Genomic DNA, 57,487 nt, shown 5'->3' on the forward strand with positions numbered 1-57,487 from the left:
AGGCTTAGACGTGATATTAGCTTTTCTTTCCTTTCTAGCTCGAAGAAATAAAGCTTCTCATATAGCGCTATTCGGTCTTTTGTATCCATTCAAAATTCCTGCTCAGGACATCTATTTCTGACACGTCTCGACCGATTGTAATTGTCCGGTCAGAAAAGCGGATCTCGCCAAGTATAGGGCCGCCCTGGTCGTATGGATCCGCAATACCCGCTTTGAATGTGACACAAAGACACTGGCCATTTCCAGATACGAGCCGGTATGTGCCATTCAACAGATTCATCGTCGACCTCCAGTGGTCTTGGGCAGGCTGACCCTATCGTAGCTGGAGGCCTCCAGCGCGGGTTGCCTACCCCTACACAATCCGCATCGCTCTGAACCAATTCGGTACCCGTCCGGCGCGTCGTGACGCCAGTCTTTGAGCTCCAAACCATGGAGTCAAATCATGCACCTGCACTACTGCAAATTGATCAACGCACACGTCCAGATCTCGGAGTACTACCTGGCCGCCAGCGGGATCGGGAGTGAAGACGTAGAGGAGGAGGTTGACTACCTCTGTGACCACGACGAGGAATGCTTCGGCTGCCCCCATCGGGACACTGAAGGGTGCCGCTTGAGGGAACTGTAGTCCGGCGAGCCAGGAGACGACGGCGGCGCACATGCTGCACCCAGCGCGCGCCGTCGTCCCCCCGCCACGCCCGCGGTCTAAATGTGTCGCTTTTTCTGCAGCCCTGCACCTGGGCCTATTCCGCGCCGCTACTGGGGCTGTACGGGAGTTGGCAGGCCTTAAAAACCCTGCGAATCCCTGCACCACCAGCCTTTTTTCAGACGGCCGAATGCAGCCCTAGGCCGATGAGTGCTTGAGGACTTTTTCAGGTCGACGAAAAAAGTGGGTTACCGAGGGTAGAGGGGTCGATTGACAGGGCTCTAGGCCGCGTCGTTGCTGGGTTTCGTCGGTAACCTGGAGGAGGTTACTTGAGGTTTTTTCCGAGGTTACTTTTTCTGGAACCGCTCTAGAACAAGGGTTTCAGCCTGGAGGGAAGTAACCTGCCTGGAAAGTTACTAATAACCTCAAATAACCTGAAAAAAACTTTTGGCTAAACCTCTGAAAGCCTTGTCTGGCAAGGGATAGAGGATGATTAGAAAAAAAAGTAACCTCAGTAACCTACTTTTTTCGCCAACCTGAAAAATTGCTTTCGCTATCGGGGGAGGGATTCACGGCCGAGACTCTCGCCGTCACTCTCTAACGCTCTGACAGTCTCTCTGCCACTTGGACAGATACGGACCCCAAAACGGCCCCCAGCACTTCCGCGTAACGCTGATGCAGCCCTGAAAGCCGCATGGAATCTGGAGCGGGCGAAGGGAATCGAACCCTCGTCATGAGCTTGGGAAGCTCAGGTAATGCCATTATACGACGCCCGCGTGGGGTGCCTTTGTACCAGAAGCCTGCCTCCGGGTGAAGAGGCGGGAGTGGTCCGGCTGTTTCGTGGTCCAACGGACAGGACCGCACGCTGCGGTGATCGGGGACCTTTGTCCCCTAGAGGAGGAGGTCGCGCATGTCTCGTTATCCGGGCACCTACCAGGGAGTGATTCCCCCCTACATTCTTGGCCGCATCATCGATCATGGCGACGAACACCAGCGTTCCTGCGCCCTGACCACCCTGAGCCACGTCCAGAGTCTGCTGCACAATCCCGGTCGGCCCGGGGTGCGCCAGGCGCCGATCGGGCCGCTGCCGCGTACCGATGACGCCAGTCCGCAGCGCAGCATCTTCGATGCCGGCAATGCCATGCAGCTGCCCGGGCGCCTGGTGCGTCAGGAAGGCCAGCCGGCGCTGAGCGATGTGGCGGTGGACGAGGCCTACGACTACCTGGGCGCCACCTTCACCTTCTTCAACGAGGTCTTCGGGCGCAATTCCATCGATGGCCAGGGCCTGCCGCTGGCCGGCACCGTCCACTATGGCCAGGACTATCAGAATGCCTTCTGGAACGGCGAGCAGATGGTGTTCGGCGATGGCGACGGCGAGATCTTCAATCGATTCACCATCGCCCTCGACGTCATTGCCCACGAACTGGTGCACGGCGTCACCGAGAGCGAGGCGGGGCTGGTGTACTTCAACCAGTCCGGCGCACTCAACGAGTCGGTCTCCGATGTCTTCGGCATCCTGGTCAAGCAGTACAAGCTCAAGCAGACCGCCGCCGAGGCGGACTGGATCATCGGTGCCGGGTTGCTGACCAAGAAGATCAAGGGCAAGGGCCTGAGGTCGATGGCCGAACCGGGCACTGCCTACGATGATCCGACCCTGGGCAAGGATCCCCAGCCTGGCCATATGCGCGACTACATCGAGACCCGCGAAGACAATGGCGGTGTCCACCTCAATTCGGGCATTCCCAACCGGGCCTTCTACCTGGCCGCGCTGGCCCTGGGCGGTCACGCCTGGGAAAAGGCCGGGCCGATCTGGTACGACACCCTTTGCGACAGCCGCCTGGCCAACGATGCGGATTTCGCTGCCTTCGCCCGCTTGACGGTCTCCAACGCCGGTCGTCGCTTCGGCGCCGAGTCGGCCGAGGTCCGTGCGGTCGAGGAGGCCTGGGCGGGCGTGGGTGTCACCCTTAGCTAGAGGAGCAAGGCGATGCGCGAACTTCCCCCGCTGGGCAAGGACACCGTGGTGCGGCTCTCGCGACAGGGGGGCTTCGCCCCCTTGCATGCGTTGAGCAAGCCGCGGGAGATCGAATTCGGCCAGTACGACAGCGCCCAGCGCGGGCGCATCTGCTCGGTGCTGGAACGCTGCCTGCCGGAATCTGGCGAACCGACCCAGGTCGGGCGCGGCGATCAGCGCTACTTCAAGGTGGAGCTGCGCTTTCGCCCGCAACCTGCCGAGCAGGAAGACGAACTGACCCTGCTGATCCCCGAAGACCGGGCGCCCAGTGAGTTGGTGCGGCTCTGGGACAAGGGGTTGGTGGAGTAGCGCTTTTCAACGGAGCCTCACCGCGCACAGGCTCTGTTCGTATAGAACCTCAGGGAACCGACCAGACCTCGCCCGGCGCCAGTGTCCGGAACGCCGCGTCCGCCAGACCATGCAGGGCCCGGGCATGGGCCAGGTCGCGGGGCGGGGCGAATTGTCCTTCGTCGCTCAGGGAAAAGGTGCCGAAGTGGATACCCAGGCTGCTGGCCGCGCCCAGCGCCTGATGGGCACGTACCGCATCGTCGGGATTCAGGTGGCTGTCCTGCATGAACCAGCGCGGTTCGTAGGCACCGATGGGCAGGGCGGCGAAGCGCGGTGCGCCCAGGCGTTCGCGGATCTGCGCGAAATGCGGGCCCCAGCCGGTGTCGCCGGCGAAATAGACCGGTCCGCTCGGCGCTTCCAGCACGAAGCCACCCCACAGCCGTCGATTGGTGTCGAAGCGGCTGCGCGCCGACCAGTGCTGGCCCGGTACCAGGTGCAGACGCAGGCCCTCCTTGAGCGGCAGGCTCTGCCACCAATCCAGTTCGCTGACGGTGACGAAGCCGGTCTCGCGGCGGATCAGCTCGGCGTTGCCCAGGGGCGTCACCACCGGCGTCAGGGGCGCGCGCTCGGCCAGGCGCCGCAGGGTCGCCAGATCCATATGGTCGTAGTGGCTGTGGCTGACGAAGATCAGATCCAGCGGCGGCAGGTCATCCAGGGCCACGCCGGGGGCGTGATAGCGTCGCGGACCGATGAAGCTGAAGGGGCTGACCCGCTCCGACCAGACCGGGTCGGCGAGGATGTTGAGGCCCTGATGCTGGATCAGCAGGGTGGCATGGTTGACGAAGGTCACCCGTAATTCGCCGCCCTCGACCCGGGCCGCTGGCCGCGTCGGCACGGCCGGCCCTTCCTGCCAGGTCCATTCCGGCCGGGTGCGGGTGAACTGCCATTTCAGCACCGTCCAGAGACTCTTGTCCTCGCGCGGCGCCAGGTTGTGGAAGCGCTCGCCGTCGAAGTGGTCGGTGCGCGGGCCTTCGTAGGCCGACGAGGCGCAACCGGCCAGGGTGAGCAGGTGGATCAGCCACAGCGGACGAAAGATGCGCATGGGACCTCGGACGAATAGACTGGATGGCCCAGATTACCCCTAAGAGCCTATTCAAAGTCTGCTGCGCGTCGGCCAAACGGCGTTGAAAAGGTCCTGGATCGCCAGCCCGGTCGGAATGCTCATTTACTTTTGTAAAATCGAGCGCGAGTACGATCCGCTTCCTCAGACATTTTCGCCTTGTTTGGCTCTAGCTCGCGAGCCTTTGAACAGGCCCTTACTAGCCGCCGTCGATCCCCATGTCGCGAAATACCCGTTCCACCCCCGGCCAGCGGCCCCGTCGCCAGGCCAAGGCGCCGCCGGTCACGCCGCGGCTGCTGCTGCTCAACAAGCCCTTCGATGTGCTCACCCAGTTCGCCGACGCCGATGGCCACGCGACCCTGAAGGCCTACGTCGTGGTACCGGGTGTCTATCCGGCTGGCCGTCTGGATCGTGACAGCGAAGGCCTGCTCCTGCTGACCAACGATGGCCAGCTGCAGGCGCGCATCGCCGATCCCCGGCACAAGCTGCCCAAGACCTACTGGGCCCAGGTGGAAGGCACCCCCAGCGAAGCGCAATTGCAGTGCCTGCGCCAGGGGGTCGAACTCAATGACGGCCCCACGCTGCCGGCCGAAGCGCGCCTGCTGGCCGAGCCGCCGGTGCTCTGGGAGCGCGATCCGCCGGTGCGCTTTCGCAAGAGCGTGCCGACCGCCTGGATCGAGCTGACCATCCGCGAAGGGCGCAATCGCCAGGTGCGGCGCATGACCGCCGCGGTGGGCCTGCCGACCCTGCGCCTGGTGCGCGTACGCATCGGCCCCTGGACGCTGGACGACCTGGCGCCGGGGCAATGGCGCGAGGTACCGGCGCAGCTCTAGCGCCGCAGCTCAATCCTGCCGCTGGCTGGCGGCCTCCTGCAGATCGCCGGCGATGTCGGCGAGGCGGCGACTGACCTCTTTCAGGACCTGTGGATCGATCGCGCGCGCGGGCTGACCCGGTTCGGTCAGCAGCTGACTGGCCAGCAGGGCGCTCAGGGCGCTGACCTCGCTGGCCTGATGACGCAGCTCGTGGGTGTGCTGGACGGCGGCGTCGCGCAGGAGATTGGTGCTGAGGGTCAGGCGGCCCAGTTCGTCATCGCGCCCGCCGGGCAGGCGCTCGCCGAAGCGCCCGCGCGCCAGCAGCCCCAGTTGTCGGGCGCAGGTCACCAGCGGATCCACCAGCCGCCGCTCCACCAGCCTGACCCCCAGGAACAGCAGGCCGCCGCCACAGAGCAGCAGGGCCAGGCCGGCGAGCAGGATGTCGCGCTGGGCCTCGGCGCGGATGGTGGCGATCTGCGCGGCGGTACGGCCGTGCAGTTCATCGACCAGGGCGGCGAAGCCTTCGGCGGTCTCGCGGTCGATACCGCGGACCTCGGCATCGCCGCGGCGTGGATCGCGGTCATGGGCGAGATAGGCGGCATGGCCGGCGCGATAGCGCTCGCCCAGACGCCCGTGCTGGGTCCGCAGCGCCTGGAGTCGCGGTTGCAACTCGGGGTCGACGCGGGTGGCCAGCTGTTGCAGTCGCTGATCGACCTCGGCTTCGCGGGTTAGAAAGGCCTGCCAATAGCGCTCGGCGGTGTCGGCATCGCCACCGCGCAGGAGAAAGTTCTTCCACTCCTGCACCTGGATCTTGAAGGTCAGGTGGGTGTCGTCGATCTCCACCAGCCGCTCCAGCGGGCCCTCGATCAGGTGCTGGTAGCGGTGCAGTTCGCGGGAAAGTAGGGCGAAGCCGGCCAGGGCGATCAGCAGCATCAGCAGCAGACTGCCGCCGAACAGGAGCAGGCTCTGGCTGCGGAGCGAGCGGGCGAAGGGCATAGGGACTCTCGACAGGAAACGCAGAGCCGCAGCTTAGGGCGCTCGCCGGGCGAAGGCCAGCCTCAGGTCGAGACCAGCAACTGCACCGCGACGGCAAACATCACCCCGGCCACCAGCAGATCGATCAGTCGCCACACCCCCGGACGGGCCAGGTAGGGTGCGGCCCAGGCCGCGCCCAGGGCAAGTCCGAAAAACCACAGCATGGAGGCGGTGGCGGCGCCGAACACATAGGCCAGGGGCGCGGCCTGCTGGCTGCCCAGGGAGCCCACCAGCAGCACCGTGTCCAGATAGACATGGGGATTGAGCAGGGAGACGGCCGCCGCGGCGAGCAATGCCTGCCGCCGGCTGCGCGGACTCGTGGTCTCCAGCTTGTCGATGGCCGCCGGCCGCCAGGCCCGGCGTAGCGCCTGGGCGCCGTACCAGAGCAGAAAGGCCGCGCCGCCCCAGCGCAGGATGTCCACCAGCAGCGGGCTGTGCTGGATCAGCGCGGCCAGGCCCAGCACGCCGGCGGCCACCAGGATCACGTCGCAGGTGAGGCAGAAGGCGGCGATGGCCAGATGGTGCTCGCGGCGCAGCCCCTGAGCCAGCAGATAGGTGTTCTGGGCGCCCAGCGCCATGATGAGACTGGCCATGGTCAGCAGGCCGGTAAAGTAGCTGTTCATTGCAAGGGTGTCGCCTTGTTGTCCAGGAATGGCTGCCACCTTGCCGGGTCTGGGTGTATAAGAAAAACCAATATTCCTTATGCAGCATTAGCTGAATCGATGATCGACTACAAGTTGCTGGAAGCCCTGGCGGTGGTGGTGGAAGAGGGCGGCTTCGAGCGGGCGGCGCGCCGGCTGGGCCTGTCGCAATCGGCGGTGTCCCAGCGCATCAAGTTGCTCGAAGCCCGGGTAGGCCAGGCGGTGCTGGTGCGGGAGACACCGCCCCAGCCTACCGCGCCGGGTCTGCGGCTGTTGCGCCATATCCAGCAGGTCCGGCTGCTGGAAGCCGATCTGGGCAGCGAGGTGCCGGGACTGGCTGAAGAAGCGCCGCAGCGGCTCCGTATCGCCCTGAACGCCGACAGCCTGGCCAGCTGGTGGCCGGCCGCGGTCGGCCCCTGGCTGGTGGAGCAGGGGCTGCTGCTGGATCTGGTGGTAGAGGATCAGGACGTGGTGCTGCGCCGTATGCGCGCGGGCGAGGTGGCGGCCTGCCTCTGCGCCAGCGGTCAGCCCCTGGCGGGCGCCCGGGTGCGATCCTTGGGCGCCATGCGTTATCGCGCCGTGGCCAGTCCGGATTTCTGTGCCCGCTGGCTGACAGGGCGGCCGATCGCCCAGGCCCTGGTGCGCGCGCCCGCCATCGTCTTCGGTCCGGACGACCGCCTGCAGCACCGCTATCTGGAGCAGCTCGGTGTCACCGCGCCCTTCGACTACCACCTCTGCCCGTCCGCCGAAGGTTTCCAGCAGATGGCCCTCAGTGGTATCGGTTGGGGTCTGCTGCCCGATATCCAGAGTGCGGCCGCCCTGGCCAGTGGTGCCCTGGTGGATCTGGCGCCCGGTCACTGGGTGGATGTCCCGCTGTTCTGGCATCACTGGCGTAATGGCGGTGTCGCCCTGCAGGCGCTGACCCGCCATCTGGAGGGCGTCGCCGGTCAGTGGCTGGTGCGCGACTAGCGGCGCCTGTCGAAGGCTTTGGTTACACTGGTCCCTGGGTCGCCCTCGGCGACCGCGGACAGGTTCGGGAATCCCAGCGACATGCGTATCTTGATCACGGGCGCCAGCGAGGCGCTCGGTGCGGGTCTGGCCTGCGATCTGCTCGACCGCGGCCAACTGGTGCGGGTGCACGGCCGCCCCGGCGCGACCCTGGACGCCCTGGTCGAACGCGGCGCCGACTACCACCCGGCCTTGCTCGACCAGCCCGCGCAGGTGGTGGCGCTGTGCGACGACATCGACGCCATCGCCCACTGCACCGACGTGGCCGGCGTGCCGAGCGCCGCCGATCTGGATCATGGTCAGGTGCTGATCGAAGCCGCCCTGCAGCAGCAGGTCGCGCAATTCGTCTATGTGTCGTCCGCGCGCCTCTACGAAAGCGGCGGCGAAGCGCTCAAGGAAGACCAGGTGCCGGCCAAGCCCAGGAGCCGCGAGGCCCAGCGCCGTCTGCAACTGGAGCGCCTGGCCCTGGCCGCCGGTGAATTCGGCCCCCAGGTCACGGTGTTGCGGCCGGCCCAGGTGCTCGGCCTGGCCGATCGCGACTGGGCGCGCTGGTTGCTGGAGCGGGCCAAGGCCAGGCAGCTGGGACGCAGCGGCAACGGTCTCAATCGCTGGGACTTCACCAGCGCCGGCAACCTGCGCAAGGCCCTGGTGACCTTGCTGCTCAGGCAACCCGCCGCCACCCACGGCAAGGTCTTCAACCTCAGCGATGGCCAGCCCCTGGTGTGCTGGGACGCGATCAACTTCCTGCTGCGCCGCTTCGAGCTGCCGCCAGTCGTCGAGCGCAAGGCCTTCGATCCCCGGCGCCTCTATGCCCGCTTGCGCACCCCGGGTCATGAATCCTGCTGGCCCGAGTTGCTCGACAGCGCCTTCACCCTGGACATCCGCGCCGCCCAGGAGGCCTTCGGCTACCTGCCCGAGGCCAGTTCCTGGAGCGCCCTGGAAGAATATCGCCCGCGGGCGCCCCAGGCCCATAGCGGAGCGGTCTAGCGGCAATCCTCAGCGCACCCAGGGCAGGGCATGCTGGCGCTTTGCTATCGACGCAGACTGCGTTTCGGCGCACGCTCCCGGGGCCAATCCGCGTGCCGGCTGCCTCGCGTCCATGGCGACGGCCGTTATACTGGCCGCGATTCCGTCTTCCTGCCTCTGCTCACAGGTCTGCCATGCGCAACGATCTTCTCGATGAAATGGATAACGTCCCGAGTCTGACTCCGGAGCGCGACGATCGCCGTCCCGGCAGTCGGCGTCCGGTCGAAGCCGAAGAGGTCTATCGCGAACCCGCTGCCGGTCACTCCCGCCCGGTACGCCGCGGGCCCTCCACCGCGCCGCTGTGGGTGCTGGTCGCGGCCCTGACCCTGGCCCTGGCCGGGGTCGCCTGGTGGAGTCATCAGCAACTGGTGCTGATGCAGGAGCAGGTGGTGGCCACCCAGGAAAACTTCGCGCGCATCAGCGAAGACGCCCAGGGTCGCCTGAGGGACATCTCCGGCAAGCTGGTGGAGAGTGAATCCTCCGGCACCACCAGTCGCGAGGCCCTGCTGCTGCAGGTCAAGACGCTGCAGACCAAGGTCGCCGAACTCACCCGCCAGCAGCAGGGGGTGACGGACAACCAGCAGGCCCAGGACAACCGTCTGCAGAACCTCTCCACCGCGGTGCAGACGGTGCAGACCGGCAGCGACGAGGTGGATACCCGGCTCAAGGCCCTGGCCGAGGAGCAGACCACACTGAAGAACGGCCTGGCGCAGACCGCCAGCCTGAGCGAGCAGGTGGCCAGCCTCAATGCGCAGAACAAGGCGCTGCAGGCCGACATCGCCGCGCTGAAGAAACCCAGCGCCCAGAACCAGGCGCTTGGCGAGATGCAGCAGGACCTGCTGGTATTGCGCAGCGAACTGGACGCCCGCCCGGTGGGCCCGGACAGCAAGGAATTCGACGCCTTCCGCCTGCAGACCACCCGCAACATCACCACCCTGCAGACCCAAGTGCAGAATCTGCAGCAGCAGATCAGCGCCGGGGCGCGTTGATCGGATCGATCTCGTTGCGCTGCCACTCCTGCGGCCAGAGTTCGCCATCGAGCTGATCGAGCCGGCGCTGCAGGACCTTCTGCTTGAATACCTCGAGGATCTCCACCAGCACCTCGTCCAGGGCATTGTCCTGGGCGCCGCTGGGCAGACTCTGATCGAAGCCGTGATCGGCCAGGCGACTGGCCAGGGCGCGGAAGTCGCGGGTGCGCAGACTGGCCGCCGCTTCCCGGACCAGGCCGTTGACGATATCGGTGAGCACCCCGTCCAGGGTGTCGGCCAGGCGCTCACCCATGGGCAGACGCTTGAGCCGGGCCAAGTCGGGATTCTCGTCCAGGGCGCCCTGCACCACGTCGCCGACCAGGCGTTCCAGGGTGGCGCGATTCTGGCTGTAGCCCTGTTCCACCATTGCCTGGATGCGCAGCGCCATGCCGTCGATCAGCCGCTGCTTGCGCGGGCGGATGACGCGGTCGATCACGCTCTGGGAGAAGTCGTCGCGGGTGTTGAGTTCGTCCTGCAATTCGCCGCAGATCTTGATCATCACCCGATCCGAAAGGTCTTCCATGAGCAGCTGGTAGTAGTGGTTGAACAGCCGATAGGGCCGCCAGCCGCGCATGTCGATCAGCCCCAGGCGCTGCAGGCGCAGGAGCAGCGAGACGATGCGCAGCGCCCGCAGCAGGCGGAAGCCGCCCAGGGGAATGCAGCCGAGCACGTCGTACCAGTGGATGAAGGGATAGTGGTACCAGCGGGCATGGCGGCGCTCGACCACCGCCACCAGCCAGCCGAGCAGCACATCGGCGAGGAAGAAGGCGACGAACACCAGGTCGATGCGGGTGAAATGGGCATGGATGCGTTCGCCATAGAAGGCGTGGAAGCCGGGCAGCACCGCGGCCAGGGCCTGGTTGAGCGGTCCCAGGGCATAGAGGCTGTCGAACAGGATCAGCGCCAGGTTCACGCAGACCAGGATCAGGATCAGGCCGTCCCACAGCGCCAGCAGGCCCTCGTGGCGGCGCGGTGGTGGCGCGGCGGGTGCGGCCGGCGCGCTCATGGCCGTGCGGCCTGCCAGAGCACCTCGCTCAGCCCCTGGCGCCGAGCGACGATTCGGGCGGCGACGAACAGCAGGTCGGACAGCCGATTGAGATAGGGCAGGCCCTGGCCTTCCAGCGGCTCCACCGCGTGCAGGCTGCGGCAGCGCCGCTCGGCACTGCGGGCCAGGGTGCGGCAGACATGGGCCTGGGCCACGGCGCGCGAGCCGCCGGGCAGGATGAAGTTCTCCAGCGGCCCCAGTTCGGCGTTCCAGTGATCGATGGCGCCTTCCAGGCGCTCGATCTCCACCGGCTGCAGGGCGCGATAGCTGGGCATGGCCAATTCACCACCGAGATCGAACAGCCGGTGCTGGCAGGGTGCCAGGGCGTCGCTCACCTCGGCCAGGCGGGTATCGTCCGCCAGCTCGGCGAGCAGCAGACCCAGGGCACTGTTGAGTTCGTCCACCGCGCCGATGGCCTCGATGCGCGGATGATCCTTGGGTACCCGGCTGCCGTCGGCCAGGCCGGTATCGCCGGCGTCGCCCTGGCGGGTGTAGATCTCAGTAAGGCGAAAACCCATGGCGCAGCTCCTGATGAGGTTCTAAGGGCTTGTCTGAGAAGTCGCCGAGCGACGGTCAGGCAAGGCAAAAATCGGTGAGGAAGCGGAGTTCACGAAGAGTAAATGAGCATTCCGACCGGGCTGGCGATCCAGGTGATTTTTAACGCAGCATGGCCGAGCACAGGCACTTTTCAGACAAGCCTAGGCTGTGTCGAAGTCGGCCTGGATGAGCGGCAGGCGCAGGGTGAAGCAGGTCCCTACGCCGGGCGTGGAGTGCACCTCCATCTGCCCCTTGTGGTTGTTGGTGATGATGAAGTACGACACCGACAGGCCCAGACCGGTGCCCTGGCCCACCTCCTTGGTGGTGAAGAAGGGCTCGAAGATGCGCTTGCAGATATCCTCGGGGATACCGATGCCGTTGTCTTCCACCTGGATCTCCGCCCAGCCGCCGCGCAGCCTGGTGCGCAAGGTGATGCGGCCGTATTCGCCTTCTTCCTCGTCGTCGCGCAGGTGGATAGCCTGGGCGGCGTTCTTCAGCAGGTTGAGCAGCACCTGCTCCAGTTCATTGCCGATCACCGGCACCGGCCCCAGTGCCGGATCGAATTCGCGGATGATCGACAGGGTGCGGAAGTCGAAGCCTTCCGCCAGGTCGAAGTCGTTGCCGGCGATCTCGATGGCCTGGTCGATCAGCGGCGGCAATTCGCTGGCTTCCATCTTGCGATTGCTGCGCCGGCTGAAGGCCAGCATGTGGCTGACGATCTTGGCCGCGCGGCTGCCGGCCTGGTGGATGCCGTCGAGCAGCCGCGGGATCTGCCGGCTTTCCAGGTAGCAATTCACCGCATTGAGTTCGACGCCGGATTCGGCGGCCTGCTCGAGATTCTTCGGCAATTCCGGCGACAGCCGGCGGCGGATGTTCTGCACGTTGTGCAGGATGGCGCCCAGGGGATTGTTGATCTCGTGGGCCATGCCGGCGGCCAGGCCGCCCACCGAGAGCATCTTTTCCGACTGCACCATCATCTCTTCCATGTTGAGGCGCTGGGTGATGTCGTCGATGCGGATCACCACGCCGCGCCCGGCGCCGCCCATCAGCGGGTAGAAGGTCAGGGTGTAGTGGCGCGGGGTATCGGTCAGCGCCCAGGTCACCCGCTCCACCTTCTCCACCCGCAGCAATTCGGCGGTGCGACTCAATTGCGGCAGGAACGGCTTGAGCGAGGGAAAGGCAAGAAACACCGGCTGGTTCAGGGCTTCGTCCAACTGGGTGCCGGAGAGGTGGGTGGCTTCCTGATTCCACTGGGTCACGTAGAACTGCTCGTCCACCGCGATCAGCGCCGAGGGCATGGAATCGATGATGCTGTTGAGGTAGTTCTGGAAGCCGGTGAGCTTCTTCTCGATCTTGCCGCGGACCTGTACCTCCAGTTCCAGCTTGCGGTTGGAGCGGCGCGTCTCCTCGGCCAGGCTCTGGGCCTGCAGCACGGCGTACTGGGCGTCGTCGCGGGCGCGCTTGAGTTGCTGCTCGCGGCCCTGGATGCGGCCGAGCATGGTGTTGAAGGATTCCGCCAGGCGACCCAGTTCGTCTTCGCTGCCCTTGCTGGCGCGCAGCGAGTAGTTTTCCTCGCGGGTCACCTGGCGGGAAAGTTCTTCCAGCTCGCGGATCGGCAGGGTGATGAGTCGCTTGATCTGTCGCGCCACCACCAGCCAGAGCAGGATGCTGAAGGTCAGGATCGCCAGGCTGGCGGTCAGGGTGCCGCGGTAGAAGGCGCCCGGCAGCTCGCTGCTGGCCACCAGCAGCAGATGCCCGGGCGGGCCCTCGGGGCGCGGCAGTTCCACCAGCAGGTTGGTGCGGAATTCCCGCAGGCGCCAGGTCTGCAGCTCTTCGAAGCGCGCGGGTACCTGCAGGCGATCGCCGTTGTGCAACTCGGCCAGGCGCTGGCCCTGGCTGTCGTAGACCGCGGCCAGGCGCAGCGGCGCATAGCCGTCCAGCTGGCGCAACTGCACCTGGGCCGCCTCCGGCGAGGCCAGCACCTCGCGACTGAGCACCGGGCTGGCGAACAGCCGGCCCAGGGTCTGCAGCGCCTGGGGCGCCACGCTTTCCTGGGAGATCCAGTAGGCGGCACTGATGAAGGTCACGTTGGCCACCACCAGCACCGCGATCATCATCACCAGCAGGGCGGCCAGCAACTTGCGGCCGACCGGGAGATTCTTCAGGCGTTTGGCGAGGATCATGGCGCAGCCGCGGCAACAGGGAAGCGGGCAGGGTAGCCCGCAGCTAGTCCTCGGGCAATCCGCGCTCCGCGAGCCGGGTCCGCAACCGCTGCTGGAGGTCCGTCAGATGCGGCACCGGCAGGCGCAGCCGTCCGGCGATCGGCAGGGCATGACCGAGCAGATGGCTCACCTCGGTGCGCTGGCCGCGCACCACGTCCTGCAGCATGGAAGAGCGGTTGTTGGCGGTGGCGGCGATCACCGCCTCGACCTCCTGCTGCAGCCCCTGGGCCGCCGGGGCGAGGCCCATGGCTTCCAGCAGGGCCGCGAGTTCGTCGCAGAGCGCCGCTACCTCCGCTGCGTGCTGGCGCAGCTCGCCGTTGCGGCAGCGATGCAGCACGGTCAGCGGATTGATGGCGCAGTTGATCGCCAGCTTGCGCCACAGCCGGGCGTCGATGTCTTCGGTCCAGCGCATCGGGAAACCCAGCTGGGTAAGGGTGTCCAGCCAGGGCGGCGGGGTATGGCTGCCGAGCTGGTCGCCGATCCAGATCTGCCCGGCGCCGGCCGCCATCACATGGAAGTCGGTCTCGCGATAGGCCCCCTCGGTGGTGCTGGCTCTCAGGCAGCGCGCCCGCGGGACCCGGGCGGCCACGGCATCCTGGCTGCCCAGGCCGTTCTGCAGCAGCAGGATCTCGGCCTCCGGTTCCAGGCGCGCGGCGACGCTGGCGATGGCTTCTTCGGCGTCATAGCTCTTGCAGGCGAGGATCAGGCGGCGGATCGGATTGCCGGCCTCGGGCGTCTCGGCCGGCAGCGGATAGAGGCTGGTGGTGTCGCCTTCGCTGAGTTGCAGTCCGCCGCCGGCGCGATACTGCGCCAGGCGTGTACGGTCACGCAGGATCAGCCGGACCGGTTCGCCACCGCGAAACAGCCGCGCCGCCCAGAGTCCGCCGAGACTGCCGGCACCCAGTACGTGCCAGCTCACAACTGTGACTCCAGGGTGGATTCGCGGGGCATGGTTGGATTCCTGCAAGGCTAGGGTCAGTCGTTATAATGGTCGGTCATGCCGCAGCGTCAAGGCTGCCCCATCGCAACCGAGGAGAAAATCCATGCCTTCCTTCGACGTGGTATCGGAGCTGGACAAGCACGAAGTCACCAATGCCGTCGACAACGCCATCAAGGACCTTGATCGCCGCTACGACCTGCGCGGCAAGGGCAGCTTCGAAGCCAAGGACCTGACGGTGACTCTCACCGCCGATGCCGACTTCCAGCTCGAACAGATGCTGGAGATCCTCAAGGTCAACCTGGCCAAGCGCAAGATCGACGTCCAGTGCCTGGAGGTCAAGGATGCCTATGCCTCCGGCAAGTCCGTCAAGCAGGAGACCGTCCTGCGCGAGGGGATCGACAAGGAGCTGGCGAAGAAGATCGTCGCCCTGATCAAGGACAGCAAGATCAAGGTTCAGGCCGCCATCCAGGGCGAGCAGGTGCGCATCACCGGCAAGAAGCGCGACGAGTTGCAGGAGGTCATCGCCCTGCTGCGCGGCCAGTCCCTGGACATGCCGCTGCAATACCAGAACTTCCGTGATTGAGCTGACTCCCTTTAGGGTCGCCGCCGAGCGCGGCGGCATCTGACTGAAGAGGTAACAGGAGACGCCGTTTGGATATCGAAAACCAATACAACCACCTGCTGGCGATGACCGCGGGCTGGCTGCCCATTGTCCTGCAGTATTCCGGCCGGGTGCTGCTGGCGCTGCTGACCCTGGCCATCGGCTGGTGGTTGATCAATAAGGTCTCGGCCAAGGCCAGCGGCCTGGCGGCCCACCATGGCGCCGACCCGGCGCTGCTGAGTTTCCTCGGCAGCCTGGTCAGCATCATCCTCAAGATCCTGCTGGCGGTCAGCGCGGCGTCCATGATCGGCATCGCCACGACCTCCTTTGTCGCCATCATCGGTGCGGCCGGTCTGGCCGTGGGTCTGGCACTGCAGGGCAGCCTGTCGAATTTTGCCGGCGGTGTGCTGATCCTGACCTTCCGCCCCTTTCGCGTCGGTGAATTCATCGAAGCCCAAGGCGTGATGGGGACGGTGAATTCCATCCAGATCTTCCACACCATCCTGCTGACCGGGGACAACAAGACCGTCACCATCCCCAACGGCAATCTGTCCAACGGCATCATCACCAACTACTCGCGCCAGCCCAAGCGCAAGGTGATCTTCGATGTCGGCGTGGATTACGAGGCCGATCTGCAGAAGGGCCGCGAGGTGCTGCTGGCGCTGGCGGAAGACTCGCGGGTGCATCGGGATCCGGCCGCCGAGGTGGTGGTATCGGCCCTGGGCGACAGCGCCATCACCCTGTCGCTGCGCTTCTGGACCGACAGCGGCGACTACTGGCCGCTGATGTTCATGCTCAACGAGCAGGTCCGCGACCGTCTGGGCGCGGTGGGTATCGGCATTCCCTTCCCGCAGCGGGTGGTGCACTTCGCCAACACTGCACCGGTCGCTGAGGCGCAGGGCGAGTCCAGCCCCGCCGCCTAGGTCCCGCTCAGCTCCCGCCGGTCTTGACGACGGCGGGATCGCGCCGCTGACGCAGCCAGAGCACGGCGATCAGCAGCAGCGTCGGCACCCCCATCAGCGCGGTCAGTGAGAAGAACGAGCTGTAGCCGACGTGCTCGACCATGGCCCCCGAATAGCCACCCAGCAGGCGCGGCAACAGCAGCATCAGCGAGCTGAGCATGGCGTACTGGGTGGCCGAGAATCTGAGGTTGGTCAGACTCGACAGGTAGGCGACAAAGGCCGAGGTGGCCATGCCGCCACTGACGTTGTCGGCGCAGATCGTGGCGATCAGCAGCGGCACGTTGGCGCCGGTGGAAGCGATCACCACGAACAGCAGATTGGTCAGCGCCGAAGCGGCGCCGCCGAGGAAAAGGATCGGCAGGATGCCTACCCGGGTGATCAGCACACCGCCCAGGCCCGCGCCGAACAGGGTCATGAACACCCCGAAGATCTTGCTGACCCCTGCGATGGTTTCCTTGCTGTAGCCCACGTCGATATAGAAGACGCTGGCCATCACCCCCATGACCGTGTCGGACAGCCGATAGGTGGAGATCAGGCCGAGCAGCAGCAGCGCCTGCCACTGGTAGCGCTGGATGAATTCGGTGATGGGCGTCAGCACCGGTGCCATCAGCCGGCGCCCCGGCGCGGTCAGGCACAGCCAGACGATCAGGCCGTACATCAGACCGCGCGGCCAGTAGCCGCCGGCCAGGGCCGACAGGCCGCCGGTGGCGGCCACGATCAGCACGATCAGCAGGATCACCGAGACCATCTGGTGGACGAAGTCGAAGCGTGGCAGTTCTTCGGCATTGGCCGCATCGCGCAACCGCAGGGGCTCGCGCATGCGGCGCATGAGATCGCTCAGCGGCTTGGAGCAATAGCGGCCCCAGGGCGACAGGCAGCCGACGATGAACAGGCTGTAGAGCAGGGCGCGTGGCCAGGCCTGGGCGATGGCGGCATTGATGGCGGCGGGGATGGAGATCAGCATCACCAGCAGCAGGGCAACCGCCACCAGCTGGTGATTGAAGCCGAAGCGCGATTCCGCCATGGCCATGGGCGCTACCGGCTCGGGTTCGCGAATCAGCACGCTGGTCACCAGGCCCGGCAGCACCAGGAGGGCGAACAGCATGTAGGTGGTGGCCCAGGCGCTCTGGCTGTAGCCCAACCGGGACGAGCCCAGCTCCTCGGCGAGAAACAGCGCGCCGGCGCTGGCCAGCAGGGCGGCGATGCGATAGCCGGTCATGTAGCAGGCGGCCAGGGCGGCCTGGCGATCGTCGTCGGCGATTTCCAGGCGATAGGCGTCCACGGCGATGTCCTGGGTGGCCGAGGCAAAGGCCACCAGCACGGCCAGGGCGATGAGTTGCTCCAGGTGCTGCTGCGGATTGCACAGCGCCATGCCGATCAATCCCAGGCCCACCAGGATCTGCGACAGCACCAGCCAGGAGCGTCGCCGCCCGAGCTTGCCGATCAGCGGCAGCTTCCACAGGTCGAGCATGGGTGACCAGACCCACTTGAAGGCATAGGCCAGGCCGATCCAGCTGGCATAGCCGATGGTCTCGCGACTCACGCCCGCTTCGCGCAGCCAGACCGACAGGGTGGAAAACACCAGCATGGCTGGCAAGCCCGCAGCGAAACCCAGCAGCAGCAGGGCCAGGCAGGCCTTTGACTTGTAGGTGGTGACGGCTTCACGCCAGAAACGTGCAAACATGCCCTTGGGCTCGGAAAAAACGCGCACTCTACTCGACACTCTCAGCTGGATTCCACCGGTACCGACGCATGTCCACCCGGTCCTCGTGCAGCAGTACACCCTCGGCCCGCAGCCGCTCGCGTTGCTCCCGGCCAGAGGGGCTGTCCTGGGTCAGGCTCGGCCGGCCATCCGCCGCGATCACCCGATGCCAGGGCAGGGCACTGCCCTCCGGCAGACGCCCCAGCACCCAGCCCACCCAGCGGGCTCCGCGACCGAGCCCGGCGAGTTCCGCCAACTGGCCATAGCTGACCACCCGCCCCGCGGGAATGGCGGCCAGTGCCAGGAAGACGGCCTGGCGACGGGATTCGAGGGGAGGGGGTGCACGCATGACGCCCTGCTGCTCCGGGGGAGAAGAGTGCCAGTGTGCCGAAAAGTTTGGTTACGGTGGTGCTGAAACGTGTCGAGCTGCCGCATTCTCCCAAGACGTCCGACCTTTGGGCAGTATTTCCGGAAACTTGCCTAACTTTTACCCAGGAACGGTTGCGCGAGCCTCTGGCACCCGGATAATCGCGCCCCTCTCGTTTCGTTACCTTTCCACCCAAGTCCACCCAAAGGTGTCCTGGTGCCCATGCGTTTTCGATTGCTCTCCTCGCTCGCGCTGTTGTCACTCGCCTCCTTCGCCCATGCCGACACCGTCTGGCTCAAGAATGGCGATCGTCTGACCGGAACCATCAAGCTGCTGGACAGCAAGAAGCTGCTCTTGCAGACCGAATACGGCGGCAACATTCCCCTGTCCTGGGACAAGATCAAGACGCTGCAGCGTGACAAGCCCGTCATCGTCCAGCGCGGCAAGTACGAACCCGATTTCCCGGTGGAAAGCCTCAAGCCGGCCGACGACGGCCAGGTGGTGGTCACCACCACCGATGGCCAGCAGACCGTCCCCCTGGCCAGCATCACCCAGATCGTGCCGCCGCGGCCCTTCCTGCGCGACTTCGCCTGGAAAGGCAACATCGACGCCGGCCTGGACTACATCAGCTCCTCCGAGGACAGCCAGAAGTACGACATCGACTTCAAGACCCAGGCGCGGCATGGCATGTGGCGGCACAACGCCAACGGCAGCTACGACCGCTACAAGGCCAACGATACCGTCTCGACCAACAAGTACGATCTGCAATACGCCCTGGATCGCTTCTTCGACGAGAAATTCTTCTGGCAGGGCCGCGCCGAATACAAGCGCGACTGGATCCAGGCGCTGGCCAAGCAGCGGACCCTGGGTACCGGTCCCGGTTACCAGTTCTGGGACAACGAACTGGGTGCCTTCTCGCTCACCGGGCTGCTCAACCACAATCGCTACCAGTATGCCGACGGCGGCTCCGACCAGTTCCTCTCGGCGAGCATGAAGTGGGACTACAACCGCTATCTGTACGGTCAGACCATCCAGTTCTTCACCACGGGTGAACTGGGTCGTCCGCTGGACAACACCGCCAACTTCACCTTCGACGGCGATGTCGGCCTGAGATACAAGGTGACCAACTGGGCGTCGCTGAACCTCAAGGCGTCCAAGGAACTGACCAGCGGTGCCGAGGGCAACGTCAACCAGACCGAGTACACCGCCGGTGTCGGCGTGTCCTGGTAACCCGATATTTCCCTGACCCTGTGCAACCCCCTCAAGGCCGCGACTTTCGCGGCCTTGTCGTTTGTGCCGGGCGCCTGGCGGCGACCTTGAAATCGGCTCGACCGCCTCCATCTCCTGTCTTTCAACCGGCTTCCACCGTGAAGGACCTGAGATGCGCGTGACCGCCTTACTCTTCTTGCTGTTTCCCTTTGTGGAACTGGCCGTACTCATCAAGATCGGCAGCGAAATCGGCGTGCTCGCCACCTTCGCCCTGCTGCTGCTGAGCTTTCTGGTCGGCGTCGCCCTGCTGCGTGTCGCCGGCTTCACCACCCTCTGGCGCATCCGCATGCGCCTGGCCCAGGGGCAGATGCCCGAGCAGGAAGTCATCCAGGGCCTGACCCTGGCGATCGCCGGCGCCCTGCTGATCTTCCCGGGCTTCATCAGCGACGTTCTGGCGCTCGTCTGCCTCTTGCCGGTGACCCGCAAGGCCCTACTGGGCGCGGTGATCGGCCGGGTGACCCGGCGCAATCCCGGCGCCCAGGGCTATCAGCCGGGCGCCGGTCAGGGCGCGCCTCATCGCCCCGAGGTGATCGAGGGTGAAGTGGTGCACCGTGACGAGCAAAAACGCTAAAAATTTTGTCCTCCGCCCTTGAAATGCCTGGCGACAACCTCATGTAGCGGACACCGCAAGGTTGTCGCCGCAAGGCGAGCAGGTTTCGCGTCCTGTCATGCACGGGGCGCACCCGGCGCAGCCGGTAAAAACAAACTGCCGATGCAGTCATCGGCGCTGGAAACACTTAGAACTTTGGGAGATACGACAATGGCGCTTCGTCCTCTGCATGATCGCGTTGTGATTCGTCGCAGCGAAGAAGAGACCAAATCCGCTGGCGGCATCGTGCTGCCGGGCTCGGCTGCCGAAAAGCCGAACCGCGGTGAAGTGGTTGCCGTAGGCACTGGACGCGTGCTGGACAACGGCGACGTCCGTGCTCCGGCGGTGAAAGTGGGTGACAAGGTGGTTTTCGGTCCCTATTCCGGCAGCAACGCCATCAAGGTCGATGGCGAAGAACTGCTGGTGATGGCTGAGTCCGAAATCCTGGCCGTTATCGAAGGCTGATCCCCGCTCACTTTTCGAATTTCTTAGAGGAAACAGAACATGGCTGCAAAAGACGTCAAATTCGGTGACTCCGCGCGCAAGAAGCTGCTGACCGGTGTCAACACCCTGGCCGACGCGGTCAAGGCCACCCTGGGCCCGAAAGGCCGTAACGTGGTTCTGGAGCGTAGCTTCGGTGCTCCCCTGATCACCAAGGACGGCGTGTCCGTCGCCAAGGAGATCGAGCTCAAGGATCGCATCGAGAACATCGGCGCCCAGCTGGTGAAAGACGTGGCCTCCAAGGCCAACGACGCTGCCGGCGACGGCACCACCACCGCCACCGTGCTGGCCCAGGCCATTGTCACCGAAGGCCTGAAGTCCGTGGCCGCCGGCCTGAACCCGATGGATCTGAAGCGCGGCATCGACAAGGCCACCGCTGCCGTCGTCGCCGAGCTGAAGAACCTGTCCAAGCCCTGCGCCGACAGCAAGGCCATCGCCCAGGTAGGCACCATCTCCGCCAACTCCGACGAAAGCATCGGCAACATCATCGCCGAAGCCATGGAGAAGGTTGGTAAGGAAGGCGTCATCACCGTCGAAGAAGGCTCGGGCCTGGAAAACGAACTGTCCGTCGTCGAAGGCATGCAGTTCGACCGTGGCTACCTGTCGCCCTACTTCATCAACAAGCCCGACACCATGTCGGCCGAGCTGGACAGCCCGCTGCTGCTGCTGGTCGACAAGAAGATCTCCAACATCCGCGAACTGCTGCCGGTGCTGGAATCTGTCGCCAAGGCCGGTCGCCCGCTGCTGATCGTCGCCGAAGACGTCGAAGGCGAAGCCCTGGCCACCCTGGTGGTCAACAACATGCGCGGTATCGTCAAGGTCGCTGCCGTCAAGGCGCCGGGCTTCGGTGATCGTCGCAAGGCCATGCTGCAGGACATCGCCATCCTGACCGGCGGTACCGTCATCTCCGAAGAAGTCGGTCTGAGCCTGGAAAGCACCACCCTGGAGCACCTGGGTCAAGCCAAGCGTGTGGTCCTGAACAAGGAAAACACCACCGTCATCGACGGCGCTGGCGTGGAAGTCGACATCCAGGCCCGCATCAAGCAGATCCGTGCCCAGGTCGAAGAAACCTCTTCCGACTACGACAAAGAGAAGCTGCAAGAGCGTCTGGCCAAGCTGGCCGGCGGTGTTGCCGTGATCAAGGTTGGCGCTGCCACCGAAGTTGAGATGAAAGAGAAGAAAGCCCGCGTTGAAGACGCCCTGCACGCTACCCGCGCTGCCGTGGAAGAAGGCGTGGTGCCTGGCGGCGGTGTCGCCCTGGTGCGTGCCCTGGACGCGCTGAAGGACCTGAAAGGCATCAACGAAGAGCAGAACGCCGGTATCAACATCCTGCGTCGCGCCGTCGAAGCCCCGCTGCGCCAGATCGTGGCCAACGCCGGTGACGAAGCCTCCGTCGTGCTGGACAAGGTCAAGCAGGGCAGCGGCAACTACGGCTACAACGCCGCCACTGGCGAATACGGCGACATGCTGGAATTCGGCATCATTGACCCGGCCAAGGTGACCCGCAGCGCGCTGCAGGCCGCTTCCTCCATCGCCGGTCTGCTGATCACCACCGAAGCCATCGTGGCCGAGCTGCCGAAAGACGACTCCGCTCCGGCCATGCCCGACATGGGCGGCATGGGTGGCATGGGCGGCATGATGTAACACCCGCTCCGGCCCCCGGGCCGAGCCCAACCCCGGTGCTCCTCGCGGACACCGGGGTTTTTTATGGCCGGTCGCCGGCCCGCCCGCGCTGGTCGAGGCCGCCGGGGCCGGTTAGGCTCTGTGCCGAACAGACGACAACGAGGCCCGCGGTGGGCTCGGGCAAGAGGTCAGCGACATGCGTATCCTGGTGGTGGAAGACAACCGCGACATCCTCAGCAATCTGCTGGACTACCTCAGTCTCAAGGGCTACAGCGTGGATTGCGCCCAGGATGGGCTGTCGGGCCTGCACCTGGCCGCGACCGAGCACTATGACCTGCTGATCCTCGACATCATGCTGCCCGGCATCGATGGCTACACCCTCTGCCAGCGGCTGCGCCAGGATGCCCGCCGCGACACCCCGGTGATCATGCTCACCGCCCGCGATCAACTCGACGATCGTCTGGAAGGCTTTCGCTCCGGCGCCGACGACTATCTGGTCAAGCCCTTCGCCCTATCCGAACTAGCCGCCCGCGTCGAGGCGGTCATGCGCCGGGCCAAGGGCGGCGGGCGGCGGCAGCTGCAGGTCGCCGATCTCAGCTATGACCTCGACACCCTGGAGGTCAGTCGCGCCGGCAAGGCGCTCAAGCTCAATCCCATCGGCCTCAAGATTCTCGCCCTGCTGATGCAGAAGTCGCCCCATGTGGTGCGGCGCGAGGTGCTGGAGGAAGCGGTATGGGGCGAGGACTACCCTGACAGTGACAGCCTGCGCAGCCACGTCCACCAGTTGCGCCAGGTGATCGACAAGCCCTTCGAGCAGCCGCTGCTGCGCACCATTCACGGCGTGGGCTACAAACTGGTCGAGCAGGACTAGCCATGGAATATCACCTGAGCCTGTCGCGACGGATCGTCATCGCCTTCGTGCTGATGACCTTTCTGGTGGGTGGCGTCTTTGCCCTGGGGATCGTCGCCGCGGTGCATACCGTCGAGGAACGCCTGATCTCCACCGATCTGCACAATGAACTGGAGCGCATGGTGCAGCGCGACATGAAGCGCGGCGGCCAGCCGGTGCTGGACCCGGACATGCGCCTGTATTTCGTGCCTCTCACCGAGGTGGCACAGCTGCCAGCGCACCTGCGCGAGCTGCCGGCCGGCTTCAGTGAAGTGGAGGAGGATCAACAGTACTTCTATGCCTATGTGGCCGAGCTGGAGGGCAATCACTTCGTCCTGCTGCAGAACCAGAGCGATTTCGAGGCGCGCGAACGCCTGCTCTACAAGGTGGTGCTGGTCGGCTTCCTGATCAGCGTGGCCCTGGCCTGGCTGCTGGGCTGGGCCCTGGCGCGGCGGGTGATCGCCCCGGTCGTACGGCTGGCGCGTCAGGTGCGCCGGCGTGACCAGTTGCTCGATGTAACCCCGCCCCTGGCGCCGGACTACGCCAAGGACGAGGTCGGCGAGCTGGCCGGGGCCTTCGACGATGCCCTGGAGCGCCTGCGTGCTGCCCTGGCCCGGGAACGGCTGTTCACCAGTGACGTCAGCCACGAATTGCGTACTCCGCTGATGGTGATCAATTCCTCCTGCGAATTGCTCGAGGCCACGCCGGATCTGCCAGCGCGGGCGAAGGGTCCGCTGGAACGGATGACCCGTGCGGCGCGGGAGATGCAGGAACTGGTGCAGACCTTTCTGGCCCTGGCGCGCAACCAGGGCGACAACGACACCCAGGCCCCGCGGGCCACCCTGGCCGACGTGGCGCGGCGGCAAACGCAGGAGTGGCAGGCGGCGGTGGAAGCCAAGGGCCTGCAGTGGCGGCTGAGCGTGGCGCCGGGGGCTGACCAGGCGCTCTGGCACGAGCCCTTTCTGCGCTCGGTAATGAGCAATCTGTTGCGCAATGCGCTGCATTACACCGAGCGGGGTTATATCGGCCTGCGTGTCGGGACGGACGGTTTCGTGGTGGAAGACAGCGGCGTCGGCATCCCCGAGGAGCAGCGCGAGGCGATGTTCCAGCCCTTCGTGCGGGGCGCGGAGGGGCGTGGCGAGGGCCTCGGGCTGGGCTTGTCGCTGGTGCGCAGGATCTGCCAGCTGCAGGGCTGGCACGTGAACCTGGGTGAAAGCACGGCGGGCGGTTGCCGCTTCGAGATAGCACTCGGCACCGACAGACTAGCGGACTGAGGTTACAGAAATTTCACAAAGGCTTGACCGGGGTTTGACAGGGGGCCGGGTAGGGTGGCGGCACTTCTCCACTCCCTCAGGAGCCGCCTCCGTGAAAGCGCCCATCGACCTGCCCTTTTCGCAAAAGTACGACGCCGACCACGCCCGCCAGTATTACCTGAAGCATCAGGACGGTCTGGCCCGGCGTCTGTCCAACTGGCGCGACCAGCAACTGGCGCGGCAGGCCCTGAGCATCGCCGGCCAACCCAATCTGGTGCTGGATCTGCCCAGTGGGGCAGGGCGCTTCTGGCCGCTGCTGGCGGAAAAGCGCAATCGCCTGATCATCGGTGCCGATTACTCGGAAAACATGCTGGCCACCGCCCGCGATCAGCAGCCGGCGGACGTCGTGGCCCGAGTGAAGACGCTACAGACGTCGGCTTTCGCTATCGACCTGTCTGACAATTCTGTAGATTGCATTTTCTGTATGCGCTTGTTTCACCATGTGGGCGAATCGGCGGACCGACTGGCACTGCTGCAGGAGTTCCACCGGGTGACCCGCGACAGTGTCATCCTGTCGTTGTGGGTGGATGGCAACTTCAAGGCCTGGCGGCGTCAGGCGCTGGAGCGCCGTCGCAAGGCCCAGGGCCGCGACCGTGGCGGTTATCAGAACAGATTCATCGTCGAGCGCAGCCAGTTCGAGGCGGAGGTCGCCCAGGCCGGCTTCGTCGTCGACCGCGCTCTGGATTTCCTGCCGGGCTATGCCATGTGGCGGGTCTATGTCCTGCGCAAGGCCAATTGAAGCTATCTAGAATAAGAGAGGCAGCTGATGGGAGCCGTAACGCAAGGCGAAGAGCGTTTCGATCGCTGGTGGAACACCGCGGGTGATTGGGTGGAAGCCCCCAACGTCCGCCGCGGTGGCGAAAGCGGTGTTCAGCGCCTGCAGCTGCCCGACGGTACCCTGGCCTACGTCAAGCGCCAGGTCGGCCATCTCTATCGCAGCCTGCGTCATCCCCTGGGACGTCCCACCGCTCTGCGCGAGCGCGATGCGCTGATCGCCTTTCGCGACCTGGGCATTCAGGTTCCCGAACTACTGTTCTGCGATGCCCAGCATGCCCAGGGCGGCTGGCGCGCGCTGCTGGTGAGCGCCGCTCTGGAAGGCTATCAGGACCTCGATCAGTGGTACGCCGAAGGTGGCGGCCAGTCTCTCAGCGAAGCCGAGCACGAGCGTTTCCTGACCACCCTGGGCGAGGTGCTGGCGCGCATGCATCGGCACCGCTGGCAACACGGTTGCCTCTATCCCAAGCACATCTTCGTGGCCGAACGAGTCGGCCCTCAGGGCAAGGAATTCTCCGTCGCCCTGCTCGATCTGGAGAAATGTCGCCAGCGCATCGGTATAGACACGGCCGCCCGTCGGGATATGCTGCAATTACGCCGCCATTCGTCGTGGAATGCTGCGCAATGGCGAACTCTCCTCTACGTTTACCAACAGGCGTTGGGACGGAAGATCAGAGGGTTAGAGCCATGACTTCACAAATTACTCGAGGTTTGCTGATCGCGGCTTTCTGTGGGGTCACCACATTGGCCTATGCGAGCTGGCTACGGCCGGCGGCGGTGGTGGTCGGCAGTGAAGGCCTCGAGTATTGCCAGACGCCGGTGGCTCGCAGCCTGACCACCTCCAGCACGGGTAGCCAGGACCTGCTGCTGTTTCTCTTCGGCATGACCCAGACCCACAACCGCTAGGCCCTCGGGCGGTCAAGCGCCTTTCGCTTCCTCGGCAAGTTGGGCATCCTGTCGTCTGACTTCTAGCTGCCGAGCCCCCGCCGATGATGGCCGATAGTTTTTCCGAGCAGGCCGTGCAAAGCCTGCTGGACACCGACTTCTACAAGCTCACCATGATGCAGGCCGTCCTGCACAACTATCCCAATGCGGAAGTCGAGTGGGCCTTTCGCTGCCGCAACGACGAAGACCTGCGGCCCTATCACGCGGCCATCCAGGCCGAGATCGATGCCCTCGCCGATGTCGCCATCAGCGACGGTCAGCTGGCCTTTCTCGAGCGCATCCCCTTCATCACCCCGGACTTCATCCGCTTCCTGCGGCTATTTCGCTTCAATCCGTCCTATGTGTTTCTGGGCGAGGAAGAAGGGCGCTTCACCCTGACCCTGAAAGGTCCCTGGCTGCACCTGATCCTGTTCGAGGTGCCGATCCTGGCGCTGATCAGCGAGGTGCGCAATCGCCAACGCCATGCCGATCTGCCGCTGCAGGTGGCGCAGGATCAGCTCTATCGCAAGTTCGACTGGCTGGCACGAGAGGCGGGCGCCGATGAACTGGCCGAGTTCAAGATGGCCGACTTCGGCACCCGGCGGCGTTTCTCCTATGGGGTGCAGGAGATGGTGGTGCGCAGCCTGAGGGACGACTTCCCCGGTCGCTTCGTTGGCACCAGCAACGTGCACCTGGCCTGGAAGCTGGATGTCGCGCCCCTGGGCACCATGGCCCACGAGTGGCTGATGGCGCACCAGCAACTGGGGCCGCGACTGATCGACAGCCAGATCTCCGCCCTCGACTGCTGGGTGCGCGAGTATCGCGGCCAGCTCGGTATCGCCCTGACCGACACCATCACCATGGATGCCTTCCTGCGCGATTTCGATCTCTACTTCGCCAAGCTGTTCGACGGCCTGCGGCATGACAGCGGCGATCCCCTGCAGTGGGCGGAAAAGGCCATCGCCCACTACCAGCAGCTGGGCATAGATCCCCTGACCAAGACCCTGGTGTTCTCCGACTCGCTCAACCTTGAAAAGGCCCTGGCACTGTTTCGCGCCCTGCGCGAGCGGATCAACGTGAGCTTCGGCATCGGCACCCATTTCACCTGCGACATCCCCGGGGTGCAGCCGATGAACATGGTGCTCAAGATGAGTCGCTGCAACGGCCAGCCGGTGGCCAAGATATCCGACGCCCCGGGCAAGGCCCAGGGCGGTGAGCCGGACTTCCTGCATTATCTGCGGCACGTCTTCCAGGTCAACGGCGCCTGAGTTCGGACGCCTTGCCAGGGCCGGCTCTCAGGACGAGCAGCTGATCTCCAAGTGCTTGCCCCAATCCGGCGGCCGCTGGGCGAAGCGCTCGCGTCCCGGCTGGGCCTCGAAGGGGCGTGACAGCACCTCGTGCAGCAGGCGCACCTCGCGGTAGTCGCCCGCTTCGGCCTGCTCGATGGCCTGCTGGGCCAGGTAATTGCGCAGCACATACAGCGGATTGACCGCATTCATGCGCGTGGTGCGGTCGGCTGCGGTACCGCCTTCAGCCTCCAGGCGCGCGCGATAGGCCTGGCCCCAGTCGTCGAAACCGCGCAGGTCGATGAAGTCCTCGCGCACCCGGGCCAACGCCGCGGCAGGTTCGTCTTCGCCCAGGTGACGGAAGAACAGGTGATAGTCCACGCCGCCCTGCTGCATAAGGGCCAGCAGGCGCTCGACCAGTTCCTGGTCTTCTTCCCGCGCGTCCTGCAGACCCAGCCGACGGCGCATCAGGTCGAGATAGTGCGCCTGGTACAGCGGCAGGAAGAGGGCGATGCTCTCCTGCAGCGTCTCCACCGCCACCTTGGGCGTCAGCGCCTGGGCCAGGGCCGCCAGGTTCCAGTGGGCAATGGGCACCTGGTTGCTGTAGGAGTAGCGCCCGGTGTGATCGGAGTGATTGCAGATGAACTGGGCGTCGAAGTCGTCGAGAAAGGCGAAGGGGCCGAAATCGAAGGTGAGCCCCAGGATCGAGAAATTGTCGGTGTTCATCACCCCGTGGCAGAAGCCATAGGCCTGCCAGTGGGCGATCAGCCGGGCGTTGCGCTCCACCACCTCGCGGAACAGCGCGGCCCAGGGCTCAGGCGTCGTCAGCAATTCGGGGAAGTGCGCGGCCAGCACATGCTCGCCCAGCTGCTCCAGCAGCTGATGTTGGCGGGTGTAGTAGAAGTATTCGAAATGGCCGAAGCGCACGTGGCTGGGCGCCATACGCAGCAGGGTGGCGCCGGTTTCCAGTCGTTCGCGCACCACCTGGGTGGCGGAGCCGATCACGCACAACGCCCGGGTGGTGGGGATGCCCAGGGCGTGCAGGGCCTCGGAAGCGAGGAATTCGCGGATGGAGGAGCGCAGCACGGCGCGGCCGTCGCCCATGCGCGAGAAGGGTGTGAGACCGGCGCCCTTGAGGTGCAGGTCCCAGTGTTCGCCGCGGTCGTTGACCGCCTCGCCCAGCAGTAGGCCGCGGCCATCGCCGAGGCGGGGTTGTAGGAGCCGAACTGATGGCCGGAATAGACCATGGCCCGGGGTTCGGCGCTGTCCCAGAGCTGGGCCCCGGCGAACACCTGGGTGAATTCGGGCGTCTCGGCCACTGCCGGGTCCAGGTCCAGCAGCGCCATCGCTGCCGGCGAGGCGACCACCAGCCGCGGATCGTCCAGCGGCCGGGGGTCGATATGGGTGGAGAAGTCATCGCCCAGGCGGGCGAATCTGTTGTCGAAGGTCAGGTCGAGCAGCTGTTTCATGGGTATCCCAGGGGCTGTAGAGCCTGTTCATAATCTCGCGAGCTAGAGCCAAATAAGGCGAAAATGGCGGAGGAAGCGGATCGGACTCGCGCTCGAGTTTACGAGTGGTAAATGAGCATTCCGAAGCCATTTTCAACGCAGTTTGGCCGACGCGCAGCAGATTATGGACAGGCTCTTGGGGGCCGTCAGGCCTTGGATGGCTTGGGATCCTCGGCCTCCTGCTGGGCATCCCCTTCAGATAGGAGAGGCTTTTTGCCCAGTTGTTTCTCCGCTCCGTGGCGATTCTTCAGGGTGATTTCCATCTGCGGCGTCGACAGCAGGTTGATGCCGGCCTCGCGCAGCAGCTGGTCGACCCGGCGAATCAGCTCGTCGGTGGCGGCGCTGCGATCGCCTAGTTCCCGGACATAGATGCGCAATTCGTGATCGAGGGTGGTGGCGCCATAGTGGGTGACGAACAGCGAGGGTTCGGGGTCGTGCAGGACGCGAGCATTCTCCTTTACCGCCTGCATGATCAGCTGTTGCGCCTGGGCCAGGTCGCTGCCGCGATTGACCCCGAAGGTCAGCACGATACGGGTGACGGTGTCGGTCAGCGTCCAGTTGATCAGCTGGCTGGTGACGAAGGTCTTGTTCGGCACCACCACCGACTTGCGGTCGGCGTCGGTGATATGGGTGGCGCGGATGCGGATCTTGTTCACCGTACCGGTCACGTTGCCGATGGTGATGAGATCGCCGACGCGCACCGGGCGCTCGAAGAGGATGATCAGACCGGAGATGAAGTTACCGAAGATCTCCTGCAGACCGAAACCCAGACCGACCGAAAGGGCGGTGGCCAGCCACTGCAGCTTGTCCCAGCTCACCCCCAGGGTCGCCAGGGTGGTCACGGTGCCGAAGCCGACGATGACATAGGACAGCAGGGTGGTGGTGGCGTAGGCGCTGCCCTGGGCCAGATTCAGGCGTGACAGCACCAGCACCTCTAGCAGGCCAGGCAGGTTGCGCGCCAGGGCGACGGTGAGGCCGGCGATCACCAGGGCGATGATGAACACCCGCAGCGTCAGGGGGACCTGGGTGGCGGCGGCGCCGGTGCCGCTGGTGTACTGGTAGAGGGTGACGTTGTCCAGGTAGGAGAACACCGCCACCACGTCGGCCCAGACCAGGTAGAGGACGCCGAGGAAGGCCAGCAGCAGGGTCAGGCGCAACAGCCGCGAGGACTGCTGGTTGACCTGTTCCATGTCCAGGGTCGGCTCCTGCACCACCTCGACGCCCTCGGCGTCTTCCTGCTGCGCCTGGCGCTTCTGGATGGCGCGCTGGTAGGCCAGGCGCCGCGCGGCCACGCTCAGGCCGCGGGCCAGGGTGGCTTCGAGGATGATCCAGGCCATCAGCACATAGAGGGTGTCCACCAGGCGATCGGTGAGCTTGAGCGCCGTGTAGTAGTAGCCGAAGAGCACGGCGAAGAACAGCACGGCCGGAATGGCGGTGATCATCAGGCCGAGCAGCAGGCGGAAGAACGGCAGGCGCTCGCGGGCGGTGGCATTGAGCAGGGAGCGACCGAGCATCCAGGCCAGGCTGGCATAGGCGACCAGGACGATGAGGATGCCGAGGACGTCGTCGGCGAGGCCAGCCAGCTGGCGCTCGGCGATGGCCACCACCGCCATCAGCGCCAGGGCCAGCAGCCCCACCCGTCTGACCAGCCGGCGCAACGACTGCGCCTGGGGCCGGGCCCAGCGGAAATGGGTCTCGGCCACGCCGCCGGAGGCCAGCAGGCGATACACCGTGTAGAACACCAGCCAGCCGGCGGCGATTTCCAGCAGCGCCGCGCCGATGGCGGCGTTGACCCCGCGTTCGTCACCTTCCAGGGCCACGCCGCCCAGCCAGAGCACCAGGCTCGCCGGCAGGCCCAGCAGGATGGTGAGCAGGATCGCCTGGGGCGTGTGCAACTGGCTGTCGCGCTGATAGTGGCCGATGTCCTGGTTGAGCTTGTGGACCCGGCCATAGAGGCGTGGGCGCTGCCAGATCAGGGTGGCGAAGGCCAGCACCAGCGGCAGCAGCAGCAGCGGGCGCTCGGCCAGGCCGACATAGAGTTCATGCAGGCTGGAGCCCCAGGGCACGTCGCGCAGCTGCTGCAGCAGCTTGCGCGGCGCGGTCTTGACCCAGTTCCAGTCCAGCGGCTTGTTGCTGGGAATCCAGAACATCTGCTCGTCGAGGGTGCCGCGCAGGCTGGTGATGGTGCTGCGCAGCTGGTTCTGGTTGAGCTGCAGATCGATGGATTCGCTGAGCAGGGCATTGAGTTCGGTGTTGAGGCGCTCCTGCAGTTCGCTGCGGGTCTTGAGCAGGTCGAGCAGTTGCTGACGCAGCTGCGGGGTGGCCTTTTCCGGCGGCTGCTGGGCCAGCAGATTGTCGACGTAGCCTTCCGGATTGGCGATCTGGGCGCGCTGCTGATTGAGTTCGAACTGATAGAGGCGCAGATCGGCGATGTCGTCGGTGAGGTCCTTGTTGACCTTGACCGAGGGCAGTGCCGCCCGCTGCTGATAGAGCAGCTTGGACAGCAGCACGCTGCCCTTGAGCACGCCGATCTGCTGCTCCATGTTCTCGGTGGTCTGCTTGAGCTGGTCCAGCTGCTGACGCGACTCGAGATTGCGGCGGTTGAGGTCGTTGAGGCGATCGGTGGCGCGCAGCAGGTAGTCCGACAGCTGCAGATTGAGCCCGGTCTCCTGGGACAGCACATCGTCCCCGGCGGTCTTTTCCGATTCGCGGGAGGCTTCGGCCAGGGTCTTTTCCGATTGCTGGCGGCGCTTGCCGCTGATCAGCGTCTGCAGGTCCAGGGTCTCCTGCTCGTAGCGCTTGACCTGTTCGGTGAAGAGTTCGCGGCGGATGGCCCCCAGATCCTGCAGCACGCTGTTGCCGCCCAGTTCCTGGCGCAGCAGCTGGATCTGCGCATTGGCGGCCGCCTGTTCCGCCAGCAACTGACCGCGTCGCTCGGGCGTAATTGGCTTGGCGTTCTCGCGCCCGTTCTTGAGCAGATCGGCGATCTGCTGCAGGCGCGTCTGCAGATTGGCAATGTCCACCTGGGCGCGTTCGGGACGGGTCTGGGCATTGATCACCAGACTGTTGGCCGCATTGAGGTCGTCCTGCACGCTGTTGAGCGCCAGGCTGGTCTCGCTCAGACGCTGCTCCAGGGCCTGGGGCGTGGCGCCGGCATAGCGCTGTTCGGCCGGTTTGATAGGCTCGGCGCGCAGTCGCGCCAGTTGCCGCTGGGCATCCTTGATCTGCTGCGGCGCCTGGGCCAGCTGCTGGCGCAGATCGGCCAGCTGCTTGACGTACTGGTCACGCTGATCGAGCAGCTTGAGGGTCTGCTGCAGACTGTCCTGGGCGGCGCTCTGCTCGGGGCGGGCAGCTTGCGATCGGCCAGCCCGGTCAGATTCTGCTGCACCTGCTGGGCATCCGGCGGCCCGGAATCCTGAGCCACGGCGGGAAGGGTGAACAGGCAACCGCAGAGAGCGGCGGCGCGAAGCAGAGCGGACAGGCGGTGCATGCGGCGGGCGTCGGGCAGTGGAAAGGCGCGAGGTTAAAGCCAGGCTGCCATGGGCGCAAGATAGCGCTTTCCAGGGCGCGAACCCTGTTCATCCACCGTTAAAGAAAGAGCGCGGGCCCGCTGCTGCGGCCTTCGGGAAACTTCACGCCGACCTTGCGCACGCGCTTGTTCTCGATGGCCGCGACGATCCAGACCAGGCCATTCCATTCCACCAGGTCGCCGACGATGGGTTCGCCGCCGATCTCGTGGGTGATGAAGCTGCCGAGGCGCTGGTTGCCGTCCACCTCGCCCAGTTGCAGGCCGTACAGCGCGGCCACGGCGCTGAGTTCGGCGTCGGCTTCCAGGACGAAGTCGCCGAAGAATCTCTGGGTCTGCTGCGGTGCCTGGCTGAACAGCCGGCCGAGGGCCGGCAGATCGTGCTCGTGGCCGACCACACAGAGGATGTCGCCGGCTTCCAGGGTGGTACTGCCGGAGGGGTGCAGCAGGGTCTCGCCGCGGAACAGCGCGGCGATACGGGTGCCTTCGGGCATCTTCAGCTCGCGCAGGGCGGCGCCGATGCACCATTTCTCGGCGCCCAGGCGATAGATGAACAGCTCCCATTCGCTGGTCGGATGGACCTGCAGGCCGGCGCGGGAGAAAGGCGCCGGCTCCGGTGGCACCGTCACCTTGAGCAGCTTGGCGGCCAGCGGCAGGCTGGAGCCCTGCACCAGCAGCGACACCAGCACGATGAAGAAGGCCACGTTGAAGAACAGCTGGGCCTGGGGCAGCCCGGCCATCATTGGGAACACCGCCAGGATGATCGGGACCGCGCCACGCAGCCCGACCCAGGCGATAAAGGCCTTTTCCCGGTCGTGGAAGGCGCGGAAGGGCAGCAGGCCGATGGCCACCGACAGCGGGCGGGCGACCAGGATCATCCACAGGGCAAGGCCGAGGGCGGGCAGGGCGATGGGCAGCAGGTTGTGCGGCTCCACCAGCAGGCCCAGCACCAGGAACATGCCGATCTGCGCCAGCCAGGCCATGCCGTCGAGCATGTGCAGCATGCCGTGGCGACTGCGGATCGGCAGATTGCCCATCAGCAGACCGGCCAGGTAGACCGCGAGGATGCCACTGCCATGGGCGGTGTTGGTCAGGGCGAAGATCAGCAGGCCACCGCTGATGGCCAGTAGTGGATAGAGGCCGTCGGCGAGATGGATGCGATTGATCAGCTGCAGCAGCAGCCAGCCGCCGCCCAGGCCGATCACCCCGCCGATGGCGAATTCGCTGACGAAATGCCCGAGCAGGCTCCAGGAAAAGCCGCTCTGGCCGCTGGCGAGCATCTCGATCAGGGTGACGGTGAGAAACACCGCCATGGGATCGTTGCTGCCCGATTCGATTTCCAGACTGGCGGTGACCCGTTCGTTGAGGCCCCGGCCGCCGAGCAGGGAAAACACCGCCGCAGCGTCGGTGGAGCCGACGATGGCGCCGATCAGCAGGCCCTGCAGCAGGCTGAGATCGAACAGCCAGGCGGCGGCGACCCCGGTCAGGCCGGTGGTGATCATCACCCCCACGGTGGCGAGCGACAGCGCCGGCCAGAGCGCCACCCGGAAACTCGACACCCGGGTGCGCATGCCGCCGTCGAGCAGGATCACCGCCAGCGCCAGGTTGCCCACCAGGTAGGCCATCGGATAGTTGTCGAAGGCGATGTGACCGGGACCGTCGATGCCGGCGAACATGCCGACCACCAGGAAGATCACCAGAATCGGGATGCCGACCCGCGAGGAAATCGAGCTGACCAGAATCGACAGGCCGATCAGCACCGCACCGATCAAGAACAAGCTGTTGATGGTGACAGCGTCCAAGCGTGACTCCTGGGGTAAAGAATTGAAGAACCTGGGGATTTAACCCGCTGGGTGGCCGGGGTGTCAAAGCGCGACGCCGCTGGCGCCCGAGGAAGACGGTACACTGTAGGGCTGACGCTGGAGTATCCCATGAATTACCGACACGCCTTCCACGCCGGCAATCACGCCGATGTCTTCAAGCACGCCACCCTGTTGCGCCTGGCCGCGCTGCTGGCGCGCAAGGAGACGCCCTTCGCCTATCTGGACAGCCATTCCGGCGTCGGTCGCTATGACCTGGCCGGCGATCAGGCCAGTCGTACCGACGAATGGCGCGAAGGCATCGGACGGCTGTGGGCCCTGGAGTCCGCGCCGGCGGCCTTCGTCGGTTATCGCGAGGCGGTGGCGGCGCTCAATCCCGACGGCGCGCTGCGCTACTACCCCGGTTCGCCCGAGCTGATGCGCCAGGCCCTGCGTCCCCAGGATCGCCTGCTGCTCAACGAGCTGCACCCGGAGGATGGCCGCCTGCTCAAGGAAAACATGGCTCGCGATCGCCGGGTCGCGGTGCATCAGAAGGATGGCTGGCTGCTGCCGCGGGCGCTGCTGCCGGTCCCCGAACGCCGGGCCTTGCTGCTGATCGATCCGCCCTTCGAGAAGGCCGACGAGCTGGAGCGTTGCGTCAAGGCGGTCGCGGAGGCCATCGGCCGGATGCGCCAGACGGTGATTATGCTCTGGTATCCGATCAAGGATCGCCGCCAGCTCCGACGCTTTCATGCCGGTCTGCAGGCCAGCGGCGCGCCCAAGCTGCTCAATGTCGAATTGCTGATCCGTGCGGCGGACGATGCCACCCGGCTCAATGGCTCGGGGTTGGCCATCGTCAATCCGCCATGGGGACTGGAAGAAGAGTTGCGCGACCTGCTGCCCTGGCTGGCCGAGCATCTGGCCCAGGGCGAAGGCAGCTGGCGGCTGGACTGGCTGATCGCGGAATAGCGAGGCCCGGCGCTGTTGGGCTTCGCTGCGCTCAACCCAACCTACGGGAAAGGTTGGCGTAGGTTGGATCGAGGCGGCTCTACCGCCGACGCCCGACAAAGAGAGCCGCGGCAGCGGCTCGGGATCAGACCGCCAGGCTGGGCGGCAGGCAGACGCCGGTGCCGGCCAGGCCGCAATAGCCGTTGGGATTCTTCGCCAGATACTGCTGGTGATAGGCCTCGGCGTAGTAGAAGGGCGGCAGCGGGGCGATCTCGGTGGTGATCTCGCCATAACCGGCCTCGGCCAGTTGGGCCTGGAAGGCGGCCTGGCTGGCTTCGAAGGCTTCCTGCTGATTGTCGTCGGTGTAATACAGCGCCGAGCGATACTGGGTGCCGACGTCGTTGCCCTGGCGCATGCCCTGGGTCGGATCGTGGGCTTCCCAGAAGATCTTCAGCAGCGCCTCCAGCGAGGTCTGGGCCGGATCGAACACCACCAGCACCACCTCGGTATGACCGGTCAGGCCGGAGCACACCTCTTCGTAGGTCGGATTGGGGGTATGGCCGCCGGCATAGCCGGCCGCGGTGGTCCAGACGCCTGGCTGTTGCCAGAAGCGCCGCTCGACGCCCCAGAAGCAGCCCATGCCCACCACCAGACTCTGCAGACCGGTGGGGAAGGGGCCTTGCAACGGATTGCCGTTGACATAGTGGGCCGCGGGCACGGCCATGGCCGTCTCCCGGCCGGGCAGGGCCTGCTCGGCGGCGGGCAGATGAGTCTTCTTGGTCAGGATTTCGGAACGCAGGACCATGGGATACCTCGTGGGAAAGGGCCAGGCGAAAAGCTCAGTGTACGCAAAATCGCAGCAGCGGGGTCGAGTCCGCGCGGCGGGTCAGCGCGTCGGCAGGTAACGCGCCAGGGCGGCGTCGAGCTGATCGGCCGGGATGGGCTTGTCGAACAGATAGCCCTGGCCGATATCGCAGCGATGGTGGCGCAGGAAAGCCAGCTGTTCGGTCGTCTCGATGCCCTCGGCAACCACCTGCAGCCGCAGGTTGTGGGCCATGGCGATCACCGCGGAGGTGATTTCCATGTCGTCCTGGTTGTCCGGGATGTCCTTGATGAAACTCCTGTCGATCTTGATGACGTCGATGGGGAATTTTTTCAAGTAGCTGAGCGACGAATAGCCGGTGCCGAAGTCATCCATCGCCAGGCTCATGCCCAGGCGCTTGAGGGCTTCGAGGGTGTTGCGGGTGGCGTCGGTGGCATCCAGCAGGAGGCTTTCGGTCAGTTCCAGCTCCAGACGCTTGGGCGCGATGCCCTCCTCGTCGAGGATGGTGACGAAGGACTGCACCAGGTCGGGATCGGTGAACTGCTTGGGCGACAGGTTGATGGCGATCTGCAGATCGTCGAAGCCGGCGGCGTCGAGGCGATGCAGCTGGCGGCAGACCTCGCGGATGACCCATTTGCCGATGGGCACGATGAGCCCGGTTTCCTCGGCGATGCTGATGAACTGGTCCGGGCGGATCATGCCCTTTTCCGGGTGCTGCCAGCGGATCAGGGCTTCCAGGCCGAGCAGCTTGGCGCGTTTCAGGCAGACCTTGGGCTGGTAGTGCACCAGCAGTTCGTTCTGTTCCAGGGCTCGGCGCAGGTTGTTCTGCACGAACAGCTTGTTGCTGGCTTCGGCGATCAGCGCCTCGGTGAACACCTGGACCTGATGGCCGCCGGTGGCCTTGGCTCTGTGCAGGGCGAGGCCGGCGTGCTTGATCAGGGTCTGCGGATCGGTCTCGTGCGGCCGCGCGGTGGTCAGGCCGATCGAGCAGCTGATCAGGGTCGGGTGGCCTTCCACATAGAGTGGCGGATCCAGGGCCACCAGGGTGTCGCGGGCCAGGCTGTCAGCGGCGACCGCATCCATGCCTTCGAGCAGCACGGCGAATTCGTTGCTGGCGATGCGGGCGATCAGTGCGCCCTTGCCCAGGGCGCTGCGCAGGCGCCGGGCCAGACCCACCAGCAACTGGTCGCCGATGCGATGACCGAGGCTGTCGTTGACTCTCTTGAAATTGTCGACGTCCACCAGCAGCAGCGAGTGTTCGCGGCTTGGACTGGACTGCTCCAGGCGCGCTTCCAGGCGGGCGATGAAGTGGCTGCGGTTGGCCAGCCCGGTGAGGCTGTCGCGAAACACCAGTTCGTCGTTGTGCTGCTGGGCGAAGCGGGTCTTGCTGGTGTCCTGGAAGATGCCCAGATAGCCCTGCAGGTCGCCATTGGGCTGCTGGATCTTGGACAGCGACAGCTGGCCCCAGTAGGTCTCGCCGTCGCGACGATAGCAGCGCAGTTCGCCTTGCCAGCTGTCCTGGTGCGCCAACCGCTGCCAGGCTTCGTAGAGCAGCTCGCCCCAGTTTTCCAGGGCTGGCAGGGATTCGACGTGCAGGCCCTGCAGCTTGCCGATGGGGTAGCCGGTGATCCGCGCGAAGCTGTCGGTGGCGTGCTCCAGGCAACCGCTGGCATCCAGCAGCAGGAAGGCATCGTTGCTGGCCTCCATCACCCGGGTCAGGGGATGGGCGACCTTGGGCAGGCGCTCCGGCTGCTGGAGGAGGGCGGCCAGGCACTCGGCCAGGCTGCGGGCGAAGGCGACGTCCTCGGCTTCCCAGGTGGCCGCGTGGTCCCGGCGCAGGCAGAGCAGACCGATCAGCTGATTGTCATGCAGCAGCGCCACGTCCAGCGCCGTTCCGCCCCCGGTATGGGGCGGGTGCAGCACCTGACTGGCGTCTTCGATCACGCCCTGCTCGCGCAACCGGCGCCGATGGTCGCTGCACAGCGTTGGCAGGCGCTCTTCCTTGCACAGGGTGACGAGGCCATTGCCCTCGTAACGCCACAGGCTGAGTTCGTCCGCGGCAAAGGCGGCCGGGCCCTCGGCGCGCAGCAATTGTACCAGTTCGTCGTCGACCGGTGCCTGGCGCAGAGCCAGCCGGGACAGTTCGAGCAGCAGGGTCTGCCGCGCCTGGGCCATCCCCAGCCGTTGCTGGCTGTGGTCCTGGCTGTCCTGCAGGAGCGCCAGGGTGGAGCGCAGGGCCAGGTTGTGGGCTTCCCATTCGCCGGCCAGGCCGTCGTCGTTCATCACTCGCAGCAGATAGCCGCGCAGCAGGGGGCGGCCATGGCGCTGCAGGCTTTCGCCCACCTCGACCACCTGGTACGGAGCCGCAGGGGAGTGGAACAGGTAGCGCACCTGATAGCTGCCGTGCTCGGCGAGTTGCAGCTGGATGTCTTCGTGCAGGCGATGACGGACGCTGGGCTCCATCAGGCTGGCATAGGGGGCATCGATGAGCGAGCACAGCGCCTGGGCAGGCAGGCCAAGGCTGGCTTCACAGCGGGAATCGAGATAGAGCATCGCCCAGGAGGCTTCATTCAGACGCTCGAAACGCAGCAAGCCCAATCGGGCAGGAGCGCTGAGCGCGCCCGCCTGATCGGCTACCGCGGCATCGGCAGCATCGGAGTGAATACTCATGCGAGGGTCCGCGTCCTTGTGAAGACGGAAAGATGTCCTAGGTTTATCGGAAAGGACAGACAAATCATTAATCCTTTTTCCTCTCCGCCTCGCCAGCACCCTGGGATGGCTGTCAAGGTTGCCCGATAGAGGTCGGCCCATGCAAGGGGCGGCGCTCGGGGCGCCCATCCTACCTTTTTCCTGGATCTTTCGGTTGATCTGGCAGCAAAAACCCCGCCTGAGCGGGGTTCTTGCGCTACACCAGAAGACGGTAGCGGGAAGCCGTTACCATCCTGTGGCGGCTTACAGCAGCAGGCCGCGGATTTCCGCCAGCAGATCGCCCAGGCGCTTGGTGAAGCGCGCGGCGGCCGCCCCGTTGATCACGCGGTGATCGTAGGACAGCGACAGCGGCAGCATCAGGCGCGGCTGGAAGGCCTTGCCGTCCCAGACCGGCTGCATGCTGGCCTTGGACACCCCGAGGATCGCCACTTCCGGAGCATTGACGATCGGCGTGAAGCCGGTACCGCCGATGTGACCCAGGCTGGAGATGGTGAAGCAGGCGCCCTGCATGTCGTCACCGCTGAGCTTCTTGGTCCGCGCCTTTTCCGCCAGCTGGGCGGCTTCGGCGGCGAGTTGCAGGAGGCTCTTCTGGTCGACGTTGCGGATGACCGGGACCAGCAGGCCGTCCGGGGTGTCCACGGCGAAGCCGATGTGCACGTACTTCTTGCGGATCACCGCCTTGCCGCTGGGGCCAGGGAGGCGTTGAAGTCCGGCAGTTCCCTGAGCACATGGGCGCAGGCCTTGAGCAGGAACGGCAGGATGGTCAGCTTGACGCCGGCCTTTTCCGCCACGGCTTTCTGGCCGACCCGGAAGGCTTCCAGATCGGTCACGTCGGACTGGTCGAACTGGGTAACGTGGGGCACGTTCAGCCAGCTGCGATGCAGGTTGTTGGCACCGACCTGCATGAGGCGCGTCATCGGCACCTCTTCGATCTCGCCGAACTTGCTGAAGTCCACGGTGGGGATCGGCGGGATGCCGGCGCCACCGGTGACGCCCGCGGCCGCGGCCGGAGCCGCCTTGCTCTTCTGCAGCTGATCCTTGACGTAGGTCTGGACGTCTTCCTTGAGGATGCGACCCTTGGGACCGGTCGGGGTGACCTCGCCCAGATCGACACCGAACTCCCGGGCGACCATGCGCACGGCCGGACCGGCATGGACCTTCTTGCCCTTGCCGGCGGCAGGGGCGCTGGCGGGAGCGGCGGCCTTGGCCGGAGCCTCGGCTTTCTTCTCGGATGCCTGAGCGCTGGCGGCGGCATTGCCGGCAGCCGGCTTGGCCGCCTGCTTGGGCGCGGCACCGGCCACCTTCAGGGTCAGGATCAGATCGCCGGTCTTGGCCTGGTCATTGACCTTGATGGCGACGCTTTCCACCACGCCCGCCTTGGGCGCCGGAATTTCCATGCTGGCCTTGTCGGACTCCAGCACGATCAGCGACTGCTCGGCCTTGACCTGGTCACCGGCCTTGACCAGCACCTCGATGACGTTGGCACTGCCGGTGGAGCCGATGTCGGGGACCTTGATCTCCTCGACCGATTCACCGGCCGGCTCGGCGGCGGCTTCCTCGTGCAGCTCGGGCTCGGCGGCTTCCTTGGCGGGCTTGTCGCCGGCCTTGGATTCGACGCTCTTGCTCGGCTTGGCATTGGCGGAGCCCTTGAGGACCAGGATCAGATCGCCGGTGCCCACTTCGTCGCCGACCTTGACGGAAACGCTCTCCACCACGCCGGCGGCGGGGGAGGGGATTTCCATGCTGGCCTTGTCGGATTCCAGGGTGATCAGCGTCTGCTCGGCGGCGATGGTGTCGCCGGGCTTGACCGCCACCTCGATGATGCTGGCCTTGCCGCTGGAGCCGATGTCCGGAACGTGAATTTCCTGAGACTCGCCTTCGCCAGCGGACGCCGAAGCGTCCTCGTCGCCGGCCGGCGTCGGGGTTTCGCTTTCCTCGACCTGGGTCTGCTTGGACTCGGCCTTGGGCTCGGCGGCGGGTTCGCTGCCGCTGGCGGCGTCCTCGCCTTCCAGGTCGATCAGCAGATCACCGGTCTTGAGGGTGTCGCCGACCTTGATGTGCAGGGCGGCGATCTTGCCAGCCTTGGGGGCCGGAATCTCCATGCTGGCCTTGTCGGACTCCAGCACCACCAGGCTCTGTTCGGCCTCGACGGTATCGCCGACCTTCACCAGCAGCTCGATGACTTCGCCGTCGCCACTGCCGATGTCGGGTACGCGGATGGTCTCGCTCACAGTTGTTTCCTCTTATCCGTGTGCCGCATCAGCAATCCAGGGGATTGCGCTTCTCGGTGTCGATGCCGAACTTGGTGATGGCGTCGGCCACGACCTTGCGTTCCAGCTTGCCTTGGTTGGCCAGCGCCTGCAGAGCGGCGACGGCGACCCAGCGACGGTCGACCTCGAAATGATCACGCAGCTTCTTGCGGCTGTCGCTGCGACCGAAGCCGTCGGTACCCAGCACCTGGAATTCGGTGGGGACCCACTGGCGGATCTGGTCGGCGAACAGCTTCATGTAGTCGGTGGAGGCGATGACCGGACCCTGGCGCTCGCCCAGGCACTGCTCGACGTAGGTCAGGCGGCGCTCTTCCAGCGGGTGCAGGCGGTTCCAGCGGTCGACGGCCAGGCCTTCGCGGCGCAGTTCGTTGAAGCTGGTGACGCTCCAGATGTCGGCGCCGACACCCATCTCGCGCAGGAGGCTCGCAGCCGCGCGGACCTCGTTGAGGATGGTGCCCGAGCCCAGCAGCTGGACGCGGTGCTTGAAGTCGCCTTGTTCTTCTTCCAGCAGGTACATGCCCTTGATGATGCCTTCCTCGACACCCTGGGGCATGGCCGGCTGCTGGTAGTTCTCGTTCATCACGGTGATGTAGTAGAAGACGCTCTGCTGCAGTTCCATCATCTGATGGATGCCTTCGCGCATGATCACCGCCAGCTCGTAGGCATAGGTGGGATCGTAGCTGCGGCAGTTGGGGATGGTGCCAGCCAGGATGTGGCTGTGACCGTCCTCGTGCTGCAGACCTTCACCGTTCAGGGTGGTACGGCCGGAGGTGCCGCCCAGCAGGAAGCCGCGGGTCTGGGCATCGCCCGCCGCCCAGGCCAGGTCGCCGATACGCTGGAAGCCGAACATCGAATAGAAGATGTAGACCGGCAGCATGGGCTGGTTGTAGTTGCTGTAGGCGGTACCGGCGGCGATGAAGGAGGACATGGCGCCGGCCTCGTTGAGGCCTTCTTGGAGGATCTGGCCGTCCTTCTCTTCGCGGTAGTACATCACCTGGTCGCGATCGACCGGCTCATAGAGCTGACCGTGGGGCGAGTAGATGCCCAGCTGGCGGAACATGCCTTCCATGCCGAAGGTACGGGCCTCGTCGGCGAGGATGGGCACGATGCGCTTGCCCAGGTCCTTGTCCTTGACCAGTTGCGACAGGATGCGGCCGAAGGCCATGGTGGTGGAGATCTCGCGATCGCCGGAGCCGTCCAGCACCGCCTTCAGGGTTTCCAGGGGCGGGGTGGGGATGCTCAGGCTGCGCGCGCGACGCTGGGGCAGGTGACCGCCCAGGGACTCGCGACGGCTCATCAGGTACTTCATCTCGGCACTGTCGTCGGCCGGACGATAGAAGGGCAGTTCGCTGAGCTGGGAATCGTTCAGCGGGATGTCGAAGCGATCGCGGAATTTCTTCAGCGACTCCACATCCACCTTCTTGGTGTTGTGCGCGGTGTTCTTGGCTTCGCCCGCACCGGTGCCGTAGCCCTTGATGGTCTTGGCCAGGATGACGGTGGGCTGGCCCTTGTGGTTGACCGCCTGGTGGTAGGCCGCATAGACCTTGTAGGGGTCGTGACCGCCACGGTTGAGCTTCCAGATCTCGTCGTCGGACAGGTCCTCGACCATCTTGAGCAGCTCGGGGTTGGCGCCGAAGAAGTGCTTGCGCACATAGGCACCGTCCTTGGCCTTGTAGTTCTGGTATTCACCATCGACCACGGCGTCCATGCGCTGCTGCATGCGGCCTTCGGTGTCGCGGGCGAACAGCGGATCCCACATGCGGCCCCAGAGGACCTTGGTGACGTTCCAGTCGGCGCCACGGAAGATGCCTTCCAGTTCCTGGACGATCTTGCCGTTGCCACGGACCGGGCCGTCGAGGCGCTGCAGGTTGCAGTTGATGACGAAGATCAGATTGTCGAGGTTCTCGCGGCCGGCCAGGGAGATGGCGCCCAGGGTTTCCGGCTCGTCGCACTCGCCGTCGCCGATGAAGCACCAGACCTTCTGCTTGCCGGCGGGGATGTAGCCGCGGTTCTCCAGGTACTTCATGAAGCGGGCCTGGTAGATGGCGGTGATCGGACCCAGACCCATGGACACGGTCGGGAACTGCCAGAAGTCGGGCATCAGGTGCGGGTGCGGGTAGCTCGACAGGCCCTTGCCGTCCACTTCCTGGCGGAAGTTGTTCATCTGGTCTTCGGAGAGGCGGCCTTCCAGGAAGGCACGGGCGTAGACGCCGGGGGACGCGTGGCCCTGGTAGTAGATCAGGTCGCCGCCGTGCTCTTCGTTGGGCGCCTTCCAGAAATAGTTGAAGCCGATGTCATAGAGGGTGGCGCTGGAGGCGAAGGTGGAGATGTGACCACCCAGATCCGGATCCTTGAGGTTGGCGCGCATGACCATCGCCAGGGCGTTCCAGCGAACCAGCGAGCGGATGCGTCGCTCCATGAACAGGTCGCCCGGCATGTGGGCTTCCCGGGTCACTGGAATGGTGTTGCGATAGGGGGTATTGATGGAGTAGGGCAGCTGGGTACCACTGCGGGTAGCCAGTTCGCCCATGCGGGTCATCAGATAATGAACGCGCTCCTCGCCTTCGTGGTCGAGGACGGACTCCAGGGCGTCCAGCCATTCCTGGGTTTCGACGGGATCGAGATCTTGCATGGCTTGCTCCAGGGCGGAAAGGCTTCCAAAATCGGTCGCCTCAGGGTCGCCGCCGGCCTCTTGGGGCAGCGAAAATTCTTGGATTTATGACCGGACGGTTCCGATCGGCGTGTAGTTTTACTACAAATTCAAATCCGTTTCAGCTCCGAGCTGTAATGCGATAAAAAACAATTCGACGTTTGTCGAACGCGCTGCTCGAGGGCTCGCGAACTCCGAACCGCGGACGAGAAAACGGTTCCCGCTCGGACCAGGTGGTCCGTCGGAATGTCCCGGGTAGGGGGTTCGCGGCAGGGTGGTGGGGTTCGACCGTCCCTGCGCAGGACTGCCCATGATACCCCTCCTTCGTCCCGAACTGCCTCCGACTCTTGTCGCCTGTGCCGAGCTCGCCGACCGGCGTCTGGCCGACGCCCTGTCCCCGCTGCCCGCGGCGGCGGCCCGCCAGGCGAACTGGCCCGCGCCGCTGCGCGCCGAGTGGCGGCGGGTGGCCGCCCTCAGCGATTTCGTCGTCGAGCAGTTCTGCCGCCTGCCCGAGCCTTGCCTGGCGCTGGTCGACAGCGGCGATCTGGAGCTGTCGCTGGCGCCGGGGGCGATGGCGCAGCGCCTGCGCGAGGCCCTGACCGACTGCCCGGACGAAGCCGAATTGGGGCGCCGGCTGCGGCGTTTTCGCATGCTGCAGCAGGTGCGCGTCGTCTGGCGCGACCTGACCCGGCGCGCCGATCTGGTGGAGACCTGTCGGGACCTCAGCGACCTGGCCGACGCCTGCATCGACCAGGCCTGCGCCTGGCTCTATGCCCAGCAGTGCGGCCAGTTCGGCGTGCCGACCGGGCGCCACAGCGGTCAGCCCCAGCAGCTGGTGGTGCTGGGCATGGGCAAACTGGGTGCGGGAGAGCTGAATCTGTCCTCCGATATCGACCTGATCTTCGCCTATGGCGAGGGCGGGGAGACGCGCGGCGCGCGGCGCGAGCAGGACAACCAGGAATTCTTCACCCGCCTCGGACAACGCCTGATCAAGGCGCTGGACGCCACCACGGTGGAGGGCTTCGTCTTTCGCGTCGACATGCGCCTGCGGCCCTATGGCAGCGCCGGCGCCCTGGTGCTGAGCTTTGCCGCCATGGAGCTCTATTACCAGGACCAGGGCCGCGACTGGGAACGCTACGCCATGATCAAGGCACGGGTGGTCGGCGGCGACCAGGCCAGCGGCGCCGAGCTGCTGACCCTGCTGCGGCCCTTCGTCTATCGGCGCTATCTGGATTTCTCCGCCATCGAAGCCCTGCGCAGCATGAAGCAGCTGATCCGCCAGGAGGTGCGCCGGCGCGGCATGACCGACAACGTCAAGCTGGGCGCGGGCGGCATCCGCGAAGTGGAATTCATCGCCCAGGCCTACCAGCTGATCCACGGCGGGCGCGATCCGGCACTGCAGCAGCGCCCGCTGCTCGGGGTACTGACCAGTCTGCGCGAGCGCGACTATCTGCCGGCCGCGGCCGAAGCGGAGCTCCGCGAGGGCTATTGCTTCCTGCGCTATGTGGAGCACGGGCTGCAGGCCATCGCCGACCAGCAGACCCAGACCCTGCCAGTGGACCCTCAGGGTCGGGCGCGGGTGGCCTTCCTCATGGGGTATGCCGACTGGGATGACTTCAGCGCGGCGCTCGACGGCTGGCGCAGCCGCATCGACTGGCACTTCCAGCAGACCATCGCCGATCCAGAGGAGGAGACCCAGAGCGCCGAGCTGGAAGACAGCTGGCTGCCGCTGTGGGAAGACCTGCTCGACCCCGAGGAGTCCCTGGCGCGACTGCGCGCGGCGGGCTTCCAGGCGCCGGAGCAGGCGCTGGAATTGCTGGCCAGTCTGCGGGCCAGCGGCCAGGTGCGGGCCATGCAGCGCGCCGGTCGCGAGCGCCTGGATGCCTTCATGCCACGGCTGCTGGATGCGGTCAGCGCCGACGAGCAGCCCGATCGGGCGCTGGAGCGGGTGCTGCCGCTGGTGGAAGCCGTGGCGCGACGCTCCGCCTACCTGGTCCTGCTCAGCGAGAATCCGCCGGCCCTGGCGCGGCTGCTGGAGCTCTGCGGCGCCAGTGCCTGGGTGGCCGAACAGATCACCCGCTATCCGGCGCTGCTCGACGAATTGCTCAACGAGGGCCGGCTCTATCATCCGCCGCAGAAACCGGAGCTGGCCGCCGAATTGCGCGAGCGCCTGATGCGCCTGCCCGAAGAGGATCTGGAGCAGCAGATGGACGTGCTGCGTCACTTCAAGCGCGCCCACAGCCTGCGGGTGGCGGCGGCGGAGATCGCCGGGAGCCTGCCGCTGATGAAGGTCAGCGACTATCTCACCTGGCTCGCCGAGGTGATCCTCGAAGAGGTCTTCGGCCTGGCCTGGCGCCAGCTGGTGCAGCGCCATGGCACGCCGCAGCGACGCGACGGCTCGCCCTGCCAGCCGGACTTCGTCATCGTCGGCTACGGCAAGGTCGGCGGCATCGAGCTCGGCCATGGTTCGGATCTCGATCTGGTGTTCATCCACGATGCCGATCCCCTGGCCGAGACCGATGGCGCCAAGCCCATGGATGGCGCCCAGTTCTTCAATCGCCTCGGCCAGCGCATCATCCATCTGCTCACCACCACTACCCCGGTGGGCACCCTCTACGAGGTGGACATGCGCCTGCGGCCGTCCGGCGCGGCGGGGCTGCTGGTGAGCTCGCTGGAGGCCTTCGAGCGCTACCAGCAGAGCGAGGCCTGGACCTGGGAGCACCAGGCGCTGGTGCGCGCGCGGGTGGTGGCAGGTTGCCCGCGGCTTGGCGAGCGCTTCGACGCGGTGCGGGCGCGCATCCTCGGTCGGCAGCGGGAGCTGGCGACCCTGCAGGCCGACGTGGCCGGCATGCGCGACAAGATGCTCGACAACCTCGGCACCGCGGTGACCGCCGGCGGACTGGGGCCGAACGCGCGCCGGCCGGAGCAGCGCTTCGACCTCAAGCAGGATGCCGGCGGTATCGTCGATATCGAATTTATGGTCCAATATGCCGTTCTGGCCTGGTCGTGGCAGCATCCCGAATTGCTGCGTTTTCCCGACAACATCCGCATCCTGGAATCCCTCGAAGCGGCTGGTCTGGTACCGGCCACGGACGCCATTGCCCTGCGCGAAGCCTACAAGGTCTACCGCGCCGCGCTGCACCGCCTGGTGCTGCAGAAGCAGCCGGGCAAGGTGCCGGCCGACGGCTTTCTCGCCGAGCGCGACGAAGTGCGCCGTATCTGGCACGGCCTGGGGCTGGACACGCCGTCCGGCAATCCGGCCACCTTTTAGGCCGTTATCAGTAAGGAGAGGCAAGATGTCGATGTCCGTGCGCGAGCTTTCGATCAGGCCGGGCCTGAGGGAGTGGGAGTCGGCCACCCGCTAGGTGCCGATCGCCTTCCAGCATGAATATTCTGATCATCGGACCCAGTTGGGTCGGCGACATGGTGATGGCGCAGACCCTCTTCGTCTGCCTCAAGCGCCAGCATCCCGACTGCCAGATCGACGTCCTCGCCCCCGAGTGGAGTCGCCCGCTGCTCGAGCGCATGCCCGAGGTGCGCGAAGCCCTGAGCTTTCCCCTCGGCCACGGCGCCTTCGAGCTGGCCACCCGCCGGCGCATCGGCCAGCAGCTGCGCGGTCGCTATGACCAGGCGATCCTGTTGCCCAACTCGCTGAAGTCGGCGCTGGTGCCCTATTTCGCCGGCATCCCCAAGCGTACCGGTTGGCGCGGCGAGATGAGATTCGGCCTGCTCAACGACATCCGCACCCTCGACAAGGCGCGCTATCCGCTGATGATCGAGCGCTTCATGGCGCTGGCTTACGCGCCCGGTGCGGAGTTGCCCAAACCCTATCCCAAGCCACGGCTGGCCATCGACCCGGCCAGCCGTGACGCCGCCCTGGAGCGCTTCGGCCTGAGCCTGGACCGGCCGGTGCTGGCGCTCTGCCCGGGCGCCGAATTCGGCGAGGCCAAGCGCTGGCCGGCCGAGCACTACGCCGCCGTGGCCGATGCCCGGCTGCGTCAGGGCTGGCAGGTCTGGCTGTTCGGCTCGCAGAAGGACGCCCCCGGTGGCGAAGAGATCCGCGAGTGGGTCACCCCCGGTTTCGAGGAAGATGTCTACAACCTCGCCGGGCGTACTTCCCTGGCCGAGGCCATCGACCTGCTTTCCTGTGCCAGTGCGGTCATCAGCAACGATTCCGGTCTGATGCACGTGGCCGCCGCCCTGGATCGCCCGCTGGTGGCGGTCTATGGCTCCACCTCGCCGGGCTTCACGCCGCCGCTGGCCAGCCAGGTCGAGGTGGTGCGCCTGGGGCTGGAGTGCAGTCCCTGCTTCGACCGTACCTGCCGCTTCGGCCATTACGATTGCCTGCGCCTGCTGCAGCCGAGCCTGGTGCAGGAGGCGCTTGGCCGCCTGGTCGCCGATCCGGTCGAGGTGGGCTAGATGCGCGTGCTGCTGATCAAGACCTCCTCCCTTGGCGATGTCATCCATACCCTGCCGGCCCTGACCGATGCGGCGCGGGCCATCCCGGCATCTGCTTCGACTGGGTGGTGGAGGAGGGCTTCGCCGAGATTCCCGCCTGGCACCCGGCCGTGAGCCAGGTGATCCCGGTGGCCCTGCGCCGCTGGCGCAAGCAGCCCTTTTCCGCCTGGGCCAGTGGCGAGTGGGGCGAATTCAAGGCGCGCGTGCGCGAGCAGCGCTATGACCGGGTGATCGATGCCCAGGGCCTGCTCAAGAGCGCCTGGCTGACCCGCTACGCCGAGGCGCCGGTGGCCGGTCTCGACCGCAACTCCGCCCGCGAGCCCCTGGCCAGCCGCTTCTATGACGAGCGCTATCATGTCGCCAAGGGGCAGCACGCCCTGGAGCGGATCCGCCAGCTGTTCGCCCAGGCCCTGGACTATCCGCTGCCGGCGGGCGTGGGTGACTACGGCCTGGATCGGCAACGCCTGGCCGGCACCAACGAGACGCCCTATGTGGTGTTCCTGCACGGCACCACCTGGGTCAGCAAGCACTGGCCCGAGGCCCACTGGCGCGAATTGGCCGAGCGCATGAGCCAACTGGACTGGCCGGTGCGACTGTTGTGGGGCAACGAGGCGGAACATGCCCGAGCCGAACGCATCGCCGACGGCCTGGATGGCGTCCAGGTGCTGCCGCGACTGAATCTCGCCGGGGTGGCCAAGGTGCTGGCCGGCGCCCGTGCCTGCGTGGCGGTGGATACCGGCCTCGGCCATCTGGCCGCGGCCCTGGACGTGCCCACCGTGTCGCTCTATGGCCCGACCAGTCCGAAGAAGGTCGGCGCCTATGGCCGCTCTCAGGTGCACCTGAGCGCCGTGGGGCTGGACGGCACCGACGAGCCGCGCGATCAGCCCGCGGCCAGTCTCGCCGCCCTGACCCCGGAGCGGGTTGAACTGGAACTGGAAACCCTGCTGTTGGAAGACCTCCCCGCATGACCCTGGCTTTCGTGCTCTACAAGTACTTTCCCTTTGGCGGCCTGCAGCGGGACTTCCTGCGCATCGCCCAGGAGTGCCAGCGCCGGGGCCATGCCATCCGCGTCTACACCCTGATCTGGGAAGGCCCGGTGCCGGAGGGCTTCGACGTGCGGGTGGCCAGGGTCAGCGCCCTGTTCAATCACCGGCGCAACGAGAAATTCCACGCCTGGCTGCAGGCCGACCTCGCCCGCGATCCGGTGGACCGGGTGATCGGCTTCAACAAGATGCCGGGGCTGGACGTCTATTACGCCGCCGATCCCTGCTTCGAGGACAAGGCCCAGACCCTGCGCAATCCGCTGTATCGCCAGTGGGGTCGCTATCGCCATTTCGCCGAATACGAGCGCGCGGTGTTCGCGCCCGAGTCGTCGACCGAGATCCTGATGATCTCCGAGGTGCAGCAGCCGCTGTTCGTCAAGCACTACGGCACGCCGACGCCGCGCTTCCACCTCCTGCCGCCGGGCATCGCCGCCGATCGTCGCGCGCCGGCCAACGCCGCCGAGATCCGCGCCGACTTCCGGCGCGAATTCGGGCTGGAGGAGGGCGAGCTGCTGCTGGTGCAGATCGGTTCCGGCTTCAAGACCAAGGGCCTGGATCGCAGCCTGCGCGCCCTGGCCTCTTTGCCCAAGGAGTTGCGCAAGCGCACCCGGCTGTTCGCCATCGGCCAGGACGATCCCAAGCCCTTCCTGCTGCAGGCCAAGGCGCTGGGCGTGAGCGAGCGGGTCGAGATCCTCAAGGGGCGCAGCGACATCCCGCGCTTCCTGCTCGGCGCCGATCTGCTGATCCATCCGGCCTACAACGAAAATACCGGCACCGTGCTGCTGGAGGCGCTGGTCGCCGGGCTGCCGGTGCTGGTCACCGATGTCTGCGGCTATGCCCACTACATCGACGAGGCCCGCGCCGGCGCGGTGGTGCCGTCGCCCTTCGTCCAGGAGACCCTGGACCGGATGCTCGCCGAGCTGCTGGCCGATCCCGAGCGCCGCGCGGTGCAGGGCCGCAATGGCCTGGCCTTCGCCGCCAGCGCCGATCTCTATTCGCTGCCCGAACGCGCCGCCGATGTCATCCTGGGGTGGCATGACCCTGCAATTGCGTGAGCCCTTCGCCAGCCGCTGGGCCGGCCAGGATCCCTTCGTCGCCGTGGAGGCCCTGCAGGGCCAGGTCTATCGCGAGCTGGACGGACGCCGCACCCTGCGCACCGAGGTGGCCGGTCGTGGCTACTTCGTCAAGATCCACCGCGGCATCGGCTGGGGCGAGATCGCCAAGAATCTGCTGCAGGCCAAGCAGCCGGTGCTGGGTGCGCGCCAGGAATGGCAGGCCATCGAGCGGCTGCACCAGGTCGGCGTGCCGACCATGACCGCGGTGGCCTTCGGCGAGCGCGGCGCCAATCCGGCGACCCAGCACTCCTTCATCATCACCGAGGAGCTGGCGCCCACCGTCAGTCTCGAAGACTTCAGCCTCGACTGGGTCCGCCAGCCCCCGAGCCCCTGCTCAAGCGGGCGCTGATCGCCGAGGTGGCGCGCATGACCGGGGCCATGCACCGGGCGGGCGTCAACCATCGCGATTGCTACATCTGCCATTTCCTGCTCGACACCGCCCAGCCGGTCACCGTGGCCAATCTGCGACTGTGGCTGATCGACCTGCACCGCGCCCAGTGCCGCACCCAGGTGCCCCGGCGCTGGCGCGACAAGGACCTGGCCGGGCTGTATTTCTCCGCCCTGGGCATCGGCCTGACGCAGCGCGACTTCCTGCGCTTCCTGCAGGGCTACTTCCAGCGGCCGCTGCGCGAGATCCTGCGCGACGAGGCGCCGCTGCTGGCGCGTCTGGAACGCAAGGCCGCCGCCTTGCTGGAGCGCAAGGAACGCTACGGGGACCGGCTCTGATGGCTGACTGGCGCATCGATTCCAGCGTTGCCCACCTGCCCGAATTCGCCACCCTGGAAGCGGTGTTCGCCCTCGACGGCGAACGCCTGACCAGCGATCCGCTGTCGGAAGTGGTGCGCATCGAGCGCGACGGCATCCGCTACTACGTCAAGCGCTACCACGGCGCCGGCAAGGGGCTGCGGCGCTATGTCGGGCGGCCGCGGGTCAAGGCCGAATGGCAGAATCTCAAGCGTTTCGCCAAGTGGGGCATCGCCACCGCGCCGGTGGTGGCCTGGGGATGGAGCGCTCGCCCCGGGGCTTCGCCCGCGGCGCCATGATCACCCGCGAGATTCCCGACACCCTGGACCTCGCCGAGCTGGCCAGGCGCGAGGATCCGCGGCTGCGCGACCGGGTGTGGGTGGACAACGTCAGCCGTCAGCTGGCCGCGGCGACCCGTACCCTGCACGACCACCATTTCGTCCATAACGATCTCAAGTGGCGCAACCTGCTGGTGGATGGTCAGGGCGTGCTCTATCTCATCGACTGCCCGGCCGGCGCCTTCTGGGTCGGCCACTGGCTGCGCTGGCGCATCGTCAAGGACCTGGCCTGCCTGGACAAGGTGGCCAAGTACCAGCTGTCGCGCACCCAGCGCCTCAGGTTCTATCTGCAATACCGCGGTCGCGCGCGCCTCAGCGACAACGACAAGGGGCGCATCCGCGAGGTACTGGACTATTTCAAGGGCGGGAATGAACGAGGTGTGGGCGGCCGAGGATCGGGCCGTGCTGGCCGGCCAGGGCCTGGACAGCTTCGCGGCGCTGTGGGCGCTGGAGCTGACCGCGGTGGACGAACCCAACCAGGGACGCGGCGGTTTCAGCCAGGTGTTTCGCCTGGACGTTGGCGGCCATGGCTACTACCTCAAGCGCCAGCGCGACTACCTGACCCGCACCCTGGCCCGCCCGCTTGGCGAGCCGACCTTCGCCCGCGAGAGTCGCAACATCCGCCGCTACGCCGAGCGCGGCATCCCGTCGCTGGAGCTGGCCTATTACGGCGAGCGCCGCGATGACCAGGGCTGGCGCGCCATCCTGCTGACCCGGGCGCTGGATGACTGGCGCGATCTCGACAGCTGGCTGCGTGTCTGGGCGCACCTGGCTCCCGAGGAGCGCCAGGCGGTGCTGGTCGCCGTTGGCGAACTGGCTCGCCAGCTGCACGGCGCCGGCCAGGTGCACGGCTGCTTCTATCCCAAGCATCTGTTCCTGCAGCGTCAGGGCGAAGGCCTGGCCGCGCGGCTGATCGATCTGGAAAAGACCCGGCCGCTGCTGTTCGGCCGGCGCGATCGCCTGCGCGATCTCGAACCCCTGCTGCGCCGCGCGCCGCAATGGAGCGAGCAGGACATCGCCCGCCTGCTGGCGAGTTATCTGGACCAGCCGCTGGACAGCGTCGCCGTGCGCGACTGGAGTCGGCGTCTGGCCGGGCGTCGCCGCCACAAGGAGCGCAAGGCATGACCCTGGAGCAACTGACCAAGGCCGGTCGTGCGCCGACCCTGCCGTTGCGCATCGAACTGCCCAGTGGCGAGTTGGAACTGCTGTCGCTGCTCAGGGTGCTGCCCGGTCAGCGCTATGTCGGCGAGGCCCGCTGGCAGGGCCGGCGGGTGCTGGCCAAGCTGCTGGTCGGCGAGCGCGCGAGTCGGCAATTCGCCCGCGAGCGCGAGGGGTGCCGCCTGCTGGCGGCCGCCGCGGCGCCGACCCCCACGCTGCTGGAGAGCGGCGAGGCGAGCGGGCAGGGCGCCTGGCTGGTGTTCGACTTCATCGAGGCGGCGCCCAGCGTCGAGCAGCTCTGGCAGCCGCTCGTCACCGAGCCGCCCCTGTCGCCGGCACAGGACGCGTTGCTCGGCGCGGCCCTCGCCACCCTGGCGCGGCTGCATGCCCAGGGGCTCTGGCAAGCCGATCTGCACCTGGACAACCTGCTGGTCAAGGACGGCGCCGCCCTGGTCATAGACGCGGCGGACATCCAGGCCGAGACCGTCGGCCAGCCGCTGTCCCAGGCGCGGGTGCAGGAGAATCTGGCGGTGTTCTTCGCCCAGTTGCCGGCCGCCCTGGATGCTCAGCTGGAAGAGCTGCTGATCCACTACCTGCTGGTCAATGCCGAACACGCCCTGCGCCTGGAAGCTCTGCTGGCGCGTATCGCCGAGATCCGCCGCTGGCGCCTGGCCGACTACCTGAAGAAGAGCGGCCGGGAATGCACCCTGTTCGCCGTCACCCGCAGCGCCTTTGGCCTGATCGCCGTGCGGCGCACCTGGCTGAGTCGCCTGGAAGGCCTGCTGGCCGATCCCGACGCCGCCCTGGCCGGCCTGCCGACCTTCAAGGACGGCGGCGCCGCCACCGTGGCCCGCGTGCAGTGGCAGGACCAGGACCTGGTGCTCAAGAGATACAACATCAAGGGCTTCGGCCATTGGCTGACGCGCTTCTGGCGACCGAGCCGAGCCTGGCACAGCTGGCGCGAGGGCATCGGCTGCGATTCCTCGGCATTCCCACTCCCGAGCCGCTGGCCGTGCGCGAGCGCCGCTTTCTCGGCCTGCGCGGGCGCGCCTATCTGGTCACGCCCTTCGTCGACGGACCCAATCTGCTGGAGCGCTTCGCGCCCTATGTGCAGTCGGCGCCGCCTGCGGTCGAGCTGGAGGCCTTGCTGGCGCTGGTCGAGGCCCTGCGTCGCGAGCGCCTCGGCCATGGCGATTTCAAGGGCACCAACCTGATCTGGCATGAAGGTCGCTGGCTGGTGATCGACCTCGACGCCCTCCAGGCCCATGGCAGCGACCGTGCCTACGCCGCCGCCTATGCCCGCGACCGCGCCCGGCTGTTGCGCAACTGGCCGGCCGACAGCGCCCTGCATCGCCTGCTCGACGAGCGCCTGCCGCCAGCCTGAGCGCCGACCCGCCATCTGTACCGGGGCTGAATCGCCGTGCGCTAGGCCCCGCTCCGGCGTGCGGCCATTACCCGTGGCCTGCCTGAACGGCTATAATTCGCCGTTTTTGAGGCGAGGCGGGCCTGCAGCGGCCTCGCGAAACCCCGGCGAACTCCTCTGGCTTCGCCCTGTACAGAGGCTTTACCTGTGTCCCTGACCGTCCTTGGCCTGTCCGGCGCCCTCAGCCACGATCCCTCCGCCGCGCTCTATATCGACGGCAAGCTGATCGCCGCGGTGGAAGAAGAACGCTTCGTGCGCGACAAGCATGCCAAGAATCGCATGCCCTACGAGTCGGCCAAGTTCTGCCTGGAACAGGCCGGGATCAGCCCCGCCGATGTCGACGTGGTGGCCATTCCCTATGCGCCCATCAGTCTCTTCGGCGAAGCCCGCTGGCACTACGCCAAGCGCTATGCCTACGCCCCGGATCGCGCCCTGGACGCCATCCTGTTCGGCAATCGTCGCTACCACCGCTACCAGAAGCGCATCGAGTGGTGCCTGGTGCAGCTCGGCTTCGACCTGAAGAAGGTCAAGCTGGAAGCCGTCGAGCACCACCTGGCCCATGCCTCCAGTGCCTACCACTGCTCGGGTTTCAGCGAAAAGACCGCGATCCTTGGCATCGATGGCAAGGGCGAGTACGCCACCACCTTCTTCGGCTACGGCGAGAACGGCAAGATCCACAAGATCAAGGAGTTCTACGACCCGGACTCCCTGGGTGGCCTCTATGGCGCCCTCACCGAATTCCTCGGCTTCGAGATGCTCGACGGCGAATTCAAGGTCATGGGCATGGCGCCCTATGGCGATGCCAGCAAGTACGATTTCTCGCGCCTGGCGAAATTCGAGAACGGCGAGCTGATCATCAACACCGACTACGCCAACGTCATCGGCTTCCGCCGCTACAAGGAAAAGGGCAAGGGCTACTACTTCTCGCCCAAGCTGATCGAGTGGCTGGGACCCAAGCGTGAAGGCGACATCGCCGACGATCCCTACATCCACTATGCCGCCAGCATGCAGGCGCTGTTCGAACGCCTGGCGCTGGAGATGATGGACTACTACCTGGGCGACATCATCCGCCAGACCGGCAAGCTCGCCTTTGCCGGCGGCTGCGCGCTCAACGTCAAGCTCAACCAGAAGATCATCGCCCGTCCCGAGGTCAAGGAGCTGTTCGTCCAGCCCGCCTCGGGCGACGCCGGCACCGCCGTCGGCGCTGCCGCCTACGTCTCCCACGCCCGTGGCGTGCCGGTGGAGAAGATGGAGCACGTCTATCTCGGCCCCGGCTACAGCAACGAAGACGTCATCGCCGCCTGCGCCCGCCATCCCAACGCACCCAAGTGGGAGCGGATCGACAACATGCCCCAGCGCATCGCCGAGATCATGGTGGCCGGCAATCCGGTGGCCTGGTTCCAGGGTCGCCTGGAATTCGGTCCGCGCGCCCTGGGCGGTCGCTCCATCATCGGCTGCCCCAGCGTGCCGGGCGTGGCCGATCGCATCAACGCCCAGATCAAGTTCCGCGAGCGCTGGCGGCCCTTCTGCCCGTCCATGCTCGATACCGTGGCGCCGCAGATGCTCAAGGTCGACCATCCCTCGCCCTTCATGACCTTTACCTTCGAGGTCAACGAGGAATGGAAGAGCCGGGTGCCCGAGGTGGTCCACGAAGACGGCACCTCCCGCGCCCAGGTGCTGGAGCGCCGGCATAATCCGTGCTGGTACGACCTCATGGTCGAGCTGGAAAAGCTCACCGGCAACGGCGTCTCCCTCAATACCTCGCTCAACCGCCGCGGCGAACCCATGGTCTGCTCGCCCACCGATGCCCTGAACATGTTCTTCGGCTCGGACCTGCAGTACCTGATCATGGAAGACGTCCTGGTGATCAAGGAGGGGGCCGGCCTATGACGCGTTCCGCCGAACCGCGGGTGCTGCAGTTCTGTCATGGCTACGACGGTCCCTTCCTCGACTGCGCCCGCCAGACCGCCAGCCTCTTCGCGGGCAGCGGCTATCGCGTCACCACGGTCTTTCTCACCGGCACGGCCGATGCCGAGGTGGCCGCCGGCTGCGGTAGCGACGAGGTGCTGTTCCTCGAGTATTCCTCCAAGGACGTGCGGGGCCTCAAGCTCGGCGCCATCCAGGCGCTGCGCGAGATCGTCCGCTCGCGCGGTATCCGCTTCGTCATCGCCCATAGATTCAAGCCGATCTGGATCGCCTGCCTGGCCACCAATCTGCCGGTGATCGGCGTCCACCATGCCTTTGGCGACTACGACCGGCTCGGCCGGCGGCTGTTCGCCAAGCTGATGAGCAAGCGCCTGACCCTGCTGGGCGTCTCCGACGCGGTACGCGACGAGTTGCGCCAGCGCCTCAAGGACTGGCCGGCCGAGCGCATCGAGACCCTCTACAACCGTCTGGACGTCGAGGCGGTGGAACGCGAACTGCTGCCGGCCGACGAGGCCCGCGCCGGGCTCAAGCTGCCCCAGGACGCCTGGATCGTCGGCAACGTCGGTCGCCTGCATCCGGACAAGGACCAGGCCACCCTGCTGCGCGGCTTCGCCGCCGCCCTGCCGAATCTGCCGGCCAATGCCCTGCTGGCGCTCCTCGGCAAGGGCCGCCTGGAAGAAGACCTCAAGGACCTGGCCCGCGAACTGGCGATCGCCGACCGGGTGCTGTTCCTTGGTCAGGTAGACGGCGCCCGGCGCTATTTCAAGGCTTTCGACGTCTTCGCCCTGAGTTCCGACCACGAGCCCTTCGGCATGGTCCTGCTGGAGGCCATGGCCGCCGGCGTCCCGCTGATCGCCACTTCCTGCGGTGGCGCGCGGGAGATCGTCGAGGGGGTCGGCTTCCTCTTTCCCCTCGGCGACGCCGAAGCCCTCGGCCAGGGCCTGCAGCACCTCGGCCGCCTGGCGCCGAGCCAGAGACGCGCCTGCGTGCAGCACATGCGCGAGCGCCTGGCCGAACGCTTCTCCGACGAGGCCGTGCGCCGTGACTTCTGGCGCCTGCCGATGGTCGCCGCCTTCAAGGCCCCGGCGCCGTGAAAGTCCTGTTCCTGGTCCAGAAGGAGCAACGCATCCTGCTGGACCACTTCTATGCCAGCATCGCCGCCCACTGCGAGTGCGACCTGCGCTGGCTGAGTGACGAGGAACAGGCCGATCTGCGCGGCTATTTCCGCCGCGCGGTGCCCCAGCCCGAGCAATACGATCGCATCCTGCTTTTTCTCAGATTCAAGAAGCAGCTCAGGCAGGTCGCCTTCATCCGCAGCCTGCCCAATCTGGTGGAGCTGGAGCACGACGCCTACCAGAATTTCATCCCCTGCAAGTACACCGGCAAATTCAGCCGCTACTACCGGGCCATGCCCCACGTCAGGGTGCTGGTCTCCGGCGCCGGCGTGGCGCGGCGGCTGCAGGAGGAGGGGGTGGACGCCCACTTCGTGCCCAAGGGCTACGACGACAGCCGGCTGCGCGACCTGGGGCTCGAACGCGACATCGAACTGGGCTTCGTCGGCAGCCTCGGCAGCGTGGCCTACAGCGGGCGCAAGCAATTGCTGGAAGACCTGGCCAAGGTCGAGCCGCTGCTGATCACCAAGACCCGCTCGGGCGACGAATACCTGCAGACCCTCAACCGCATCCGCTACTTCGTTGGCGCCGATGTCGGCATGGGCGAATACATGATCAAGAACTTCGAGGCCATGGCCTGCGGCTGCGTGCTCTTCACCTTCGATCAGGGTGAAGAGGAGAACCGCGCCCTGGGTTTCGCGGATGGCGTCAACGTGGTGCTCTATCGCTCGCTGGACGAGTTGCGCGAGAAACTCGCCCGGCTGCGCGGCGATCCGGCGCA

At 66.1% G+C, this 57,487-nt stretch carries 41 protein-coding genes, 1 tRNA gene and 7 pseudogenes (2 of these 49 cut by a window edge); 31 read left to right on the forward strand and 18 right to left on the reverse strand.

Translation table 11 applies throughout. The annotated features are described in order from the left end of the window. On the reverse strand, positions 1 to 89 hold the start of the coding sequence (locus BGI51_RS11765) for a hypothetical protein (RefSeq protein ID WP_187978445.1). It extends 445 nt beyond the left edge of the window; 89 of the gene's 534 nt are visible here — the first part of the coding sequence; its start codon is at positions 87 to 89; its stop codon lies off the left edge, out of view. A 353-nt stretch (positions 90 to 442) separates the two neighbouring features. On the opposite strand from BGI51_RS11765, the gene BGI51_RS11770 reads away from it, so the two are divergent. Then, on the forward strand, positions 443 to 625 hold the full coding sequence (locus tag BGI51_RS11770) for a hypothetical protein (protein ID WP_187978446.1): 183 nt from the start codon (positions 443 to 445) through the stop codon (positions 623 to 625). 720 nt (positions 626 to 1,345) lie between these two features. Here BGI51_RS11770 and BGI51_RS11775 read toward each other — a convergent pair. After that, positions 1,346 to 1,419, reverse strand: a tRNA-Gly gene (locus BGI51_RS11775). 134 nt (positions 1,420 to 1,553) lie between these two features. Between BGI51_RS11775 and BGI51_RS11780 the strand changes: the two genes are divergently transcribed. After that, positions 1,554 to 2,615 carry a M4 family metallopeptidase gene (locus tag BGI51_RS11780; protein ID WP_133863023.1) on the forward strand — a complete coding sequence of 354 codons (1,062 nt, stop codon included), beginning with the start codon at positions 1,554 to 1,556 and terminating at the stop codon, positions 2,613 to 2,615. 12 nt (positions 2,616 to 2,627) lie between these two features. Beyond that, positions 2,628 to 2,963, forward strand: a complete 336-nt coding sequence (locus BGI51_RS11785) for a protealysin inhibitor emfourin (protein ID WP_017640065.1) — start codon at positions 2,628 to 2,630, stop codon at positions 2,961 to 2,963. Positions 2,964 to 3,012: 49 nt separating this feature from the next. Here the strand turns inward: BGI51_RS11785 and BGI51_RS11790 are convergent, their stop codons facing one another. After that, positions 3,013 to 4,044: an MBL fold metallo-hydrolase gene (locus BGI51_RS11790; RefSeq protein WP_187978447.1), complete on the reverse strand. Its 1,032-nt coding sequence runs from the start codon at positions 4,042 to 4,044 to the stop codon at positions 3,013 to 3,015. A 236-nt stretch (positions 4,045 to 4,280) separates the two neighbouring features. Here BGI51_RS11790 and BGI51_RS11795 point away from each other — a divergent pair, with 236 nt between their 5' ends. Further along, positions 4,281 to 4,895, forward strand: a complete 615-nt coding sequence (locus BGI51_RS11795) for a pseudouridine synthase (protein WP_187978448.1) — start codon at positions 4,281 to 4,283, stop codon at positions 4,893 to 4,895. 9 nt (positions 4,896 to 4,904) lie between these two features. On the opposite strand, the gene BGI51_RS11800 is transcribed toward BGI51_RS11795, so the two are convergent. Both BGI51_RS11800 and BGI51_RS11805 read right to left on the reverse strand, forming a co-directional pair. Next, positions 4,905 to 5,870, reverse strand: a complete 966-nt coding sequence (locus BGI51_RS11800) for a hypothetical protein (protein WP_187978449.1) — start codon at positions 5,868 to 5,870, stop codon at positions 4,905 to 4,907. A 62-nt stretch (positions 5,871 to 5,932) separates the two neighbouring features. Continuing rightward, positions 5,933 to 6,532: a LysE/ArgO family amino acid transporter gene (locus BGI51_RS11805; protein ID WP_158889420.1), complete on the reverse strand. Its 600-nt coding sequence runs from the start codon at positions 6,530 to 6,532 to the stop codon at positions 5,933 to 5,935. 99 nt (positions 6,533 to 6,631) lie between these two features. On the opposite strand from BGI51_RS11805, the gene BGI51_RS11810 reads away from it, so the two are divergent. The 3 genes from BGI51_RS11810 (at position 6,632) to BGI51_RS11820 (ending at position 9,573) form a co-directional block, all read left to right on the forward strand. Continuing rightward, positions 6,632 to 7,519 (forward strand): LysR family transcriptional regulator ArgP, encoded by an 888-nt coding sequence (locus BGI51_RS11810; protein ID WP_133863018.1) that lies wholly within the window; start codon positions 6,632 to 6,634, stop codon positions 7,517 to 7,519. Between the two features lie 81 nt (positions 7,520 to 7,600). Further along, positions 7,601 to 8,545: an NAD-dependent epimerase/dehydratase family protein gene (locus tag BGI51_RS11815; protein ID WP_187978450.1), complete on the forward strand. Its 945-nt coding sequence runs from the start codon at positions 7,601 to 7,603 to the stop codon at positions 8,543 to 8,545. Positions 8,546 to 8,718: 173 nt separating this feature from the next. After that, positions 8,719 to 9,573 (forward strand): ATPase, encoded by an 855-nt coding sequence (locus BGI51_RS11820; RefSeq protein ID WP_187978451.1) that lies wholly within the window; start codon positions 8,719 to 8,721, stop codon positions 9,571 to 9,573. Here BGI51_RS11820 and BGI51_RS11825 read toward each other — a convergent pair. From BGI51_RS11825 to BGI51_RS11840, 4 genes are all read right to left on the reverse strand, one after another. Further along, complete coding sequence (locus BGI51_RS11825; RefSeq protein ID WP_187978452.1) at positions 9,554 to 10,618, reverse strand: ion transporter; 1,065 nt, start codon at positions 10,616 to 10,618, stop codon at positions 9,554 to 9,556. The two genes, BGI51_RS11820 and BGI51_RS11825, sit on opposite strands and share 20 nt — an antisense overlap. Beyond that, the gene (locus BGI51_RS11830; RefSeq protein WP_187978453.1) at positions 10,615 to 11,175 is read right to left on the reverse strand and encodes a cob(I)yrinic acid a,c-diamide adenosyltransferase; all 561 of its coding nucleotides are present in this window, start codon (positions 11,173 to 11,175) and stop codon (positions 10,615 to 10,617) included. Before BGI51_RS11830 ends, BGI51_RS11825 begins: the two co-directional genes overlap by 4 nt. Before the next feature lie 180 nt (positions 11,176 to 11,355). Next, on the reverse strand, positions 11,356 to 13,377 hold the full coding sequence (locus BGI51_RS11835) for a sensor histidine kinase (RefSeq protein WP_133863013.1): 2,022 nt from the start codon (positions 13,375 to 13,377) through the stop codon (positions 11,356 to 11,358). Between the two features lie 43 nt (positions 13,378 to 13,420). Further along, complete coding sequence (locus tag BGI51_RS11840) at positions 13,421 to 14,335, reverse strand: putative 2-dehydropantoate 2-reductase (protein ID WP_187978454.1); 915 nt, start codon at positions 14,333 to 14,335, stop codon at positions 13,421 to 13,423. 124 nt (positions 14,336 to 14,459) lie between these two features. Here BGI51_RS11840 and BGI51_RS11845 point away from each other — a divergent pair, with 124 nt between their 5' ends. Beyond that, the gene (locus BGI51_RS11845) at positions 14,460 to 14,939 is read left to right on the forward strand and encodes a YajQ family cyclic di-GMP-binding protein (RefSeq protein WP_133863011.1); all 480 of its coding nucleotides are present in this window, start codon (positions 14,460 to 14,462) and stop codon (positions 14,937 to 14,939) included. A gap of 104 nt (positions 14,940 to 15,043) precedes the next feature. Next, entirely contained in the window at positions 15,044 to 15,880 is an 837-nt protein-coding gene (locus BGI51_RS11850) for a mechanosensitive ion channel family protein (protein ID WP_405046463.1), read from the forward strand. Between the two features lie 7 nt (positions 15,881 to 15,887). On the opposite strand, the gene BGI51_RS11855 is transcribed toward BGI51_RS11850, so the two are convergent. Both BGI51_RS11855 and BGI51_RS11860 read right to left on the reverse strand, forming a co-directional pair. Further along, positions 15,888 to 17,603: an AmpG family muropeptide MFS transporter gene (locus BGI51_RS11855; RefSeq protein WP_158889438.1), complete on the reverse strand. Its 1,716-nt coding sequence runs from the start codon at positions 17,601 to 17,603 to the stop codon at positions 15,888 to 15,890. A 28-nt stretch (positions 17,604 to 17,631) separates the two neighbouring features. After that, positions 17,632 to 17,970, reverse strand: coding sequence for an MGMT family protein (locus tag BGI51_RS11860; protein ID WP_133863008.1), 339 nt, complete (start codon positions 17,968 to 17,970; stop codon positions 17,632 to 17,634). 240 nt (positions 17,971 to 18,210) lie between these two features. On the opposite strand from BGI51_RS11860, the gene BGI51_RS11865 reads away from it, so the two are divergent. From BGI51_RS11865 to pncB, 10 genes are all read left to right on the forward strand, one after another. After that, entirely contained in the window at positions 18,211 to 19,218 is a 1,008-nt protein-coding gene (locus BGI51_RS11865; protein ID WP_133863007.1) for a DUF481 domain-containing protein, read from the forward strand. 151 nt (positions 19,219 to 19,369) lie between these two features. Next, entirely contained in the window at positions 19,370 to 19,828 is a 459-nt protein-coding gene (locus tag BGI51_RS11870) for an FxsA family protein (RefSeq protein WP_133863006.1), read from the forward strand. Positions 19,829 to 20,017: 189 nt separating this feature from the next. Next, positions 20,018 to 20,311 carry a co-chaperone GroES gene (locus tag BGI51_RS11875; protein WP_007161933.1) on the forward strand — a complete coding sequence of 98 codons (294 nt, stop codon included), beginning with the start codon at positions 20,018 to 20,020 and terminating at the stop codon, positions 20,309 to 20,311. Between the two features lie 39 nt (positions 20,312 to 20,350). Then, a complete protein-coding gene (groL, locus tag BGI51_RS11880) occupies positions 20,351 to 21,991 on the forward strand; it encodes a chaperonin GroEL (RefSeq protein WP_133863005.1) in 1,641 nt (546 codons plus the stop codon). A 175-nt stretch (positions 21,992 to 22,166) separates the two neighbouring features. Further along, complete coding sequence (locus BGI51_RS11885; protein WP_187978456.1) at positions 22,167 to 22,841, forward strand: response regulator transcription factor; 675 nt, start codon at positions 22,167 to 22,169, stop codon at positions 22,839 to 22,841. Between the two features lie 2 nt (positions 22,842 to 22,843). Next, the gene (locus BGI51_RS11890; protein ID WP_187978457.1) at positions 22,844 to 24,133 is read left to right on the forward strand and encodes a sensor histidine kinase; all 1,290 of its coding nucleotides are present in this window, start codon (positions 22,844 to 22,846) and stop codon (positions 24,131 to 24,133) included. Between the two features lie 91 nt (positions 24,134 to 24,224). Next, entirely contained in the window at positions 24,225 to 24,911 is a 687-nt protein-coding gene (locus BGI51_RS11895) for a class I SAM-dependent methyltransferase (protein ID WP_133863002.1), read from the forward strand. A gap of 27 nt (positions 24,912 to 24,938) precedes the next feature. Continuing rightward, complete coding sequence (locus BGI51_RS11900) at positions 24,939 to 25,637, forward strand: lipopolysaccharide kinase InaA family protein (protein ID WP_187978458.1); 699 nt, start codon at positions 24,939 to 24,941, stop codon at positions 25,635 to 25,637. Further along, on the forward strand, positions 25,634 to 25,852 hold the full coding sequence (locus tag BGI51_RS11905) for a hypothetical protein (protein WP_178083940.1): 219 nt from the start codon (positions 25,634 to 25,636) through the stop codon (positions 25,850 to 25,852). Before BGI51_RS11900 ends, BGI51_RS11905 begins: the two co-directional genes overlap by 4 nt. An 83-nt stretch (positions 25,853 to 25,935) precedes the next feature. Further along, positions 25,936 to 27,138, forward strand: a complete 1,203-nt coding sequence (pncB, locus tag BGI51_RS11910) for a nicotinate phosphoribosyltransferase (protein ID WP_187978459.1) — start codon at positions 25,936 to 25,938, stop codon at positions 27,136 to 27,138. 27 nt (positions 27,139 to 27,165) lie between these two features. Here the strand turns inward: pncB and selO are convergent. From selO to BGI51_RS11925, 3 genes and pseudogenes are all read right to left on the reverse strand, one after another. Then, positions 27,166 to 28,625, reverse strand: a pseudogene (selO, locus tag BGI51_RS11915) (protein adenylyltransferase SelO). Positions 28,626 to 28,810: 185 nt separating this feature from the next. Next, positions 28,811 to 32,154, reverse strand: a pseudogene (gene mscK / locus BGI51_RS11920) (mechanosensitive channel MscK). 98 nt (positions 32,155 to 32,252) lie between these two features. Then, positions 32,253 to 33,992 (reverse strand): potassium/proton antiporter, encoded by a 1,740-nt coding sequence (locus BGI51_RS11925; RefSeq protein ID WP_133862997.1) that lies wholly within the window; start codon positions 33,990 to 33,992, stop codon positions 32,253 to 32,255. Between the two features lie 129 nt (positions 33,993 to 34,121). Here BGI51_RS11925 and BGI51_RS11930 point away from each other — a divergent pair, with 129 nt between their 5' ends. Further along, the gene (locus tag BGI51_RS11930; RefSeq protein ID WP_187978460.1) at positions 34,122 to 34,958 is read left to right on the forward strand and encodes a 23S rRNA (adenine(2030)-N(6))-methyltransferase RlmJ; all 837 of its coding nucleotides are present in this window, start codon (positions 34,122 to 34,124) and stop codon (positions 34,956 to 34,958) included. 124 nt (positions 34,959 to 35,082) lie between these two features. Here the strand turns inward: BGI51_RS11930 and msrA are convergent, their stop codons facing one another. The 4 genes and pseudogenes from msrA to aceE form a co-directional block, all read right to left on the reverse strand. Next, positions 35,083 to 35,742 (reverse strand): peptide-methionine (S)-S-oxide reductase MsrA, encoded by a 660-nt coding sequence (gene msrA / locus BGI51_RS11935; RefSeq protein ID WP_187978461.1) that lies wholly within the window; start codon positions 35,740 to 35,742, stop codon positions 35,083 to 35,085. Between the two features lie 81 nt (positions 35,743 to 35,823). Beyond that, positions 35,824 to 38,430, reverse strand: a complete 2,607-nt coding sequence (locus BGI51_RS11940; RefSeq protein WP_187978462.1) for a putative bifunctional diguanylate cyclase/phosphodiesterase — start codon at positions 38,428 to 38,430, stop codon at positions 35,824 to 35,826. A gap of 282 nt (positions 38,431 to 38,712) precedes the next feature. After that, positions 38,713 to 40,700, reverse strand: a pseudogene (gene aceF / locus BGI51_RS11945) (dihydrolipoyllysine-residue acetyltransferase). Positions 40,701 to 40,728: 28 nt separating this feature from the next. Continuing rightward, positions 40,729 to 43,371 carry a pyruvate dehydrogenase (acetyl-transferring), homodimeric type gene (gene aceE / locus BGI51_RS11950; protein WP_187978463.1) on the reverse strand — a complete coding sequence of 881 codons (2,643 nt, stop codon included), beginning with the start codon at positions 43,369 to 43,371 and terminating at the stop codon, positions 40,729 to 40,731. A 328-nt stretch (positions 43,372 to 43,699) separates the two neighbouring features. Between aceE and glnE the strand changes: the two genes are divergently transcribed. The 11 genes and pseudogenes from glnE to BGI51_RS12005 all read left to right on the forward strand — a co-directional run. After that, complete coding sequence (gene glnE / locus BGI51_RS11955) at positions 43,700 to 46,660, forward strand: bifunctional [glutamate--ammonia ligase]-adenylyl-L-tyrosine phosphorylase/[glutamate--ammonia-ligase] adenylyltransferase (RefSeq protein WP_187978464.1); 2,961 nt, start codon at positions 43,700 to 43,702, stop codon at positions 46,658 to 46,660. A 113-nt stretch (positions 46,661 to 46,773) separates the two neighbouring features. Then, on the forward strand, positions 46,774 to 47,808 hold the full coding sequence (waaF, locus tag BGI51_RS11960) for a lipopolysaccharide heptosyltransferase II (RefSeq protein WP_068383051.1): 1,035 nt from the start codon (positions 46,774 to 46,776) through the stop codon (positions 47,806 to 47,808). Then, a pseudogene (gene waaC, locus BGI51_RS11965) lies at positions 47,809 to 48,815 on the forward strand (lipopolysaccharide heptosyltransferase I). Then, a complete protein-coding gene (locus BGI51_RS11970) occupies positions 48,812 to 49,945 on the forward strand; it encodes a glycosyltransferase family 4 protein (RefSeq protein ID WP_187978465.1) in 1,134 nt (377 codons plus the stop codon). Before waaC ends, BGI51_RS11970 begins: the two are co-directional and overlap by 4 nt. After that, positions 49,926 to 50,731: pseudogene (gene rfaP / locus BGI51_RS11975) on the forward strand (lipopolysaccharide core heptose(I) kinase RfaP). The gene BGI51_RS11970 and the pseudogene rfaP overlap by 20 nt, the downstream one beginning before the upstream one ends. Beyond that, positions 50,731 to 51,452: pseudogene (locus tag BGI51_RS11980) on the forward strand (lipopolysaccharide kinase InaA family protein); the annotation flags it as partial. The pseudogenes rfaP and BGI51_RS11980, both read left to right, overlap by 1 nt. A gap of 4 nt (positions 51,453 to 51,456) precedes the next feature. Beyond that, positions 51,457 to 52,212 carry a lipopolysaccharide kinase InaA family protein gene (locus BGI51_RS11985; RefSeq protein WP_187978466.1) on the forward strand — a complete coding sequence of 252 codons (756 nt, stop codon included), beginning with the start codon at positions 51,457 to 51,459 and terminating at the stop codon, positions 52,210 to 52,212. After that, positions 52,209 to 53,629, forward strand: a pseudogene (locus BGI51_RS11990) (lipopolysaccharide kinase InaA family protein). Before BGI51_RS11985 ends, BGI51_RS11990 begins: the two are co-directional and overlap by 4 nt. A 186-nt stretch (positions 53,630 to 53,815) precedes the next feature. Further along, positions 53,816 to 55,558 (forward strand): carbamoyltransferase family protein, encoded by a 1,743-nt coding sequence (locus tag BGI51_RS11995; protein WP_187978467.1) that lies wholly within the window; start codon positions 53,816 to 53,818, stop codon positions 55,556 to 55,558. Then, entirely contained in the window at positions 55,555 to 56,688 is a 1,134-nt protein-coding gene (locus BGI51_RS12000) for a glycosyltransferase (protein WP_187978468.1), read from the forward strand. The genes BGI51_RS11995 and BGI51_RS12000 overlap by 4 nt, the downstream gene beginning before the upstream one ends. Beyond that, positions 56,685 to 57,487: the 5' portion of a glycosyltransferase gene (locus BGI51_RS12005; protein WP_187978469.1), read on the forward strand. It continues 157 nt past the right edge of the window; the window shows 803 of its 960 coding nt (coding positions 1-803); the start codon lies at positions 56,685 to 56,687; the stop codon falls past the right edge of the window. The genes BGI51_RS12000 and BGI51_RS12005 overlap by 4 nt, the downstream gene beginning before the upstream one ends.

It is taken from the genome of Pseudomonas oryzihabitans, from assembly GCF_014522265.1.
In the GTDB taxonomy this organism is placed as follows: Bacteria; Pseudomonadota; Gammaproteobacteria; order Pseudomonadales; family Pseudomonadaceae; genus Chryseomonas; species Chryseomonas aestiva.

Coding starts and splice junctions, on each gene's coding strand:
- BGI51_RS11770 (WP_187978446.1), top strand. CDS start 443: ATGCACCTGCACTACTGCAAATTGATCAACGCACACGTCCAGATCTCG.
- BGI51_RS11780 (WP_133863023.1), top strand. CDS start 1,554: ATGTCTCGTTATCCGGGCACCTACCAGGGAGTGATTCCCCCCTACATT.
- BGI51_RS11785 (WP_017640065.1), top strand. CDS start 2,628: ATGCGCGAACTTCCCCCGCTGGGCAAGGACACCGTGGTGCGGCTCTCG.
- BGI51_RS11790 (WP_187978447.1), bottom strand. CDS start 4,044: ATGCGCATCTTTCGTCCGCTGTGGCTGATCCACCTGCTCACCCTGGCC.
- BGI51_RS11795 (WP_187978448.1), top strand. CDS start 4,281: ATGTCGCGAAATACCCGTTCCACCCCCGGCCAGCGGCCCCGTCGCCAG.
- BGI51_RS11800 (WP_187978449.1), bottom strand. CDS start 5,870: ATGCCCTTCGCCCGCTCGCTCCGCAGCCAGAGCCTGCTCCTGTTCGGC.
- BGI51_RS11805 (WP_158889420.1), bottom strand. CDS start 6,532: ATGAACAGCTACTTTACCGGCCTGCTGACCATGGCCAGTCTCATCATG.
- BGI51_RS11810 (WP_133863018.1), top strand. CDS start 6,632: ATGATCGACTACAAGTTGCTGGAAGCCCTGGCGGTGGTGGTGGAAGAG.
- BGI51_RS11815 (WP_187978450.1), top strand. CDS start 7,601: ATGCGTATCTTGATCACGGGCGCCAGCGAGGCGCTCGGTGCGGGTCTG.
- BGI51_RS11820 (WP_187978451.1), top strand. CDS start 8,719: ATGCGCAACGATCTTCTCGATGAAATGGATAACGTCCCGAGTCTGACT.
- BGI51_RS11825 (WP_187978452.1), bottom strand. CDS start 10,618: ATGAGCGCGCCGGCCGCACCCGCCGCGCCACCACCGCGCCGCCACGAG.
- BGI51_RS11830 (WP_187978453.1), bottom strand. CDS start 11,175: ATGGGTTTTCGCCTTACTGAGATCTACACCCGCCAGGGCGACGCCGGC.
- BGI51_RS11835 (WP_133863013.1), bottom strand. CDS start 13,377: ATGATCCTCGCCAAACGCCTGAAGAATCTCCCGGTCGGCCGCAAGTTG.
- BGI51_RS11845 (WP_133863011.1), top strand. CDS start 14,460: ATGCCTTCCTTCGACGTGGTATCGGAGCTGGACAAGCACGAAGTCACC.
- BGI51_RS11850 (WP_405046463.1), top strand. CDS start 15,044: ATGACCGCGGGCTGGCTGCCCATTGTCCTGCAGTATTCCGGCCGGGTG.
- BGI51_RS11855 (WP_158889438.1), bottom strand. CDS start 17,603: ATGTTTGCACGTTTCTGGCGTGAAGCCGTCACCACCTACAAGTCAAAG.
- BGI51_RS11860 (WP_133863008.1), bottom strand. CDS start 17,970: ATGCGTGCACCCCCTCCCCTCGAATCCCGTCGCCAGGCCGTCTTCCTG.
- BGI51_RS11865 (WP_133863007.1), top strand. CDS start 18,211: ATGCGTTTTCGATTGCTCTCCTCGCTCGCGCTGTTGTCACTCGCCTCC.
- BGI51_RS11870 (WP_133863006.1), top strand. CDS start 19,370: ATGCGCGTGACCGCCTTACTCTTCTTGCTGTTTCCCTTTGTGGAACTG.
- BGI51_RS11875 (WP_007161933.1), top strand. CDS start 20,018: ATGGCGCTTCGTCCTCTGCATGATCGCGTTGTGATTCGTCGCAGCGAA.
- groL (WP_133863005.1), top strand. CDS start 20,351: ATGGCTGCAAAAGACGTCAAATTCGGTGACTCCGCGCGCAAGAAGCTG.
- BGI51_RS11885 (WP_187978456.1), top strand. CDS start 22,167: ATGCGTATCCTGGTGGTGGAAGACAACCGCGACATCCTCAGCAATCTG.
- BGI51_RS11890 (WP_187978457.1), top strand. CDS start 22,844: ATGGAATATCACCTGAGCCTGTCGCGACGGATCGTCATCGCCTTCGTG.
- BGI51_RS11900 (WP_187978458.1), top strand. CDS start 24,939: ATGGGAGCCGTAACGCAAGGCGAAGAGCGTTTCGATCGCTGGTGGAAC.
- BGI51_RS11905 (WP_178083940.1), top strand. CDS start 25,634: ATGACTTCACAAATTACTCGAGGTTTGCTGATCGCGGCTTTCTGTGGG.
- pncB (WP_187978459.1), top strand. CDS start 25,936: ATGATGGCCGATAGTTTTTCCGAGCAGGCCGTGCAAAGCCTGCTGGAC.
- BGI51_RS11930 (WP_187978460.1), top strand. CDS start 34,122: ATGAATTACCGACACGCCTTCCACGCCGGCAATCACGCCGATGTCTTC.
- msrA (WP_187978461.1), bottom strand. CDS start 35,742: ATGGTCCTGCGTTCCGAAATCCTGACCAAGAAGACTCATCTGCCCGCC.
- BGI51_RS11940 (WP_187978462.1), bottom strand. CDS start 38,430: ATGAGTATTCACTCCGATGCTGCCGATGCCGCGGTAGCCGATCAGGCG.
- aceE (WP_187978463.1), bottom strand. CDS start 43,371: ATGCAAGATCTCGATCCCGTCGAAACCCAGGAATGGCTGGACGCCCTG.
- glnE (WP_187978464.1), top strand. CDS start 43,700: ATGATACCCCTCCTTCGTCCCGAACTGCCTCCGACTCTTGTCGCCTGT.
- waaF (WP_068383051.1), top strand. CDS start 46,774: ATGAATATTCTGATCATCGGACCCAGTTGGGTCGGCGACATGGTGATG.
- BGI51_RS11970 (WP_187978465.1), top strand. CDS start 48,812: ATGACCCTGGCTTTCGTGCTCTACAAGTACTTTCCCTTTGGCGGCCTG.
- BGI51_RS11985 (WP_187978466.1), top strand. CDS start 51,457: ATGAACGAGGTGTGGGCGGCCGAGGATCGGGCCGTGCTGGCCGGCCAG.
- BGI51_RS12000 (WP_187978468.1), top strand. CDS start 55,555: ATGACGCGTTCCGCCGAACCGCGGGTGCTGCAGTTCTGTCATGGCTAC.